The sequence below is a fragment of the Kitasatospora sp. NPDC097643 genome, assembly GCF_040302625.1.
Lineage (GTDB): Bacteria > Actinomycetota > Actinomycetes > Streptomycetales > Streptomycetaceae > Kitasatospora.
This window is the reverse complement of sequence record NZ_JBEOSA010000023.1, coordinates 1-56,775: the sequence shown is the minus strand read 5'-3', so window position 1 is coordinate 56,775 and position 56,775 is coordinate 1. Positions and strand designations below refer to the sequence as shown.

Annotated in this window: 49 protein-coding genes and 1 pseudogene (1 of these 50 only partly in view); 24 read left to right on the top strand and 26 right to left on the bottom strand. The window is 73.3% G+C overall.

The features are described 5' to 3' along the window. On the top strand, positions 1-134 hold the end of the coding sequence (locus ABTY15_RS17065) for a universal stress protein (RefSeq protein WP_350588863.1). Its footprint begins 421 nt before the window's first position; only the last 134 of its 555 coding nucleotides appear in the window; its start codon lies beyond the left edge, outside the window; it ends in the stop codon at positions 132-134. Between the two features lie 9 nt (positions 135-143). On the opposite strand, the gene ybiA is transcribed toward ABTY15_RS17065, so the two are convergent. After that, positions 144-635, bottom strand: a complete 492-nt coding sequence (ybiA, locus tag ABTY15_RS17060) for a riboflavin biosynthesis intermediates N-glycosidase (RefSeq protein WP_350588862.1) — start codon at positions 633-635, stop codon at positions 144-146. Positions 636-750: 115 nt separating this feature from the next. After that, positions 751-1,740 carry a S1C family serine protease gene (locus tag ABTY15_RS17055; protein ID WP_350588859.1) on the bottom strand — a complete coding sequence of 330 codons (990 nt, stop codon included), beginning with the start codon at positions 1,738-1,740 and terminating at the stop codon, positions 751-753. Positions 1,741-1,931: 191 nt separating this feature from the next. On the opposite strand from ABTY15_RS17055, the gene ABTY15_RS17050 reads away from it, so the two are divergent. The 3 genes from ABTY15_RS17050 to ABTY15_RS17040 all read left to right on the top strand — a co-directional run bounded on the left by ABTY15_RS17050 (position 1,932) and on the right by ABTY15_RS17040 (position 4,926). Further along, positions 1,932-3,497 carry an APC family permease gene (locus ABTY15_RS17050; protein ID WP_350588858.1) on the top strand — a complete coding sequence of 522 codons (1,566 nt, stop codon included), beginning with the start codon at positions 1,932-1,934 and terminating at the stop codon, positions 3,495-3,497. 106 nt (positions 3,498-3,603) lie between these two features. Further along, entirely contained in the window at positions 3,604-4,161 is a 558-nt protein-coding gene (locus ABTY15_RS17045) for a hypothetical protein (protein ID WP_350588855.1), read from the top strand. A 3-nt stretch (positions 4,162-4,164) separates the two neighbouring features. Then, positions 4,165-4,926, top strand: coding sequence for a GOLPH3/VPS74 family protein (locus ABTY15_RS17040; protein ID WP_350588854.1), 762 nt, complete (start codon positions 4,165-4,167; stop codon positions 4,924-4,926). 28 nt (positions 4,927-4,954) lie between these two features. Here ABTY15_RS17040 and ABTY15_RS17035 read toward each other — a convergent pair whose 3' ends face one another. Next, positions 4,955-5,671 (bottom strand): SDR family oxidoreductase, encoded by a 717-nt coding sequence (locus ABTY15_RS17035; protein ID WP_350588852.1) that lies wholly within the window; start codon positions 5,669-5,671, stop codon positions 4,955-4,957. A 144-nt stretch (positions 5,672-5,815) separates the two neighbouring features. On the opposite strand from ABTY15_RS17035, the gene ABTY15_RS17030 reads away from it, so the two are divergent. Next, positions 5,816-6,769: an AraC family transcriptional regulator gene (locus tag ABTY15_RS17030; protein WP_350588851.1), complete on the top strand. Its 954-nt coding sequence runs from the start codon at positions 5,816-5,818 to the stop codon at positions 6,767-6,769. Between the two features lie 48 nt (positions 6,770-6,817). On the opposite strand, the gene ABTY15_RS17025 is transcribed toward ABTY15_RS17030, so the two are convergent. After that, positions 6,818-7,579, bottom strand: coding sequence for a nucleotidyltransferase domain-containing protein (locus tag ABTY15_RS17025; RefSeq protein WP_350588847.1), 762 nt, complete (start codon positions 7,577-7,579; stop codon positions 6,818-6,820). A 252-nt stretch (positions 7,580-7,831) separates the two neighbouring features. On the opposite strand from ABTY15_RS17025, the gene ABTY15_RS17020 reads away from it, so the two are divergent. Together ABTY15_RS17020 and ABTY15_RS17015 are read left to right on the top strand one after the other, a co-directional pair. Then, on the top strand, positions 7,832-10,159 hold the full coding sequence (locus ABTY15_RS17020; protein ID WP_350588846.1) for a protein kinase domain-containing protein: 2,328 nt from the start codon (positions 7,832-7,834) through the stop codon (positions 10,157-10,159). 81 nt (positions 10,160-10,240) lie between these two features. Then, positions 10,241-12,580: a protein kinase domain-containing protein gene (locus ABTY15_RS17015; protein WP_350588844.1), complete on the top strand. Its 2,340-nt coding sequence runs from the start codon at positions 10,241-10,243 to the stop codon at positions 12,578-12,580. Positions 12,581-12,593: 13 nt separating this feature from the next. Here the strand turns inward: ABTY15_RS17015 and ABTY15_RS17010 are convergent, their stop codons facing one another. From ABTY15_RS17010 to ABTY15_RS16995, 4 genes are all read right to left on the bottom strand, one after another. Then, positions 12,594-13,667: an FHA domain-containing protein gene (locus tag ABTY15_RS17010; protein WP_350588843.1), complete on the bottom strand. Its 1,074-nt coding sequence runs from the start codon at positions 13,665-13,667 to the stop codon at positions 12,594-12,596. A gap of 214 nt (positions 13,668-13,881) precedes the next feature. Then, positions 13,882-14,283 carry a MerR family transcriptional regulator gene (locus ABTY15_RS17005; RefSeq protein WP_350588935.1) on the bottom strand — a complete coding sequence of 134 codons (402 nt, stop codon included), beginning with the start codon at positions 14,281-14,283 and terminating at the stop codon, positions 13,882-13,884. A 44-nt stretch (positions 14,284-14,327) separates the two neighbouring features. Beyond that, on the bottom strand, positions 14,328-15,101 hold the full coding sequence (locus ABTY15_RS17000; protein ID WP_350588841.1) for an SDR family NAD(P)-dependent oxidoreductase: 774 nt from the start codon (positions 15,099-15,101) through the stop codon (positions 14,328-14,330). Between the two features lie 65 nt (positions 15,102-15,166). Beyond that, positions 15,167-16,198 carry a saccharopine dehydrogenase family protein gene (locus ABTY15_RS16995; RefSeq protein ID WP_350588839.1) on the bottom strand — a complete coding sequence of 344 codons (1,032 nt, stop codon included), beginning with the start codon at positions 16,196-16,198 and terminating at the stop codon, positions 15,167-15,169. A gap of 108 nt (positions 16,199-16,306) precedes the next feature. On the opposite strand from ABTY15_RS16995, the gene ABTY15_RS16990 reads away from it, so the two are divergent. Beyond that, positions 16,307-17,251, top strand: coding sequence for a helix-turn-helix domain-containing protein (locus ABTY15_RS16990; protein WP_350588837.1), 945 nt, complete (start codon positions 16,307-16,309; stop codon positions 17,249-17,251). Positions 17,252-17,254: 3 nt separating this feature from the next. Here ABTY15_RS16990 and ABTY15_RS16985 read toward each other — a convergent pair whose 3' ends face one another. The 3 genes from ABTY15_RS16985 to ABTY15_RS16975 form a co-directional block, all read right to left on the bottom strand. After that, positions 17,255-17,476 carry a DUF397 domain-containing protein gene (locus tag ABTY15_RS16985; RefSeq protein WP_350588835.1) on the bottom strand — a complete coding sequence of 74 codons (222 nt, stop codon included), beginning with the start codon at positions 17,474-17,476 and terminating at the stop codon, positions 17,255-17,257. After that, positions 17,473-17,943 (bottom strand): DUF5753 domain-containing protein, encoded by a 471-nt coding sequence (locus ABTY15_RS16980; RefSeq protein WP_350588834.1) that lies wholly within the window; start codon positions 17,941-17,943, stop codon positions 17,473-17,475. The genes ABTY15_RS16985 and ABTY15_RS16980 overlap by 4 nt, the downstream gene beginning before the upstream one ends. 152 nt (positions 17,944-18,095) lie before the next feature. Beyond that, on the bottom strand, positions 18,096-18,758 hold the full coding sequence (locus tag ABTY15_RS16975; protein WP_350588830.1) for a phosphotransferase: 663 nt from the start codon (positions 18,756-18,758) through the stop codon (positions 18,096-18,098). Positions 18,759-18,887: 129 nt separating this feature from the next. Between ABTY15_RS16975 and ABTY15_RS16970 the strand changes: the two genes are divergently transcribed. Then, complete coding sequence (locus ABTY15_RS16970; RefSeq protein ID WP_350588825.1) at positions 18,888-19,481, top strand: carboxymuconolactone decarboxylase family protein; 594 nt, start codon at positions 18,888-18,890, stop codon at positions 19,479-19,481. Between the two features lie 77 nt (positions 19,482-19,558). Here the strand turns inward: ABTY15_RS16970 and ABTY15_RS16965 are convergent, their stop codons facing one another. Further along, on the bottom strand, positions 19,559-22,426 hold the full coding sequence (locus tag ABTY15_RS16965; RefSeq protein WP_350588824.1) for an NACHT domain-containing protein: 2,868 nt from the start codon (positions 22,424-22,426) through the stop codon (positions 19,559-19,561). An 88-nt stretch (positions 22,427-22,514) separates the two neighbouring features. Between ABTY15_RS16965 and ABTY15_RS16960 the strand changes: the two genes are divergently transcribed. After that, a complete protein-coding gene (locus ABTY15_RS16960; protein WP_350588823.1) occupies positions 22,515-22,670 on the top strand; it encodes a hypothetical protein in 156 nt (51 codons plus the stop codon). 31 nt (positions 22,671-22,701) lie between these two features. Here the strand turns inward: ABTY15_RS16960 and ABTY15_RS16955 are convergent, their stop codons facing one another. Next, entirely contained in the window at positions 22,702-23,877 is a 1,176-nt protein-coding gene (locus ABTY15_RS16955) for a protein kinase domain-containing protein (RefSeq protein WP_350588822.1), read from the bottom strand. A 406-nt stretch (positions 23,878-24,283) separates the two neighbouring features. Here ABTY15_RS16955 and ABTY15_RS16950 point away from each other — a divergent pair, with 406 nt between their 5' ends. Then, positions 24,284-24,823 carry a hypothetical protein gene (locus ABTY15_RS16950; RefSeq protein WP_350588819.1) on the top strand — a complete coding sequence of 180 codons (540 nt, stop codon included), beginning with the start codon at positions 24,284-24,286 and terminating at the stop codon, positions 24,821-24,823. 116 nt (positions 24,824-24,939) lie between these two features. After that, positions 24,940-25,410 (top strand): hypothetical protein, encoded by a 471-nt coding sequence (locus ABTY15_RS16945; RefSeq protein ID WP_350588817.1) that lies wholly within the window; start codon positions 24,940-24,942, stop codon positions 25,408-25,410. Positions 25,411-25,427: 17 nt separating this feature from the next. On the opposite strand, the gene ABTY15_RS16940 is transcribed toward ABTY15_RS16945, so the two are convergent. The 3 genes from ABTY15_RS16940 to ABTY15_RS16930 all read right to left on the bottom strand — a co-directional run bounded on the left by ABTY15_RS16940 (position 25,428) and on the right by ABTY15_RS16930 (position 30,466). Next, positions 25,428-27,008: an amidohydrolase gene (locus ABTY15_RS16940; protein ID WP_350588816.1), complete on the bottom strand. Its 1,581-nt coding sequence runs from the start codon at positions 27,006-27,008 to the stop codon at positions 25,428-25,430. 408 nt (positions 27,009-27,416) lie between these two features. Next, complete coding sequence (locus ABTY15_RS16935) at positions 27,417-28,358, bottom strand: hypothetical protein (RefSeq protein WP_350588812.1); 942 nt, start codon at positions 28,356-28,358, stop codon at positions 27,417-27,419. A gap of 53 nt (positions 28,359-28,411) precedes the next feature. Beyond that, complete coding sequence (locus ABTY15_RS16930; protein ID WP_350588810.1) at positions 28,412-30,466, bottom strand: protein kinase domain-containing protein; 2,055 nt, start codon at positions 30,464-30,466, stop codon at positions 28,412-28,414. Between the two features lie 341 nt (positions 30,467-30,807). Here ABTY15_RS16930 and ABTY15_RS16925 point away from each other — a divergent pair, with 341 nt between their 5' ends. Then, positions 30,808-31,764 carry a GlxA family transcriptional regulator gene (locus ABTY15_RS16925; RefSeq protein ID WP_350588809.1) on the top strand — a complete coding sequence of 319 codons (957 nt, stop codon included), beginning with the start codon at positions 30,808-30,810 and terminating at the stop codon, positions 31,762-31,764. Positions 31,765-31,908: 144 nt separating this feature from the next. Continuing rightward, positions 31,909-32,907 (top strand): type I glyceraldehyde-3-phosphate dehydrogenase, encoded by a 999-nt coding sequence (gene gap, locus ABTY15_RS16920; RefSeq protein WP_350588808.1) that lies wholly within the window; start codon positions 31,909-31,911, stop codon positions 32,905-32,907. An 88-nt stretch (positions 32,908-32,995) separates the two neighbouring features. On the opposite strand, the gene ABTY15_RS16915 is transcribed toward gap, so the two are convergent. The 6 genes from ABTY15_RS16915 to ABTY15_RS16890 all read right to left on the bottom strand — a co-directional run bounded on the left by ABTY15_RS16915 (position 32,996) and on the right by ABTY15_RS16890 (position 40,327). Then, positions 32,996-34,213, bottom strand: coding sequence for an MFS transporter (locus tag ABTY15_RS16915; RefSeq protein ID WP_350588807.1), 1,218 nt, complete (start codon positions 34,211-34,213; stop codon positions 32,996-32,998). Between the two features lie 130 nt (positions 34,214-34,343). Continuing rightward, positions 34,344-35,543: a cytochrome P450 family protein gene (locus ABTY15_RS16910; RefSeq protein ID WP_350588804.1), complete on the bottom strand. Its 1,200-nt coding sequence runs from the start codon at positions 35,541-35,543 to the stop codon at positions 34,344-34,346. Between the two features lie 47 nt (positions 35,544-35,590). Next, positions 35,591-36,265 carry a DUF5825 family protein gene (locus ABTY15_RS16905; protein WP_350588802.1) on the bottom strand — a complete coding sequence of 225 codons (675 nt, stop codon included), beginning with the start codon at positions 36,263-36,265 and terminating at the stop codon, positions 35,591-35,593. Further along, complete coding sequence (locus tag ABTY15_RS16900) at positions 36,246-38,192, bottom strand: RiPP maturation radical SAM C-methyltransferase (protein WP_350588799.1); 1,947 nt, start codon at positions 38,190-38,192, stop codon at positions 36,246-36,248. Before ABTY15_RS16900 ends, ABTY15_RS16905 begins: the two co-directional genes overlap by 20 nt. Positions 38,193-38,270: 78 nt before the next feature. Continuing rightward, entirely contained in the window at positions 38,271-38,429 is a 159-nt protein-coding gene (locus tag ABTY15_RS16895; protein ID WP_181970410.1) for a hypothetical protein, read from the bottom strand. Beyond that, positions 38,426-40,327, bottom strand: a complete 1,902-nt coding sequence (locus ABTY15_RS16890) for an alpha/beta hydrolase family protein (protein ID WP_350588797.1) — start codon at positions 40,325-40,327, stop codon at positions 38,426-38,428. The genes ABTY15_RS16895 and ABTY15_RS16890 overlap by 4 nt, the downstream gene beginning before the upstream one ends. A 349-nt stretch (positions 40,328-40,676) precedes the next feature. Between ABTY15_RS16890 and ABTY15_RS16885 the strand changes: the two are divergent. Next, positions 40,677-41,244, top strand: a pseudogene (locus ABTY15_RS16885) (RNA-guided endonuclease InsQ/TnpB family protein); the annotation flags it as partial. Further along, positions 41,243-41,752 (top strand): FAD-binding oxidoreductase/lyase, encoded by a 510-nt coding sequence (locus ABTY15_RS16880; protein ID WP_350588796.1) that lies wholly within the window; start codon positions 41,243-41,245, stop codon positions 41,750-41,752. The pseudogene ABTY15_RS16885 and the gene ABTY15_RS16880, both read left to right, overlap by 2 nt. 64 nt (positions 41,753-41,816) lie before the next feature. Here the strand turns inward: ABTY15_RS16880 and ABTY15_RS16875 are convergent, their stop codons facing one another. Then, positions 41,817-43,031: a saccharopine dehydrogenase family protein gene (locus ABTY15_RS16875; RefSeq protein WP_350588794.1), complete on the bottom strand. Its 1,215-nt coding sequence runs from the start codon at positions 43,029-43,031 to the stop codon at positions 41,817-41,819. A 196-nt stretch (positions 43,032-43,227) separates the two neighbouring features. Between ABTY15_RS16875 and ABTY15_RS16870 the strand changes: the two genes are divergently transcribed. The 3 genes from ABTY15_RS16870 to ABTY15_RS16860 are packed head-to-tail and all read left to right on the top strand — an operon-like array spanning position 43,228 to position 45,944. Further along, complete coding sequence (locus ABTY15_RS16870) at positions 43,228-43,614, top strand: DUF485 domain-containing protein (protein ID WP_350588792.1); 387 nt, start codon at positions 43,228-43,230, stop codon at positions 43,612-43,614. Beyond that, entirely contained in the window at positions 43,611-45,353 is a 1,743-nt protein-coding gene (locus tag ABTY15_RS16865) for a monocarboxylic acid transporter (RefSeq protein WP_502893523.1), read from the top strand. Before ABTY15_RS16870 ends, ABTY15_RS16865 begins: the two co-directional genes overlap by 4 nt. 3 nt (positions 45,354-45,356) lie before the next feature. Then, positions 45,357-45,944, top strand: a complete 588-nt coding sequence (locus ABTY15_RS16860) for a cysteine dioxygenase family protein (protein ID WP_350588788.1) — start codon at positions 45,357-45,359, stop codon at positions 45,942-45,944. 81 nt (positions 45,945-46,025) lie between these two features. Here ABTY15_RS16860 and ABTY15_RS16855 read toward each other — a convergent pair whose 3' ends face one another. Genes ABTY15_RS16855 through ABTY15_RS16845 form a run of 3 tightly spaced genes read right to left on the bottom strand, consistent with a single transcriptional unit; the run spans position 46,026 to position 49,700 of the window. Next, positions 46,026-48,428 carry an FtsX-like permease family protein gene (locus ABTY15_RS16855; protein ID WP_350588787.1) on the bottom strand — a complete coding sequence of 801 codons (2,403 nt, stop codon included), beginning with the start codon at positions 48,426-48,428 and terminating at the stop codon, positions 46,026-46,028. 4 nt (positions 48,429-48,432) lie between these two features. Next, positions 48,433-49,200: an ABC transporter ATP-binding protein gene (locus ABTY15_RS16850; RefSeq protein WP_350588786.1), complete on the bottom strand. Its 768-nt coding sequence runs from the start codon at positions 49,198-49,200 to the stop codon at positions 48,433-48,435. Further along, on the bottom strand, positions 49,197-49,700 hold the full coding sequence (locus ABTY15_RS16845) for a PadR family transcriptional regulator (RefSeq protein WP_350588783.1): 504 nt from the start codon (positions 49,698-49,700) through the stop codon (positions 49,197-49,199). Before ABTY15_RS16845 ends, ABTY15_RS16850 begins: the two co-directional genes overlap by 4 nt. A gap of 144 nt (positions 49,701-49,844) precedes the next feature. Between ABTY15_RS16845 and ABTY15_RS16840 the strand changes: the two genes are divergently transcribed. The 5 genes from ABTY15_RS16840 to ABTY15_RS16820 all read left to right on the top strand — a co-directional run bounded on the left by ABTY15_RS16840 (position 49,845) and on the right by ABTY15_RS16820 (position 56,662). Next, entirely contained in the window at positions 49,845-51,164 is a 1,320-nt protein-coding gene (locus ABTY15_RS16840) for an ABC transporter substrate-binding protein (RefSeq protein ID WP_350588780.1), read from the top strand. Between the two features lie 185 nt (positions 51,165-51,349). Next, on the top strand, positions 51,350-53,065 hold the full coding sequence (locus tag ABTY15_RS16835) for a glycoside hydrolase family 13 protein (RefSeq protein WP_350588779.1): 1,716 nt from the start codon (positions 51,350-51,352) through the stop codon (positions 53,063-53,065). Between the two features lie 32 nt (positions 53,066-53,097). Then, positions 53,098-54,426: an ABC transporter substrate-binding protein gene (locus ABTY15_RS16830; protein WP_350588777.1), complete on the top strand. Its 1,329-nt coding sequence runs from the start codon at positions 53,098-53,100 to the stop codon at positions 54,424-54,426. A 5-nt stretch (positions 54,427-54,431) separates the two neighbouring features. Further along, a complete protein-coding gene (locus ABTY15_RS16825; protein ID WP_350588774.1) occupies positions 54,432-55,748 on the top strand; it encodes a carbohydrate ABC transporter permease in 1,317 nt (438 codons plus the stop codon). After that, complete coding sequence (locus ABTY15_RS16820) at positions 55,745-56,662, top strand: carbohydrate ABC transporter permease (RefSeq protein ID WP_350588772.1); 918 nt, start codon at positions 55,745-55,747, stop codon at positions 56,660-56,662. The genes ABTY15_RS16825 and ABTY15_RS16820 overlap by 4 nt, the downstream gene beginning before the upstream one ends. The last annotated feature ends 113 nt before the right edge of the window (positions 56,663-56,775 follow it).

Sequence of the window (56,775 nt, the reverse complement as noted above, 5' to 3'; positions counted from 1 at the left end):
CGCGGGCGGCGGGCTGCCCGGTGCTGACCGTGCCGGTGCCCGAGCTGCGGTCCGAGCTGGAGACGCTGGAGCGGCGGGCCCGCTGGCACCTGCCGGTCGGTCCGGCTCCCGAACTCCTGCTCATGAAGCGGTAGTTCACCGGCTCACGGGCGAACCCGGGCCCGGCGGCGGTCGTGCGGCGGGCGGGCCTCGTCGAACTCGGCGCGCAGCCGGCCACGGGTGCGCACCAGGATCCGGCCGAGCATGTTCCTGCCGGTCCCGGTCCGCCCCCGGCCCCAGTAGTGGTCGGTGGTGGTGTCCTCGACGATCTCCTCGTCCCCGGTGGCCAGCAGGACGGCCCGGATGTCCGCGTGGGTACGGAACTTGGCTGCCACCGCGCGCCGCATCACGTCGTCCTTGACCCGCTCCCAGTCCCGCCGCAGCGGCCTGCCCGGGTCGCGGCCCAACTCGGCCGCCCGCAGCGGCGTCCGGGCCCGCCGGACGAGCTCGGCGTGCCGGGTGCCGACGAACTTCTGGGCCTGGAAGTAGTGTTCCGAGGTCGGCCACCACACGCCGTCGAGCTCCAGGCCGTGGTCGGAGAAGTTGGAGAAGCAGCCGTAGGGGACTTCGTCGGCACCGTAGAAGTAGATCGTCATGCCCAGCCTCGGGGGAGTCGCGGAAACCTCCACGGTGTCAAGCGGGTGATGACCGGCGCAATGGGATTCCCGGTCGCTGGTCGCTGGTCGCTGGTCGCCGGTCGCGTGCCAGCCCTCAGTCGTCCGAGCGCAGCTCCGCCGGTACGGCGACGACGTCGACCAGTGCCTCGCCGCGCAGCACGGTCAGCGGCAGCGGCCGGCCGATGGCGTCGGCGAGCATCAGGCGTTGCAGGGCCTGGGCGCTGCCCATCGGTTCGGTGGCGGCGGTGAGGAGCAGGTCGCCCTCGTGCAGTCCGGCGCGGTGCGCGGGGCCGCCCGCGACCACCTCGACGATCCGCAGGCCGGTGCGCTGCCCGGTCCGCTGCCGCAGGGCGGGTGGCAGGGGAGCGGGCACTCCGGCCAGGCCCAGGTAGGCACGGCGGATCCGGCCATCGGCGAGCAGGGTGGTGATGATCTGCCGGCTGGTGGTGTTGATCGGGACGGCCAGGCCCAGCCCGTGCCCGGCCACGGCGGTGGTGATGCCGACGACCTCGCCGTTCGCGGTGGTGAGCGCGCCGCCGGAGTTGCCGGGGTTGAGGGCCGCGTCGGTCTGGATCACGTCGTCGACGATCCGGACGGCGCTGCCGGAGCGGGTCGGCAGCGAGCGGCCGAGCGCGCTGACCACGCCCGCCGTGACGGTGCCGGACAGCCCGAGCGGGTTGCCGACGGCGACGACCAGCTGGCCGACCCGGAGCGCGGTGGCCTCGCCGAGCCGGACCGGGGGCGGGGTGGGCCCGTCGGCGCGCAGCACGGCCAGGTCGGAGAGCGGGTCGCTGCCGATGGTGTGGAAGGGCGCGGTGGTGCCGTCCGCGAAGGCCAGGGTGCCGGCGTCGGCGTGCCCGACCACGTGGGCGTTGGTGAGCAGGAAGCCGTCGTCGGTGAAGACCACCGCCGAGCCGAGCGCGGTGGCGAACCAGCCGCCCCGACCGCGTCGGGCGACCTGGAGGGCGGCCACCCGGGGGGTGACGGCGGCGGCCACCGAGGTGACGATCCGCGAGTAGGCGTCCAGGGCCTCGGACTCGCCGTCCTCGGGGGCGCGGCCCGGCCCGGGGAGTGTGTCGGCCACGTCGGCGCCCCCTTTCCGCTGGCGTCGGGTTGTGCGTTCGTACGGGCTCTCCCCATGCCAACAACGCTCGACCGCCCCGGCTTCCGCCGCTCGACCGCCCCGGCTTCCGGCGTCGGCGGTACGCTGAGACGGACCAGAGCGGTCTTCGCGACCCCCCGCGACCCCCGCCCGTACACGAGGGGGTGTGATCCGTGTCGGCCTCCCCGACCAGCCCCCCGACCGGCGCTCCGACCGGCTCCGGCGCGGGCGAGAAGGGCCTGAAGACCGGTGCGCTCGGCCTGCTGTCCTCCGTGTGCATCGGCCTCGCCTCGACCGCCCCCGCCTACAGCCTGGCCGCGACCCTCGGCATCATCGTCGTCGGCGTGGGCCTCCAGGCGCCGATCATCACCATCCTGGCGTTCATCCCGATGCTGCTGATCGCGTACGCCTACAAGGAGCTCAACGCCTCCGACCCGGACTGCGGCACCACCTTCACCTGGGCGGCCCGCGCGTTCGGCCCGCGCACCGGGTGGATGGGCGGCTGGGGCATCGTGGTCGCCGACATCATCGTGATGGCGAACCTGGCGCAGATCGCCGGGGTGTACGGCTTCCGGCTGGTCGGCCTGGACTCGCTGGCCGACAACAAGACCTGGACGACGATCGCCGGGGTGGTCTGGATCGTCGTGATGACGGCGATCTGCTACATCGGCATCGAGCTGTCCGCCGCGCTGCAACGCTGGCTGCTGGCCGTCGAGGTGGTCATGCTGGTGATCTTCTCGATCACCGCGCTGGTCAAGGCCTACGGCTCCGGTGCACCCGCGACGGCCATCCCGGTGGACGCCTCCTGGTTCAACCCGTTCAACATCCCCTCGGCCTCGGCCTTCACCGCCGGCATGCTCTCGGCGGTGTTCATCTACTGGGGGTGGGACACCGCCGTGTCCGTCAACGAGGAGACCGCCGACTCCGCCCGCACCCCCGGCCGGGCGGCCGTGGTCTCCACCGTGCTGCTGCTCCTCATCTACGCCCTGGTGGCGACCTCGGCCCAGTCCTTCGCGGGGATCGGCACGGACGGGATCGGGCTCGGCAACCCGGACCACTCGGGGGACGTGCTGTCCGGCCTCGGCGACGCGGTGTTCGGCACCACCGGCTTCGGGGCCTTCCTCAGCCGGCTGCTGATCCTGATGGTGCTGACCTCGGCCGCCGCCTCCACCCAGACCACCATCCTGCCGACCGCCCGCACCACCTTCTCGATGGCCACGCACCGGGCGATCCCGGCCGGCTTCGGCCGCGTGCACCCACGCCACCTGACCCCGACCTGGTCCACGATCGCGATGGGCCTGGTGTCGATCGCCTTCTACGTGCTGCTCACCGCCATCAGCGGCAACGTGCTGGCGGACTCGATCGCCTCGGTCGGCCTCGGCATCGCCTTCTACTACGGTCTGACGGGCTTCGCCTGCGTCTGGTACTACCGCCGGGTGCTCACCCGCAGCGTCCGGGACTTCGTCCTCAAGGGCGTGCTGCCGCTGGCCGGCGGCCTGATACTGCTGTACTTCTTCGCCTACGGCGCCTTCGACGTCTACGCCGACCCGAACTACGGCGCCACCTCGATCGACCTGCCGGTCATCGGGAACGTCGGCGGGGTGACGGTGATCGGGCTGGGCGCGCTGCTGCTGGGCGGTGTGCTGATGCTGGTGCAGTGGGCGGTCCAGGGCTCCTGGTTCCGCCACCCGGACGTGCCGGTCAGCGCGGCCGATCCGGCCTCGGCGCCCCGATCCTGACGCGATCTCGACGTCCGAACGCCTGCAAAGGGCAGGCAAAGCAGAGGTATGGTCGAGGCCAAGCATCGAGTACCGTGGATCGTGCGTCGCGCGTCGAGGAGGGGGCATGACGATGGAGGCCGACACCGAAACGGGGGCAGGGGCGGGGACGGGGACGTCGACGACGGTGGACACCGAGCCGTCCGGCCGGCTCGACCCGCTGCTGCGGCCGACCCGCGAGGTGCTGCTCTTCCGCCGGGCGGGCCGGCGGCCGTCGCGGTGGCGGCGCCGGCGCGTACCGCCCGCCGGCCCGGCCTCCTGGCTCCGCGCGGAGGCCGACGGGCAGGCGCTGCGCCTCGGCCGCCGCACCCCCGGCACCGAGCACGTGCTGCTGGCCGTCCTGGCGGCTTACGAAGTCTCCCTCCGGGAACCGGAGTTGGTGGACGATGAGGACGCGGCGGGCGGCGCCCTGTTGGCCGGGCTCGGCCTCGCCTACGCCCGCGCGTACGCCGAGCTGGACGCGGACCGGGTGGCGCTCCCGGCCGACCCGAGGTCGGTGGAGGCCTACCTGTCCGAGGTTTCCGCAGGTCAGGGAACCGGCCCACTGGTACGGACGTTGCTCGCAGAGGACACCCGCGCCCGGCGGCTGGCCGAGGCCCTCGGCCCCGTCGGGCCCGGTGCCTGACCGATGAAAGAACCTGACCGAGGAAGGGAACGCGGCGTGCGAGCGACCATCACCATCGGCGAGGAGCTGATGCTGCTCTCGCTGGACGACAAGTCCGGTGTGGCGAAGGACGGTTCCAGCGTCGGCTGGACCGTCGCCGGCGGCATCCTGGCAGACCTCGTGCTCGCCGGTCGGGTCGTGGTCGCCGAGGGCCGGCTCACCGTCACCGACCCGACGCCCACCGGCGAACCCCTGCTGGACGAACGCCTCGGCCGCCTCGCCGAGTGGGCCGAGGAAACGGGCAAGGACAGGGGCAGGGGCAAGGGCAAGGGCAACGGCGACAGCAGCGCGAAGGCGGCCGACTGGCTGATCCAGGACCACCACACCGCCGTGCACGCCGCCGTCCAGCGCCTGTGCGAGCGCGGCCTGGTCACCGAGCAGCGCCACCGCGCCCTCGGCCTCTTCCCGGTGCGCCGCTACCCGGAGGCCGACGGCACGGCCGAACGCGAACTGCGCGAGCGCCTGGCCGCCGTCGTCCTGCACGGCGCCGACCCGGACCCGGCGACCGCCGCCCTGATCGCCCTCCTGCACGCCGCCCGCCTGCACCACCTCGCCTTCCCGGAGCTGCCCCGCAAGCAGGTCGAGCCGCGGTTCGCGGAGATCGCCGACCGCGACTGGGCCGGCGACTCCGTCCGCGAGGCGCTGCGGAACGTGCAGGCGGTCTTCGCCGCGATCACGGCGGCGACCGTGGCCACCACCACGGCCGCCGTCACAGTCGTCATCTAGTACCTCCATGTGATGTCTGGCGCCGATGTCACACCAGTGCCGCGCCGCCGTCTATCGCGAGCGTGGCGCCGGTGACGTAGCCGTTGGCCAGGACGAAGAGATAGGCCGCCGCGGCTTCCTCGGCGGTGCCGACACGTCGCGTGAGCAGCTCGGACCCGGCACCCCGGAGGAAGGCCTCCGGGTCCGGGACACTGCCGTCCCACAGCTCGGTGCGGATCACACCGGGCTGGATCACGTTGACGCGCAGCGGGGCGAGTTCGACGGCGAGTGCCCGGGACAGGGCCTCGATGCCGCCGGTGATACCTGCCGTGAGCGCGGTTCCGGACAGGGGGCGGATCGCGAGGACGCCGGAGCTGAAGGTGATCGAGCCGCCGTCACGCAGCCGCGGTGCGGCGTACTTGGCGGAGAGGAACGCGCCCCAGAACCGGCGCTCGAAGACGGCCCTGGCCTCCTGCGGGGTGGTGTCGGCCAGTGGCTTGATCAGCAGGGATTCGCCCGCGGTGTAGACGAGGTGGTCGAACTCCCCGACCTGCTCGAAGAACGCGGCGATGGCGTTGCCGTCGGCGACGTCCAGGCGGCGGCCTTCGGCCGGCCCGCCCAACCGCTTCGTCGCGGCGTCCACGCGGTCCTGATTGCTGGAGGCGACCACGACGTCCGCGCCGGCCGCCGCGGCCTGTCGGGCCACCGCGAAGCCGATGCCGGAGGTTCCGCCGATGATCACGATCTTCTTGCCGGCCAGAGACATGGGGGATCCGTTCCTTCGTCGATGCGGTGCGGGGTTCGGCAACCGCCGTGGCACGAACGTACGCCTCCGCATCGAGACGGTGAATGACCAAAGATCTCGATTCCCTGTCAGATCGTCTCGCCGTGCGGGCACTAGAGTGACGCCATGGACATCCTGAGCGACACCCTCGAAGTCCTGCGCACGGGACGCCCGATGGTGACGCGCACCGACGCGCACGCCCCGTGGGCCCTGAAGTTCCAACCCGTCTCGGGAGCCGGATTCCACGTGGTCGTGGAAGGGCACTGCCACCTGCTGCCACCGCACGGCCAACCGCTCGCGCTCGGACCCGGGGACATCGTCTTCCTTCAGCGCGGCAGCGGACACGTCCTGTGCGACGTGCCGGACCGCGATCCGGTGGACTTCGTACCGGAGCGCGTGGACCGTTCCTCGCCGATCGGCCAGGTCACCGTGGACGGACCGGGGGAGCGCACGGTGCTGGTGTGCGGCGCGTACGCGATCGACGTCGATCGCCCGCATCCGCTGTTCGGCGATCTACCGGAGGTCATCCACCTCCCCGCGGTACCCGGCCGCCACCCGGTGCTGCGTTCGGCGGTCGATCAGCTGTGCGCCGAGTTCCACGCGCCGCAGCCGGGCTCGGACGCGGTCGTCACGGCGCTCATCGATCTGCTGCTGCTGTACATCCTCCGGTCGTGGTACGCCGACCTGCCGAAGGAGCGGACCCGGGGTTGGGCGGCCGCGCTGACCGACCCGGTAGTCGCCCCGGCCCTGAAGGCGATCCACGACGATCCCGGCCATCCCTGGACCGTGGAGTCCCTGGGCACCCGCGCCGGGCTGTCCCGCGCGGCCTTCGCCCGCCGCTTCGCCTCGGTGGTCGGCGAGCCGCCGCTGACCTACCTGACCAACTGGCGGATGGCCACCGCGGCGCGGTTGCTGCACAGGTCGCCGACCCCGCTGAGCACCATCGCGCAACACACGGGGTACACCTCGGAGTTCGCCTTCGCCAAGGCTTTCAAACGACACTTCGGATCGCCGCCGGGGGCCTACCGCAAGCAGGCCAGGACGGCAGGCGACGAAGCAGGCGGACACCACCGACGGTGAGGGCCGGGAAGATCGTGCGGTGGCCGCGGGCACCCAGCCGGGCGGTGCCTACACGGGGCTTGAGCCCATGGCCAGAGTGCGCTTGATACCGCGCCGTACGAAGGCGCGGGCCCGCATCGCTCGGCGGATACGCCGCAAACGGCTGGTCGGCGTCGGATTCGCATAGCGGCGGTCGTGGATGTCACGAACCACGTCCGCGGGCGCACCGAGTTCCACCAGTTCCGCGAGGGCTTCGCCCTTGGTGATCAGCCGCCCGTCGCGCAGTGTGACGGTGGCGCGGGCCAGGACGAGCAGGCCCAGGTCCACCCAGATGTCCCTCATCCAGAGCAGGGGTTTGCCCGTGGCCGGAAGCCAGAACTCTGCCAGGTCGCGCCGGATGAAGTCCTCCAACTGCCCCTGGGTCAGCGGCGGGAGCAGCTCCGCCGGCGACGGACCGTGGAGGGTGAGCCCACCATCGAGCAGCTCCCGGCGGGTGACCGGTGTCACCGGGCGTTCCAGGAGCATACTGTGAGCCCAGGTGACATGGCTGGTCTCGGCCTCGGAGAGCGCTGTTCTGACCATGTAGGAGCAGTGCAACTCGGCCGCGGCCGGCTCTTCGTCCAGCAGCCGCTGGTGAATGCCTGCCAGCCGATCCCGCAGCTCGCCGTCCAGTGGGATTTCGACGACCGCGATGAGATCGAGATCGCTGCGCCCGGGCTGGAAGTCCCCCAGCGCGAGTGAACCGTGTGCCCACACGGCCACAATCGGCACCGCCAGCTGTACCTCAGAGACGAACCGCTCGAGCACGAGCTCCGTTTCCGTCGCCGCCATGCCGCGATCCTCGCACACAGCCATGCGGGGCGCCGTACGTTCCGCGTGTCACGGGCTACGGCTGGAGTACCCGGCCGGGCGAAATCCGAAGATCCGCAGGTGCGGTGGGTGCGGTGCAGGAGCGGGTGCAGGCGGGAGCGGGACGATGAACCGGCGATACCTGCCGAGTTCCTGACAGGCTGTGGAATCATCGCCTTGCCCGCCGACGTGGCGGCGGCCGGGGTCGGGGTCGGGGGACACGGAGGGGTCGGGGTGGGGGCTGCGCTCGGGGATCGGATCGGGCCGTACCGGGTCGTCGGGCGGCTGGGCGCCGGCGGCATGGGTCAGGTGCTGCTGGGGCGGGCTGAGGACGGCACGCTCGCCGCGGTGAAGACGATCCGCCCGGACCTGCTGGACAACCCGGACGTGGGAAACCGCTTCCGGCGCGAGATCGAGGCACTGCGGACGGTCGAGAGCCCCTGGGTGGCCCGGCTCCTCGGCGGCTCGGCCGATGCCGAAGTGCCGTGGCTGGCGAGCGAGTTCGTGGCCGGGCCGACGCTCGACCGGGCGGTGGCCGGCTGTGGTCCGCTGCCCGTCGGGGTGGTCGCGGGGATCGGGGTCCGGCTGGCGGCGGCGCTGTCCGACGTGCACGGCAGGGGGCTGTTGCACCGCGACCTGAAGCCCGGCAATCTCCTGCTGTCCGCCACCGGTCCCAAGCTCATCGACTTCGGCATCGCCCGCGCCGTCGACGAGGAGACGGCCGTCTCCGGCGGGACGCTGCTCGGCTCGCTCGGCTACATGGCGCCCGAGCAGGCGCTGAACGCCGGGGAGGCCGTACCGGCCTCGGACGTGTACTCGCTCGGCGCGGTCCTGGTGTACGCCGCCACCGGGCGGGGCCCGTTCGGGGAGGCCGAGGCTGCCGTGCTGCTGCACCGGACGACCCGGGCCGATCCCGAACTGGGTGCCGTCCCAGACGAGTTGCGCGGGATCGTGGCCGCCTGCCTGCTCCGGGAGCCCGCCGACCGACCCACCCCGGCCGAGCTGGCACAGGCGTTGCAGCGCCTCGACTCCGCCACGGGCTGGCCGGCGGAGATCACCCGGATGATCGAGGAGAGCGGGGCCTCGGCGCAGGTCGCGGCCCTGGCTCCGCCGCCCCGCCCGACACATGACCCGGCCTCCACCGGGGCCGGCCGTCCGGCGGCGAGGCGCCGCAGCACCCTGGTGATCGCCGCTGCGAGCGCCTTCGTTCTGGCGGCGGCCGGGACAGTGGCCGTCCTGCGCTTCGGAGTTGACGGTGAGTCACCGGCCACCGGGCGGCCCGCCCCCTCGGTGACCGCCACCAAGGCGCCCCCGGCCGTCGCGGCGCTCACGGGCGTCACCGAGCAGGGCGGACCGGGCCGCAACGCGGTCTTCACCACGGCGCAGACCCGCCCGCCGAGCGGCTTCCACCCCTGGGCCGCCTACCTGGCCGACCAGCCGACCGGCTGCTCGCTCGGCGCCGGCACCCTGGTCTGCCGGCTGGTGGACGGCAGTCTCCAGGCCCTCGACACCGCCACCGGCCGACAGCGTTGGCGGGTGGACCTCCCGAAGAACCCGGGCGAACCGGACCAGCCGATGACCGGCAACGGCCTGCGCCTCATCCCCGACGACGGCGACGACCCGGCGATCAACGGCAACCGCGTCGCCAGCCGGGACACCGACGGCGCGCTGCGCATCCAGGACCTCACCAGCGGGCGCGCCCTGTCGACGACCCCGTTCGGCAAGGACGTCGGTCTCGCCACCGAGCCGCTCGCGGACGGGAACCGGCTCTTCCTGTCGCTGTGCCACCGGGGCGAGGAGATCGGCTGCGAGTTCACCCTGGACGTCTCGACCTTCGACGGCGGGCAGCCCACCTGGAGCCGCCCGCTGGGCCGCAACGGCCCGACCACCGCCAAGCTCCACCTCAGGTACGGCCCCGTGGCGGCCGACGGCCGCACCGTCTACGCGGCCACCTCCGACGGGCTCGCCTCCTTCGACGAGGAGACCGGCGCGCCGATCGCGAAACTGCCCGACACCTGCGGCCCGCTGGCCGTGACCGGCTCGACCGTGCTGTGCCGGACCGCCGACGGCGGCCTGGTGACCGCCGGAACCAGGGACTTCGCCGGGTCGAAGGACATCAGCGGGGACAACCAGCGACTCCACGACCAGAAGACGGTGATCACCGCGACCGACGGCACGGTGATCACCGCCCAGAACGCGTCGGACGGCTCGGTGTCCGCCTTCGACGCCGCCACCGGAGCCCAGCGCTGGCGCCTCGCCGTCGACAAGCCGCGCGGCGGCGACGCCACGGTGCACCCGACCGCCGCCCGGCCGATCCTGCTCGGCACGGAGGCCATCACCATGACCGATGCCCGGCTGCTGATCGCCCCGGCGAACCCGGAGGGCGACGCGGCACCGACACCCACCACGGTGGACCTGGCGAAGCCCGCCGGATCGCCCGGCCCGCACGCGACGCTCCCCTCCTTCGCCGCGTACGGACACCCCCGGGCGCTCGCCCTGGACGGGATCCTGATCGCCGTCGGCGCAGACGGCGCGGTGCACGCCGTCGAGGCCCCGCAGTGACCCCGGCCGGGCCGCACGGGACGTCATGACCGCCCCCGAATGACCGCCTCCGAATGACCGCCCCGACGAAGGGAGTTCGCCGTGCTCCAGCCGCTGCCCCCGGACGGCCGGCGCCTGATCGGGCCGTACCTGACCCTCGCCCGGCTGGGCGCGGGCGGCATGGGCGAGGTCTATCTCGCCCGCAGTCCCGGAGCGGGCAGCCCTGAAGCGGGCAGTCCCGGAGCGGGCAGCCCTGAAGCGGGCAGTCCCGGAGCGGGCAGCCCTGAAGCGGCGGGCGGCGGGCCGGGCAGCCTGGTCGCCGTCAAAACCCTGCTCCCGGAGCCGATCCCGGACGACGAACACCGAGCCCGGTTCCAGCGCGAGATCGACTCCGCACGCGCGGTCTCCGCTGCCCTCCCCGGCACCCTGCTCGCCTGCGACCCGAGCGCCGAACCACCCTGGCTGGCCTCGGAGTTCATCCCCGGCCCGACGCTCGCCGAGGCGGTGGAGGCGACCGGTCCGCTGGACGAGCGGACCGTACGGGCCCTCGGTGTCGGCCTCGCCGCGGAACTGGGCGCCGTCCACGCCCAGGGCCTGCTGCACCGGGACCTCAAGCCCGGCAACGTGCTGCTGTCCTCCACCGGCCCACGGCTGATCGACTTCGGCATCGCCAAGCGCCTGAACGGCACCGTGTTCACCGCGGTGGACAAGACGGTCGGCACCCCGGGCTACATGTCGCCCGAGCACCTCGACAGTGAGACCCCGATCGGCCCCGCCTCGGACGTCTTCTGCCTCGCCGCGGTGCTCGCCTACGCCTCCTGCGGGCGCGGCCCCTTCGGCAGCGGCCATGCGCTGGCCGTACTGGGCCGGATCAGCCGGGCCGAGGCCGACCTCTCCCTGGTGCCCACCGGCCTGCGCGGCGTCCTCGCCGAGTGCCTGCGACTGCGCCCGCAGGACCGCCCGGACCTCGCCGAACTGACCGCGCTGCTCGGCGCGGAGCCGGCCCCGCCCGGCTGGCCCCGGGCGGTCGCGGAGATGTGCACGCGCTACGAGCAGGACGCCGCGTACCTGGCGGCGCTGCCGCTGCCGCTGCCGCTGGTACCCGCGGCCCCGCAGGCGCCGTCCCGCCGACGCCGGGGCCGGCTGGTGGGCGCGGCGGTGCTGGGGGTGGTGCTGAGCGTGCTCGGGGCGCTGCTCGTCCCCCGGTGGCTGGCCGACACCTCCGTCGACGCGTCGCCCCCGCCCACCAACCCCACCGTCACCAGAGGCAGTTCGGGTCCGGCCCCGACCCCCGGGCCGCTCCCCGTCGCGATGGCCGCCGGCGATGCCGGAGCCAGCGGTGAGTTCGGCAGCGCGGCACTCAACACCGCCTCGATCCGGACCAGTTGGGCGCCGTGGCACAAGGAGCTGGGCATCCGCCTCGGCGGCTGCGCCCTGGGTGAGGGCCTGTACCTGTGCTCGCGCGCGGACGGCGGGCTGATCGCACTCGACGCCGACAACGGTACGACCCGCTGGAGCCTCGACCCCAAGGCTCCGCTGAAGGGCCGACTCGGCGACGCGACCGTCCGGGCCCCGGTCCTGGTTGACGGCAACGCCTATACCACCGACGGCAGTTACACCCGGGCGATCCGACTGCGCGACCACGTCGTCCGGTGGGAGAAGCCCGCCCCGAGCGGCCGGATCGCCCTCGGCGTGGTGCTCGTCGGCAAGACCCTCGTCACCGACCTCGCCGACCCCGACAGCCCCCGTCTCGGCGGCAGCGGCGCCGCGGACCGCAGCGAGCTGCGGGCGTACGCCGCCGACGACGGCCGGGAGTTGTGGACGACACCGCTCAACTCCGCGGCCACCGCGCCGATCGCCCTCGACGGGCGGCTCTACGCGATGTCGGACCGGCGCCTGGTCATGCTGGAGACCACGGGCGGCACCGTCACCGGCTCCACCGCCGCCGCCTGTACCGCCCTCCACGGGTACGGACAGTGGGTGGTCTGCGCCGACACCGGGGAGGGCAAGGTCTCGGCGTTCGACGCCCGGCACCTGGACGGTGGCCGCACCCTGCTGACCGGCGCGGGCTCACACCTGGCGCTGGGCGCCAAGGGCCTGCTGGTCGCCGACGGGATGACCGCCGGCGCCCACTCGGCCGTGGACCTCGCCACCGGCCGCCCGGTCTGGAGCCACCAATTCCCGGAGGACCAGCGCAGCAAGACGACCGCGCTGCTGCTGGCGGACGACAAGGCCGTCGAGCTGACGCTCGCCTCTCCCGGGATCATCGACCTGACCCAGGGAGCGAACGCGGTGCCGCGTCCCGTCTCGTTCCCGGACTGGCCCGGCAGCCGCGACGACGGGGGCGTCTCGGCGGGCGAGCCCTCCGCCGTCCTGTCCGGGGGCCTGCTGTACGCGGGCTTCGCCGACGGGACGGTCCTGTCCGGCTACGCGCCGCAGTGAGACCCGCGCCGTCTCAGCTCAACAGGGTCCGGCCGCCACCGCCGTCCCCCAGTTCCCGGGGCAGGGCCTGCTCCGCGCTGAAGTACCGCTGCCCGGACAGGCGCAGCGTCACGGCGTCCCCGAGCACCAGCCGGTCCATCTCGCCGAACGCCACCCGCTCGCCCGGCTCGATCCGCCGCGTCGCGCCGGAGCTGCGCACCACCACCGTGCCGTTGCCCGAGCCGAGGTCCACTGCGTAGGCCTGCGGGCCGCCGCTGCCCGGCTGCTCCTCCATCGAGAGGAGCAGATGGACCCGGCTGACCCGCTTGACGCCGACCGGCGGGTTCAGCTCCTCCGCGCCCAGGTTGATGCCGTGGCGCAGCGTGCCGCGCCCGAGCTGCACCGCGTCTCCCACGCTGACCGGGAAGCGCAGGTACTCGCCGGCCGACAGGCCGCCCGGCAGGTCCGCGGCCGTCGCGTCCGAGACGACGAAGCTCCGGGTGACGCCGCGCGGCCCGAGGTTCTCCAGCAGCGCGCCGCACGTGCAGACGGCGGCGCCGGTGCGGCTGACGGCGGGCCAGCTCAGCAGCCCGTCCGGCCACCTCATCGCCGTGTCGCAGCCGAGCGCCGTGCACCGCCAGTGGCTCCGCAGGATCCGGGCGTGGCCGGGGTGCTCGGGATCAAGGCGTTGCAGGTGCTTGAGATCCTTGAACTCGATCGCCTGGGAAACCCGGTGCGGGGGCACCGGCACGATACCGCTCGGGTGCAGCCGCACCCGCCGGTCCGCTCCCGTGGTCCAGGAGAGGATGCGCTCGGACTGCTGCTCGACCCAGGGTTCCTTGCGCCGCAGGTCGGTGAAGCGGTCCCGGCTGATCACGTACCGGCCCCGCTCGCGCGCCAGCCGCAGGAACACCGGGTCGGCGTAGGGCACGAACCGGACGTCGGCGAACCCCTCCCTCCGGGGGTTCCGCCGCAGCTGGAGCAGCCGCGCGTGGTCGTCCGACGGCAGCGATCCCACCAGCGAGTCGTCCGCGACCAGGTCCACCGGGGCCTTCGTGCCGAACTGCTCCCGCCAGGCGTCGCGGACCAGGAACAGCCGCTTGAGCAAAGGGGACTGGCGTCGCAGCGGGGGGAGGTACGGCGACCAGCACACATTGGATACATCGATGACGACACCGGGCGCGTTGCGCACGCCTTCCCCCTACTCCCCGTCCCACCCCGACAGCGCGGGAATCCACGCCTCGACCGGATGGTAGCCGCCGGACGCCCCGTTTCGCAGAGCCTGCAAGGAAGTTGGCCGGTCGGGGGTGGCCCGGCGGTCGTCAGTCGGCCGTCGGCTGCCGGCGATCGGCCGGCGCAGGCGGGGCGGGCTCCCGGCTCGCGTTCCGTCGCAGGGCTGCCGCCAGGCGGTCGCGGGCCGCGGTCTGGGTGGCGATCCGTTCGTCGAGGACCGCCAGCCGTTCGAGCGCGACCCGCAGGCCCCTGCCCGACGGCGGCGTGGCGGCCACATCACCGTCCAGGCAGGGCAGGAACACCCGTACGTCGTCCAGGGTGAGTCCGGCGGCGAGCAGGTAGCGGATGTTGCGGACCCGCACCACCGCGCGTTCGTGGTAGCCGCGGTAGCCGTTGGCGGACCGCTCGGAGGAGATCAGCCCGGCCTGTTCGTAGTGCCGCAGCGCACGCGGGGTCGTCCCGGTCGCCTTGGCCAACTCGCCGATCCTCACCCGGTCCACCTCCCGGGTCACTCCTATCACGCCCCCGATCGGTGTCACGCGACGACCGCCCCGCCGTCGACCGGGAGCACGACTCCGGTGACGAACGACGCGGCCGGCGCGGCGAGTCGGGTGATGGCCCAGGCCACCTCCTCGGGCCGGCCGATCCGCCCCAGCGGGGTGTGGGCCAGCTGCCAGTCACGCACGGTGGCCCTGCGCTCCGGCGTCAGGCCCTGGTGTTCGCCGATCGGGGTGTCGATCGCGCCGGGCGCGACCGCGACCACCCGGATGCCGCGGGGCGCGAGTTCGACCGCCCAGCTGCGGGTCAGCAGCTCCAGCGCGGCCTTGGTCGCCGCGTACACCGCGTTGCCGGGCCAGGCCCGTTGCCCCACCGAGGTGCTCACATTGACGACCACCCCGCCGCTCGCCGCCAGGAGCGGGAGCGCGGCCTGGGTCAGCAGGACGGGGGCGATCAGGTTGGTGGCGATCTGCGGGGTGATCGTCTCGGGGGAGAGTGTGCCGAGCGCACCGCCGCGCACGATGCCGGCGTTGTTGACCAGCACGTCCAGACGGCCGTGCCGCTCCCGGGCGGTGCGGACGATCCGCTCGGGCTCCCCCGCGGCGGTGATGTCCGCGGTCAGCGGGGTGATCCGCCGGTGACCGGCGGCGGTCTCGTGGAGCGGTTCGGCCCGCCGGCCGACGGCGAGCACCTGGGCGCCCTCGGCGGCGAAGGCCCGCGCGGTGGCCCGGCCGATCCCGGTGCCGGCCCCGGTGACGACGACGATCCTGTTGTTGTTGCTGCTGCTTTGCGGTGCGGTGCTGGTGTCCATGGCGTGATCGTTCAACCCTGCCGCCAGTGGCAGGGTCAAGCGACGCCGCTTTCCCGGGAAGCCCGCTACGCCTGCGGCAGGTCCACGGTGACGTGCGGGGCGAGGGCGCGCAGGAAGTCGGGGGCGTCGAAGACCTCGCCGGCGGAGGCGACGCCGACCGCCTCGGCCCGGCCGGAGAGGAGACGGTCGACCGCCTCCACGGCGAGCGGTGCGGAGACCGCGTAGATGTCCCGCCCCCGGGCCACGGCGCGTCGCTCCTGCCCGCCGGAGCGCACGACGACGTCGACCAGGAAGGTCTGGTCGGAGCGTCCGTGCTCGTCGGTCGCGGCCGGGGCGGGCGAGTCCGGGGACACCACGTCCCTGGCCGCCTCGACCGTCATGTAGGTGCGGACCTCGGGGATGGCGAGGTGGCTGGGCACGGTGATGACGTCGGCCATCGTGAACTCCCCGATGACGGCCCGGGAGCCGAGCGGCTCGGGGAACGTCCACTCCAGGGTCGGCGGGGCGTCCTGACGGTACTCGATCCGCCCGTTCGCGTAGCGCATGCGCCGGTTGCCGCGCCGCTCGCGGGAGACCGCGCCCGCGTTGCGGGTGCCGGCGGTGGGGTGCCAACTGCTCAGCCCGTACGCGATGTGCGCCTCCTCCGCCGTCGCCCAGTCGCCCATCGCGGCGGTGGCCAGCAGGTCGCCGAGGCCGCCGAAGAAGGCCATCGCCGGGACGACCGGCACCCCGGCGGCGCGAGCCCGGTCCGCGAAGTGGGCGAAGGTGTCCAGATTGGCCTCCAGCTCGGCCGCGACGTCCACGTACGGGATCCCGGCGCGCAGGGCCGCCTCGATGACGGGAGCGGCGGTCGCGGCGAACGGCCCGGCGCAGTTGATCACGGCGGCCGCGCCGGCCAGGGCGCGGTCCAGCGCGTCCGGGTCGTCGACGGAGGCCGGGCGGGCCGCCAGCCCGGTCTCGGCGGCCAGGGCGTTCAGCCGGTCGGCGTCGCGCCCGGCCAGCACCGGGACGAAGCCGCGGTCCAGCAGCTCGGCGACGACGAAGCGGCCGGTGTGGCCGTAGGCGCCGTAGACGGTGATGGTGCGTGTCGATTCCATGGGTGGTTCCCCCGTGCTGCTCGTGGTTCCGATCCGTTGTGATCATCCTGGTGGGCGGGGGATCGCCGGGCTAGTGTCCGGAACGACATCACCCGTACAATTCCGGACGTGAACTCTGTCGCGCTGGCCGTCACCGACGGGATGCTCCACTTCGAACTGTCCCTGGCCGTCGAGGTCTTCGGCGCCGAGGAGTGGTACCGGCTCACCCTCTGCGGGCCGGGCCCGGTGCGGGTCGGCCGGTTCCGCCTGGAGCCCGACCACGGACTCGACCGACTCCGGTGCGCGGACACGGTGATCGTCCCGGGCTGGGCCGACGTCGAGGTGGAACCACCCGCCGAGCTGGTCGAGGCGGTCCGGGCGGCCCACCAGGCCGGCGCCCGGATCGTCTCGCTCTGCACCGGCGCGTTCGTGCTGGCCGCGGCCGGCCTGCTGGACGGGCTGCGCGCGACCACGCACTGGGCGCACACCGACGTACTGGCCGCCCGCTACCCGCAGGTGACGGTGGATCCGGACGTGCTGTACGTGGACAACGGCAGCGTGCTCACCTCCGCCGGCAAGGCCGCCGCCATGGACCTGTGCCTGCACCTCGTCCGGATCGACCACGGCTCGGCCGTCGCCAACACCCTCGCCCGCAAGCTGGTCGTACCCCCGCACCGGGACGGCGGCCAGGCCCAGTTCGTCACCACCCCCGTGCCGGAGCCGACCAACCATCCGCTGGCGGAGCTGTTCCCCTGGGTGCTCGAACGCCTCGACCAGCCGCTGACGGTGGAGGACCTGGCCCGCCAGGCCCACCTGAGCTCCCGCCACCTCGGCCGCCACTTCAGGACGGTCACCGGCACCACCCCGTTGCAGTGGCTGCACACCCAACGGATCAGGCACGCCCAGGAGTTGCTGGAACACACGGACGACAGCATCGACGTGATCGCCGCGAGCACCGGCATGGGCACGGCCACGACGCTGCGCCGTCACTTCAACCGCACGGTGGGTGTGCCGCCGGACGCGTACCGGCGCACGTTCCGCAAGCGGGAGCCCCCGCGTACGGTGGGGCGGTAGGGCTCAGGAGGTCATGAATTCACCGGACTTGACCCCGGAGATGAAGGACGACCACGCGCAGGCGGAGAAGAGCAAGGAGGGTCCGCCCGGGTCCTTCGAGTCACGGACGGGGACGAGACCGCGCGCGGTGACGGTTCGCGAGAACTCGATGCACTGTCCGCCGTCCGAGCCGCTGTGGGACGACTTCTCCCAGACGACATCTATGGAGTGGTGAAACGCGCTCATGACAGATGTTCCTTACGTACCTGAGCAATGAGGGCCAACGAGTCATCAGGAGCCAGCGTGTGCGCTCGCAGCCTGTCGTAGTTCTGCGAGAAGCTTGCCACCATGTCAGCCGACCGATAAAGCTTCCCTCCCTGTGGGTCTCCGGCGTACAGCACAGTGGGCGCGGTGTCGAAGGTCAGCAAGGTGAACGGAAACAGGTGGGCGGCCACGGCTCCCGCGGAGAACGGAATCACCTGGAAGTCCACGCCCGGGGCTTCCGCCGCCTGGAGCAGGTGCGCCAGCTGCGCTGCCATGACCTCGCGGCCACCCACCGAGGTGCGTAGGCACGCCTCGTGGAGCACCACCCAAAGCATGGGCGGATTCTGCTTTCTCAGCACCTCGCGACGAGCCAGCCGCGCCATCACCTTGCCTTGTACGACTTCCGAGGACTCGCGAGGATGGCCGGCGCGGACTGGTGGTTCATCCACTTCTGTCAACGGCCCGTGCCGCGCCGGGCGCGGACGCGACGGCCGTCGAGTACGGCCTCCTGTAAGGCGCGGGGGCGGCCTGACAGCCTCCGCCTACGCAACGGCGGAGCCCCGCACCACCTCTGGTGCGGGGCTCCGCCGCGCCCGGGTCATCAGGCAGCGGTCGCGCCGGTGATCAGGGCCACCGCCTCGTCGAGCTTGCCGGTCTCCTCCGCGCTGAGCGTCGGGTTGGCGGCACGCCGCGCCCTGGCCTCGGCGAGGTGTTCCGCTTCGATGACGTCGAGGTGGCGAAGCATCGGGAAGAGCACGGCTCGGGCCACCTCGGCGACGGCGGGCATGGAGAGGGCGGCCTGTGCCAGGATCAGCGCGGCCATGGCCGTGTCCAGGCCGGGCGGGCCCTCGGCTGCCGTGGCCCAGTCGATCACCATCGGGCCCTCCGGGGTCAGCACGACGTTGTCCGGATGGAAGTCCATGTGCAGGACCCGGTGTTCGGGGTCTGCGGAGAGGCGCGCCGGGATGGCGTGCAGACGGCGCAGCAGCTCCGCCAGCAGCTCGCCGGCCCGTTCGGCCGTGATCGCGCCGCTGGCCAGGGCCTCCAGCATCGTGGTGCCGGACAGCCGCTGCATCACCAGCTCACCCGGGGCCGCCCCCGGCCAGACGGCGGGCACCGGAAACCCGTGCTCCGCCAGGTGCGCCATCACGGCGACCTCGCCCGTGGCGTCCTCGCCGCCCCGGTAGCGGCGCAGCACCCGCCCGTCGTCCAGCGCGAACACGTCCGCGGTCCGGCCCGCCCCCACCAACTCGCCGATCTTCATGCCGAAGAACCTAGTGGGAGCAGGGTGGGTGACGCTAGATCAACTTGATTGGGAGGCGCGAGGATTGTCACGGGCACGGGGTGGGCGGTGCCTTCATGGCGAACGGATCGGATGTCCAAGGAGGACACCATGACGCTTCGCGTCCCGAAGGCCGAGCTTCCGGCCGAGCTCAAGGAGAACATGATCAAGCAGCTGGGCGCGGTGCCCGAGAACGTCGAGGTGCTGTGGCACAGCCCCGATGTCGCCCGGGCCAACCTGGAGTTCGGCGGCAAGGTGGGCGCCTGGGACGCCGTCGACGCGAGTCTCAAGTCGTTCGCACACATGGCCGTCGCGGCGCAGGTCGGGTGCAGCTGGTGCCTCGACGTCGGCTACTTCCAGGCGCAGAACCTGGACCTGGACCTGGCCAAGGCGAGCCAGGTGCCGCGCTGGCGGGAGTCGGAGGTGTTCACGCCGCTGGAACGGGACGTGCTGGAGTACGCCGAGGCGATGACGAACACGCCGCCGACCGTCACCGACGAGCTGTACGCGGGTCTGCTGGAGCGGCTCGGCCCGGCGGCGATGGTCGAGCTCACCGCGCTCGTCGCGTACGTCAACCTGGCGACCAGGGCGAATGTGGCGAACGGGGTCGCCTCGCAGGGCTTCTCCGCCGCGTGCGAGATCCCGCTGGCGACGCGTCCGGGGGCGACGCGTCCGGGGGAGTCCGGGGCGGCGTCGGCGGGTTGACCCCGGGCCGGTGTCCGTACGGGCCTGCTCTGCGTGGTTTCACGGATCCCCGACGCCCGTCCCCGCCCGGGTGATGCTCACGGGTAGTGCCTGATGCTGCCGGGCGGAAAGTGCTCGGCGCCGACGATGACGCACTCACCCCAGACCTCGACGGTGAGTCCGGCGAGCCCGCGCAACGGGGTGAGGTCGAGCGTGTCGATCGGGCGCGTGCTTCCGATGTGGAGGTAGCCGAGGCTCGGAAAGGAGTGCCGCAGCCGGGCGAGATCGAGGCGCGTCGTGGCCTGGTACAGGGCTACCGAGGTGACCCTGGGGAACGGGCCGCCAAGTGGCTCCAACGGTGGTACGAAGGAGAGCGAGGTCAGCGCCGGCAGCGCGTTCAGCTCGGCGAGACCGCCGGTGCAGCCGGTCGGTAGCGTGATGTGTTCCAGGCGCTGGAAGCGTTCGATGCCGGCGATCGTCCGGGAGGCGAGGGGGCAGTTCAGCAACTCCAGGACGGTCAGACCAGCCGGTGCGCGGAGCTCGGCCAGGCTGGGGTAGTCCACCGGCATGTCGAGGCGAAGGTGCCTCAGCCGCCGGCAGGATTCGAGGCCCTGGAGCCCGGGGAGGCCGGGCAGGTCGAGGTTCAGGCAGGCGAGTGCGAGATCGGCCAGTGGCGCGAGGTCGGTGATCCCGGGGCAGGAGCGCAGATTGAGATGGGCCAGGTGTGCGTGGTCCCGGAGGAATGCCAGGCTGTCGAGCGCATCGTTGTTCGCGAAGGTCACCTCGCGCCGCCCGGCCAGCTGACCCGACTCGGTGAGCGTTCTCGCCGAGAAGTGGCCCTCGATCCAGAGACGCGGAAAGGTGTCGGCCGATGGCGCGAGGGCGAGCTGTTCGGGGGTCGAGACCGTCACCTGACCGTCTCCCGGGCAGTAGGAGAGGATCTCGCGGACGTACTCCTGCGGATCGGGGCGGCTCACCTGCCAGCCCGAGCCGAGTTGATTCCAGAGCATCTCGCCGGCTGTCTCCCGGAAGCGCTTCAGGAACGGCATGGTCGGCTCACCGCCGATCGTCACCGCCGTATGGACCGTGAACGCCCGTTCCCAGTCGTCCAGTTCTTCCGGTCCGGGCAGCAGGTCGAGCACCATGGCGCCGCAGTCGGCCAGGCGGGCGGCCTGCTTCCACGACCGCGGAGGCAGCAGCTCGGTCACCCGCTTCACCACCTCCGCCCGCACCCGCGGGTCGAGTTCGGTGGCGTGCTCCAGGCAGGCGGCGGCCAGCACGTGCAGGCGGATCCGCTGCCCGGGTGTGCAATCGCCGCGGGTGACCAGACTGCTGATGATGCGATCGGCCTCGTCCGGCCGGGCGTGGGCCACCGCCATCCGTAGCACGTCCTCCCACTGGTCGTCCTCGGCGTGGCGGTCCAACAGGCCGAAGTCGCGGGCCTCCACCGCGGCCTTGGCACCCAGGTAGTCCTGGAAGGTCCGGTGGACGAAGTCGATCGTCTCCGCCGTGGGCTGGCGGAGCAGGCCGCTGCGGGCGATCAGGTGGTCCAGGACCTGGGCGGCGTCGCCCTGTTCGGCGACGGCGGGCATCGCCGGGAACGCGGCGGCGATCTCGTGTTCGCCGTCGGCCCTGTCCGCCTCTGCCTGGCCGTTGCGGATCATCCAGTACGCGAGTCGCTGGAGCAGGTGGACGCTCTGCTGCTCGTCCAGGGTGATGCCTTCGGGGGCCTGCACGTCACGCTCGTCGTCGCGGCGGATCAGCAGCATGGACAGCGCGGCGTCGTACAACGCCATGCGGCCACGGGGGAGATGGCCCCGCCGGGCGCGGTGGAGGGCGCAGATCAGGGCGCAGAGCAGCGGAGTGGTCGCCAGCTGCGCCAGGTTGCGCTGGGCGCGCACGGTGTCCTTGAGCCGCTCGGCCAGCCCGGTGAGCTGCGCGACCTCCTCGGGGGTGGCGTCCGCCTGCCGCGCGGCGCCGTGCCAGCGGTCGATGAAGACGGAGACATCGCGGCGGTCCATCGGCCGGACCGTCAGCTCGGCGAAGCCCTCGCCGGCCAACCACCCTTCCTGGACGGCGGTCGGTCGGGTGGTGACGGCGAAGAACGAGTCCGGGTAGGCGGCGAGCAACTCGTCGAGCCAGGTGTAGGTGCGGTTCCGGTCGGCCTGCGGCACCTCGTCCACTCCGTCGAGCAGGACCATCCCGCGCCCGGCCGACAGGACCCGGTCGGCCCAGCCCTCGGGTTGCCCGATCGCCAACGGGCAGTCGAGGTGGGCGAGGAACTCCGCCGGGGCCGGGAGGGATTGCCGGCGCACCAGCGTCCGAAGTGGTAGGAGGAAGGGCGTGTGACCGCTCAATGCGTCCATCTGCGCGGGGAGTTGGCGCTTGGCGGTCATGACCGTGAGCCACTGCAAGAGGGTGGTCTTCCCGCTGCCGGCGAGCCCACGGATCAACACCCGGTTCAGACCCGCGAGCGTGTCCTCGGCGCGCTGGACGCGGACGGTGGGTGCGGCGGTGCTCTGGTCGTGCCGAGTGGCGAACTGCGGGGCGGTGGCCAGTTCGAGGCTGAGGTAGGCCGTGTCGAGGGGCCAGCGCGAGCGGTTGTGGGTGAGGTCCAGGCCGATGATCTCCAACTGGCTGTGCCGTCTGGCCAGGTACGCGCGGTAGCGGAGCCCGAACTGGGCGTCGGGGTCGAGCGGTTCGGCCCGATCCGGGGCGAACCGCTGCTTCAGGTCGATCAGCAGCTCGGCGTCCAGGTGCAGCGCCCGGGCCAGCGCGCGGAGCGTCCGGTCCGTCGGAACGCTGCCGTTGTTGTTCAACGCCTGGCTCACCGTGGTGCGGCCGAGGCCGGACCGTCGGACCAACTGGTCGACCGTCAGTCGCTGTTGCTCCAGCCCGTGGCGCAGCAGCACCGACAGGGTCTTGCGTGCGTGTGCCTTCTCGGCGGGCGGCTCCAGCTCTCTCACGCGTTCATCCTTGTTCACCCGAACTCCGCTGAACACGCGATCGGTGAGATTGGACCCGGTCAACGAATCGTCACCCGTTGGAGGCCCGATGTTGCCGCTGTTCCCGCTGATCGCCGCCGCACTGACCCTGCCGCTCGTGCTCGGCGTGGTGCTGCCCGCCGTCTGGTCGCGGCAGCCCGCGCGCCGCACGGCCGCGCGGGCGGTGCTGCGGATGCTGCTCGATGCGGTGCGGCGCCGGGGGTGAGGGCCGCGCACGTGGCTCGCCCCGCTCTGCCCTACGCCCAGATGGCGATGATGGCGTCGCGGGTCCTGGCGTAGACGGTTCCCTCAGCCGTTGCCAGTTCCGGCACCACAAAGTTGGTGGGGAACCTCCATCGTGGCGTGCCGGCGTCGGCTCGGTCTGCGTGCGCTTGGGGCCGCTGAGGGAAACCGGTCTCCGTGGTCCTCCCGCGCAGACGGCGCCAGCCCCGGAGGGGTTCTTGGAGAGTTTCCGGCGGCAAGGGACCGGCTCCGGTTCCGGGGCCGGCCTGCGGCGCAGGGCGACCAGCCGGGCGGAGGGGAGCAGTGGCGGCATCGGCGGCAGGGACCTGATGCTGGACGAGCCGGGTGAGGGGCGGGGGGAGCCGGCTGTGGCGCGAAGTGGCGGGGCGTTCGGGGGTGTTGAGTTCGGCGAGGAGTTCCCTCGCCGTGGGCCGCCCGGCAGGGTCCTTGGCCAGGCAGCGCAGGAGCAGGGGGCGCAGGCTGCCGGGGACACCGCTGAGGTCCGGGGCTTCGTGGACGACCCGGTAGAGGACTTCCAGCGGGAGGCCTGTGCCGTAGGCGTGGGTGCCGGTCGTGGCGTAGACGAGGATCAGGCCGAAACAGAAGATGTCGCCGGCCGGGCTGACGGCGCCACCCATCGCCAGCTCGGGGGGAAGAAAGCCCGCGGAACCCACGACGTATCCGGTGCCGGTAAGAGCGGTGTCGTCCAGCGCGCGGGCGATGCCGAAGTCGATGACACGGGGGCCGTCGGCGGTGAGCAGGATGTTGGACGGCTTGAGGTCGCGGTGGACCAGGCCCGTGACGTGAATGGCGGTCAGCGCCTCGGCCAGCCCCGCGGCCAGCCCGTGCGCGTCGGTCACGGTGAGGGGCCCGTGGTCCCTGACAGCCTGTTCGAGCGAGGGGCCGGCCACGTACTCGGTGGCCAGCCAGGGCACCGGGGCGTGCGGGTCTGCGTCGACGACCGTGGCTGTCCAGAAGCCACCGACCCGGCGCATCGCGGCGACCTCCTGAGCAAACCGCCGCCGGAACTGGGGATCGTGCGCCAGGCTGTCGTGGACAACCTTCACCGCCACCAGCCGACCGCCGGGCGAGCGCCCCTGGAAGACCCGGCCCATGCCGCCCGTCCCCAGCCGTCCGAGGAGGACGAACTCCCCGATCTGATGCGGGTCCGTCTCTTCCAGCGCCTGCATGCATCCCTCCCCAAGTCGAGGAACCAGGTGCAGCCTTCGAGTTGCCCGCACCGTAATCCTCATAGCCCTCGCCACCGAACTACCCGTACCGATACGGGCCGACCCTCCTCGGCGACCAGCGCAGCGACCGAGCGGGTCTGCGAGATCCTGGAGGACCTCACCATCCTGATCCACGGCCGTCAGCCGACCGACCTCGAGGAACTGCGGCCGATTCACACCGCGCCGGGGGAGGCTCACCCGAGCTTCGTCAACGCGGCCCGCCACTCCCTCGCCCCGTCCCGACGACACCTGGACCGATCGCTCGGCGGCCCCTCGCCCTGGAGGGGCGTCGAGTCCTTCTACACCGACCTGACCGAAGCCTCGACCGAGCCTTGGCGGGACGGTCCGACTGAAAGGCAGGAACCTCATGGATCTCCCTTGGGGAACCCTCATATCCACCGCCGGCGGAGCGGCCGCGACCGTCCTGGGCATCCTCGTGGGCACCCTGGCCGGGCGCCGCAATGAATCCCGGCAATGGATACGCGATCGGAAGATCGCGGCGTACGAGCGCGTCCTCCAGAGCTTCGGCGCGGTCGAGATCGGCATGCGGCACGCCTACTGGGAGCAGCGTGCGCCGGAGGGGATCGACTGGGAGGAGTGGAACGCCGCCCTGGTGTCGGTCAGCCTGGTAGCCGATACCGAGGTGGGAGTGGCTGCGGAGCAACTCGGCACAGTCATCGGAGAGTTCAGCGCCTTCCCGTTCGGCGAGCCGAAGGACATGGCGATGCTCCGTCTCATTCACACGAAACTCGACGCCGCACAACGGGAGTTCGTCAACGCCGCCAGGCGATCGATCCACGCATCGGACGCGAGACCGGTCCCGTGGCGCTTGGGCGGTCCGCCGCCCTGGGGTGAGATCGAAGAGATCCATCAGCGGGACAACGACATCGGTCGCGTCATTCCGTGAACCACATCGGGCTCGGGGCGTCACGGGACATCCAGGGCGATGTGCGTACCGGTGTGGCGGGTTGGGAATAGTTTCCGGGGGGTCGTCGGAGTCGGCGGCGTCTTGGGGGAGGGGTTGTGTCGGCGCTGATTTTCGGCGTGATTGCGTCAGCGGCTGCGGTGTTCTCGGTGCTCTTCTCGGCGATGCAGATTCGCGAGTTGGGACGGCAGAGTGCGATCAACAACGGCATCGCGGCCGCTTCCGCGATTCACAGCAGTGTCGAGCGGCTGCACAATGTGGCGGGCCTGATTCATCATCAGCCGCGGCTCTACAAGTACTTCTTCGGGGGGAGTGCGGTGCCGGCGGGCGGTGAGGAGTGTGATCAGGTGATGATCCTTGCGACCATGTTCGCCGATGCGCTCGACTACGGTCTCATGATCAAGTCTCTGGCGCCCGGGGTCGGGACGTACGAGTGCTGGGACGACTACACCACGGGGATCCTTCGCTCCTCCCCGGCTGTGCGGTTGGTGGTCTCCCAGAACCCGACCTGGTGGCCTTCCCTGTCCGACCACGTGCAGCGGAATCCGGCAGCGTTCGTCGCCCCCTGAGTCGGAGTCCGTCCTGATCAGAGGCCGTCGGTGTGGACGACCGAGCCGGCGGCGACCGTGAGGCGGACACGGGCGTCTGCCACGGGCACCGTGCCGTCTGCGGTGAAGTCCGGGGCGAAGACGTCGGTGTCGAGCAGGACGAGGTCAGCACGGCGCCCGGGTGACAGGTCGCCGGCGAGATCGTCGTGGTTGACGTAGGCCGATCCCGAGGTGAAGGCGTCGAAGGCGTCGTCCAGGCTCAGGCGCTCCTCGGGGAGGAACGGAGCACTCGTGCGGTCATCGGGCGAGACCCTGGTCACCGCCACTTCGATCTGTTCGAGCGGGTTCGCCGTGGTGACCGCCCAGTCGCTGCCCATCGCGAGCCGGGCGCCGGAGGCGGCCAGACTGGCGAACGGGAACTGCAGGGCGCTGCGCTCCCGGCCCAGGTAGGGAATCGTCAGGCAGTCACGAGCGGGCGCGCTCTGTGCCCAGAACGCCTGGCAGTTCGCCACCACTCCCAGCTCCGCGAACCGCGGCCGATCGGCGGGCTGGACCACCTGGAGATGGGCGATGTGGTGCCGCCCCCTCGACGGTCCGTGCGCCGCCCGTGCGCGGGCGATCGCGTTCAGGCTGTCACGTACGGCTCGGTCGCCGATCGCGTGCAGGTGCACCTGGAACCCGTGCCGGTCCAGTGCGGTGACGGCGGACGCGAGCGACTCCGCGTCCAGGTAGGACATGCCGCGATTGCCGGTACGGCCACCACAGCCGTCCAGGTACGGATCGAGCAACGCGCCGGTGAAGTTCTCCAGGACCCCGTCGGCCATGATCTTCACCGAGGTCGGGTGGAAGCCCGAACCCAGCTGTCCCTGCGGTGCGGTGACGCCGAGACCGTGTTCCCGCCTGGCGAGGAGGTCGGTGATCTGGTCCTGGCCCCGGTGCCGGTCCCACCACAGTGCGCCCACGACTCGCGCGGTGAGCCGGCCCTCGGCGGCGAGCGTCTCGTAGGCGGCCTGGGTGGCCGGCGTCACCCACGCGTCCTGCCAGGCGGTGACGCCGAGACTGTGCAGGTGGTCCTGCGCGTTCAGGATCGAGGCTTCCCACTCGGCGCGGTCCGGCTGCGGGGCGATCTCCTCTGCGACCCGGTAGGCGGCACCTTCGTGCAGGGCGCCGGTCGGCTCGCCGGTCGCGGGGTCACGCTCGATCCGACCGTGCGGCGGGTCGGGGGAGTCCTTGGAGATCCCCGCCGCAGCCAGTGCGGCGGAGTTGAGCCATGCCGTGTGCAGGTCCTGGTTGAAGAGGAGGACCGGCCGCGCCGGAACGATTCGGTCCAGGTCCTCCTTCCTCGGCAGCCCGCGGGGAAAGTGCTCAAGTGCCCAGCCCCCGCCCAGCAGCCAGGGACGGGACGGGTGCGCAGCCGCGTAGGCGGCGATCGCGTCGAGGTACGCGCCTTGCCCGGCCAGGCCCTTGAGCGACAGCTGACGCCGGTCACGCCCCGCGAACGGCGCATGAACATGGCTGTCCTGGAAGCCCGGGACGACCAGGCCGCCTGCGAGCTCGATGACACGGGTGCGCGGGCCGACGAACTCGCGCAACCCGACCGGGGTGCGTGCGACAGCCATGACGAGACCGTCCCGGACCGCGATGGACCGGGCCCACCTTCCGCGGCTCACCCGAACGCGGGCTCCGGTCAGGACGAGATCGGCGAATCTGCTGGACACGACGGGACCCTTCTCCGGGTGGACGGGCGAACCGGCGTCCGACGCGTCGACCGCGCCGGGCGCAACCACCACTCTCCCAGGGGGGACATGGCAGACGGCAAGCGCGGCTCACCCCCCTCAACGCCGTCGAGCTCCTCGTCCCGCCGGACCCGCGCCGAGGGGAGTATCAGGGGTCTCGGTGGCGGCGGAGGTCTTGACGTCCCAGGAGGAGCGGATTCGACGACCAGCCCGGGGGGGGCATGGCCAGCGGCAGCGGCAGGGGCAGGGGCAGGGGCAGGGGCAGGGGCAGGGTCAGGGGCAGCGGCAGGGTCAGGGGCAGTGGTAGGGGAAGGAGGCGCCGGCGGTGCGGGTGGTGGGGGTGAGGAGTTGGAGGGTGGCGGTGGCCTGGAGGGAGCCCTGGCCGTCGAAGGTCCAGCGCAGGACCAGGTCGGTGTGGTGGACGCCGGGGTGGACCTCCTGGGTGAGCTCCTCCGAGGTGGTGCCGTCGCTGCGGAGCCAGCGGTAGTGGAGGGTGCCGGAGCCGCCGTTGGTCTCCACGCTGGCCGTGACCAGCGCGGTGCCGGCGCAGCCGGGGCCCGCGGGGTCGGTGGTCACGGTGACGGCGGTGACGGCCAGGGCCGGGGTGCGCAGCTGACGCCAGAACAGGAACGCGGCGAGGACGAGGAGGAGGACGGCCAGCGGGGCCAGCCACCGCCCCACCCGGCGTCGCCGGGGCGGGGCGGCCTCAGTCGACGCCTGACCGTGCCAGACGGCGGCGGCCCGCGGGGGGACGCCGGGACCGAAGCGGCGCAACTCGCCCGGGGCGAGGGGGCGTTCCTGCGGCGGGGTGGTGGCGGGGCCGGGCTCCGCCGCGGGCTCGTCGGGGTCGATGAGGGTGGTGGTCTCGCCCGGCTGGTCGGGGTCGACGAGGGTGGTGGTATCCCCCTCCTGGTGGGGGCCGGCGAGGGTGGTGGTCCCGTCGGGCTGCGGGGTGCCGCCCCAGGCGCGGGGGTCGAGGAAGGTCGCGCTCTCGGCCTCCTCGCCGGGGAGGCGGACCGTGGCGTCCGCGTCCGCGTCGGGCTGCGGGGTGCCGCCCCAGGCGCGGGGGTCGAGGAAGGTCGCGCTCTCGGCCTCCTCCCCGGAGAGGCGGACCGTGGCGTCCGCGTCCGGGGAGAGCCGGAGCGTCGCCTCGCCGGCGCCCGGGCCCGGGCCGAGGACGACGGTCTGCTCGGCGCCCGGGTCGGGGGCGGCGTCGGGGCGGGGCGTGGGCATGGGGTTCTCCCGGACGGGGTGGTGAGGGGCGAGGGGTCGGCGGGGGCGGCTGGTCAGCGGGGCGGGTCGCAGATGAACGCGGCCGTCTCCGCGGAGGTCTTGCCGGGCTTGGCCGCCGCCGGGGTGGTGGCGACGCGGACGCCCCAGGTCGGGAAGGTGTCGGCCGAGCCGAAGTCGTGCGAGCGGGTGACGGTGGCGGTGCCGTTCTGGATCGCCACGGTGTCGGTCGCGACGGTGACGGCGCGGCCGCCCGAGCTGTGGTACCAGCTGAGCGTCAGCGTCCCGGTGCCGCCGCCCTGGGCGGTCACCGTGACGGTGGCGGTCAGGCTCCAACGGCCGCTACAGGTCAGGGAGTCCAGGTTGATTGAGCCGACCGTGAGGGTGGCCGGGGCGACGGTCGGGCTCGGGCTGGGCGAGGCGGTGACGGGTGACGGCGCGGACGTGGCGGGAGCCGGTGCGGCCGGGGTGGGAGCGGCCGGCGCGGCGGGCGGCGGGGACGGCGGCCCGGCGGGGGTGGCCGGCGCCGGGGGCAGACCGGGGCCGGGCGGGGTCGGTGCCGCCGACCCGGTGGGCGCCTTGGCGGTCGGCCCGGCGGTGGGGCTGCCGCTGGGTGTGCCCGGGGTGGCCGAGGCGGACGGCGTGCCCGAGGGTGCGGCGGACAGGGTGGTCGAGGCGGACGGGGCGGACGGCGCCGGGGAGGCGCTGCCGCTCGGCTGCTGCGCGCCGAGGCTGGTGGTCGCCTCCGGGGAGGCCGCGCCGACGACCGTCCGGGCGTCCCCGTCGGTGGTGGCCCCCGCGACCGCCAGGCCGGCCAGCGTGGCCAGGGTGACGGCTCCGGCCGCGACGCCGACCAGGACCTTGCCGCGGCGGGCCGGGAGCCGGCGCAGGACGCCCCGGGCCGTACCGGCGCCGAGCGCGGCCGTACCGGTGCCGAGGGCGGCCAGATCGGCGCTGAGGGCGGCCCCGGGGGAGCCCGCGGCGGTCTGCGGGCCCAGCGAGGTGTGGGCCAGCGAGGTGCCGCCGGGGGCCGGACCGGTCACGCCGGGCAGCAGCGGCGCGAGCAGGGCGAGCAGCGCCAGCAGATCGAGGCGGCCGCGCTCCTCCCAGGCGGGCCCGTAGTCGGCCGTCGCGACCGCCTCCAGCTCGCGGACGAAGGCGGTCGCGCTGTCCGGGCGGGCACCCGGGTCCTTGGCCAGTCCCGCCAGGATCAGCGGCCGGACGGGGTCGGGAGCCAGTTCGGCGGGGATCGGCGCCTCGGTGTGCTGGACGGCGAGTTCGGCGATCGTGGTGCCGCCGTAGGGGCGGGCGCCGGTGAGGCACTCGAAGAAGGTGACGGTGGCCGCGTAGACGTCCCCGGCCGGGGACGCCGGGCGGCCCGCCCACTGCTCGGGCGGCATGTAGGCGGGGGTGCCGGAGACGTCGCGGTCGTCGCCGCTGGGCACCGCGATGCCGAAGTCGACGAGCTTGGAGACGCCCGTCGCGTCGACCAGCACGTTGGCGGGCTTGTAGTCGCGGTGCACCACGCCGGCCCCGTGGGCGGCGGCCAGGCCCAGCAGGGAGCCCTTCAGCACCACCAGGGCGGCCTCGGGGGTGGTGGCGCCCTCCGCGCGCAGCAGGTCGCGCAGGGCGATGCCGTCGACCAGCTCCATCACGATGGCCGAGCCCTGCGCGCCCTCCACGTACTCGTAGAGGCGGGTGATGTGCGGGGAGTCGATCCGGGCGAGCACCTCGGCCTCGGCGCGCAGTGCGGGCGTGCCGACGCGGTCGTGGAGGTACTTGATCGCGACGGGGGTGCCGGTCTCCCGGTGGTGGGCGAGGACGACCCGGCCGCTGGCGCCGGCGCCGAGTTCGCGCTCGTGGAGGTAGTCCGGGAGTTCCCAGGGGCGCGCGTCCTCGACCGGCGTCCGGTCGGCTTCCGCGCTGTCGGCCGGTGCGGCGTCGGCTTGCGCTGCGTCGGCCTGCGGAGCGTCGGCTTTCGCTGCGTCGGCCTGGGCTGCGTCGGCCTGCGCATCCTCGACCGCCCCAGTGGTGGTGGCCTCGCCCGTGGCGGTGGCGGGGGCCGTGCTGCCCCCGCCGGGTCTGTCGTCCTGCTGCGTCCGGTCGTCCATCGTCTGCCGCTCTCCCCGTTCCTGCCCGCTCGCCGTCCCTGGCGGCCCGCCGTCCGTCCCGGCGCGGCCTTGCGGCGCCGCACCCTACGACACGGCGACGGCCGGTGGCGACGCGGCCCGGAATCACCGGGTTCCGGGCCCTTCGGGGTGGCTGGTCCCGCTCCGGGTGATTCGCACAGCGTGCCAACCATTCGGGGGTACGTCCGGGTCACCGATGAGGGCCGACCGGGCGCGCGACCGGGCGCTGGCGATCGTCCGCCCGATGGCAGGATGCTTGCGGTAGGTGGCATCCGGGCCACCACAGCGGACGGGAGTGGAGAGCAGCAGTGGAGAGGGGTCCGATGGGGCGCGGTAGGCACCGGGTGGCCGTGCTGGTGCTGGAGGGTGCGAAGCCGCTGGACGTCGGCATTCCGGCGCAGGTGTTCTCCAGCCGGCCGAGCATGCCGTACGAGGTGCGGGTGTGCGGCGCGCAGCCCGGGCTGGTGGCGGGCGGCGACGGTCTGGCGTACCACGTGGCCGACGGGCTGGAGGCGCTGGCGTGGGCCGACACGGTGTTCGTGCCGGGGTACCGGGATCCGGCGGGCACCCGGCCGCCGGAGGAGGTCGTCCGGGCGCTGCTGGCCGCCCACCGGCGGGGGGCGCGGCTCGCGGCGATCTCGACGGGGGCGTTCGCGCTGGCGGCGACGGGGCTGCTCGACGGTCGGAAGGCGACGACCCACTGGCACTACACGAAAGCCCTCGCCGAGCAGCACCCGCTGGTGTCCGTGGACGAGAACGTGCTGTTCGTCGACGAGGGCGACGTGCTGACCTCGGCGGGCGCGGCCTCGGGGATCGACCTGTGTCTGCACCTGGTGCGGCGCGACCACGGCGTCGGGCTGTCCAACCACACGGCGCGGCGGCTGGTGGCCGCTCCGTACCGCAGCGGCGGGCAGGCGCAGTACGTGCCGCGCAGCGTGCCCGAGCCGCTGGGCGACCTGTTCGCGGGCACCCGGGAGTGGGCGCTGGCCCACCTGGCCGAGCCGCTGACGCTGGAGGGGCTGGCGCGGATCGCCCGGGTGTCGGAGCGGACGTTCTCGCGGCGGTTCGTGGAGGACACCGGGTACACGCCGATGCAGTGGGTGCTGCGGGCGCGGGTGGACCTGGCCCGCGAGCTGCTGGAGCGCACCGACCTCGGGGTCGAGCAGATCGCGGACCGGGTGGGGCTCGGGACGGGGGCCAACCTGCGCCTGCACTTCCAGCGGATCCTCGGGACCTCGCCGACGGAGTACCGGCACACGTTCGCGGCCCGGACGCCCTGATCACCCCGGGCGGCCCGAGGCGGCAGGCCAGCGGGCCCAGGGATTGGCGGGATCCTTGCGGGCCGTGTCGATCCGGCCCCTGTCGGGCCCCCTCCGCGGTGCCGAGGATGGGGGAGACGACGAACGGAACGAAGGGAACCACCCGTGACCCGCATCGCGATCAACGGTTTCGGCCGCATCGGACGCAACACCCTGCGCGCCCTGCTGGAGCGCGGCAGCGACCTCGAGGTGGTTGCCGTCAACGACCTCACCGCCCCGGACGCGCTCGCCCACCTGCTCAAGTTCGACAGCGCGCTCGGCCGCCTCGGCCGCCAGGTCTCCGTGGACGGCACCGACCTGGTGGTCGACGGCCGCCGCATCGCGGTGCTCGCCGAGCGCGACCCGGCCGACCTGCCGTGGGCGGAGCTGGGCGTGGACCTCGTGCTGGAGGCCACCGGGCGCTTCACCGCCGCCGATGCCGCCCGCGCCCACCTGGCCGCCGGCGCCCGGCGCGTGCTGGTGAGCGCCCCCTCCGACGGCGCCGACGTCACGCTGGCCTACGGCGTCAACACCGACGCCTACGACCCGGCCGAGCACCTGATCGTCTCCAACGCCTCGTGCACCACCAACGCGCTCGCCCCGCTGGCCTCCGTACTGGACGACCTGGCCGGCATCGAGCACGGCTTCATGACCACCGTCCACGCCTACACCCAGGAGCAGAACCTCCAGGACGGGCCGCATCGGGACATGCGCCGGGCCCGCGCCGCCGGGGTCAACATCGTGCCGACCACCACCGGCGCGGCGAAGGCGATCGGCCTGGTGCTGCCGAACCTGGACGGCAAGCTGTCGGGTGACTCCATCCGGGTACCCGTCCCGGTCGGCTCGCTGGTGGAGCTGAACACCACGGTCGCCCGCGAGGTGACCCTCGACCAGGTCCTGGACGCCTACCGCGGGGCCGCCGACGGCCGGCTCAAGGGCATCCTCGACTACGCGGACGAGCCGCTGGTCTCCTCCGACATCACCGGCCAGGCCGCCTCGTCGATCTTCGACGCCGCGCTCACCCGGGTCCACGGACGCCACGTCAAGGTCGTGGCCTGGTACGACAACGAGTGGGGCTTCTCCAACCGCGTCGTCGACACGCTGGAACTCCTCGCCCGCGGCTGAGCACCACCGGGCCCGGCGCCGTTCGTCCTGCCGGGCAAGGCGGAGGTGTGGGAGCAGCGACCTGCTCCCACACCTCACGCCTCACGGCTCACAGCTCGCGGATCTCACGCCTGGTCAGCGCGTACCCGAACGCGCCCAGCAGGCAGAGCCCGGTCGTCGCGAACACCCCCCGGCTCCCGAACGCGTCCACCGCCGCGCCGGCCGCGATCACCGAGAGCGGGAAGACCGCCAGCGCGCAGAAGGTGATGGCCGCCATGACCCGGGCCAGCAGCGCGGGCGGGGTGCTCTTCTGCACGCCGGTGACGACCAGGACGTTGGTCACCGTGCTGGCGCCGCCGGCCAGGCAGAGCAGCAGCACGGCGCCGACGAGGCCGGTGAACGGCACCAGGCCGATCGCCGCACCCATCACCAGGCCGGAGCGCATCGCCGTACGGCCCCGGGAGCGCACCTCGGTGAGGCCGGCCGCGAACAGGCCGCCGACCAGCGCACCGCCGGTGAACGCGGCCAGCAGCACGCCCAGCCCGACGGCACCGGCGTCGAAGCCGTGGGTGGCCAGGGTCGGCAGGGCGACCCGGGTGGCGCCGCCCACCGTCAGGTTCGCGATCACCGTCACCGTCAACACCGCGCGCAGCAGCGGCGATTCCCGCAGCAGGCCGCGGAAGTTCTTCGGTACGGAGGCACGTTCGGAGATCGGGCTGGGCGGTGCGACGGGGCTGCCGCGACCGATCAGCAGCAGCGTCGCCGCCGACACGGCGAAGGTCGCCGCGTCCAGGCCCAGTGCGGCGGCCGGGTCGAGCCAGGCGACCAGCGGGCCGGCCACCGCCGGACCGAGCAGACCGGCGCCGAAGGTGACCGTACTGTTCAGTGCGTTGCCCGCGTGCAGGTCCTCGGCGGGCAACAGGGTCGGGGTGATCGCCCAGGCGGCCGGCAGGAACACCCCCGCTCCTAGACCGACCAGCAGCGCGAGCCCGCCGATCAGCCAGAAGTCCGCCGCCCCGCCGGCGGCGACCGCGCACAGCCCGGCGGTGGCGAGCAGCCGGCCGAGGTCGGCGGTCAGCATCACCCGCCAGGCGCCGAACCGGTCGGCGAGCACCCCGCCGAGCGGGGTGGCGGCCAGCCGTCCCGCGCCGTAGGCGGCGACCACCAGGCTCAACTGGCGGGCGCCTCCGGCCAGGGAGTAGACCAGCAGCGGCAGGGCGACCACCTGGAACGCGTTGCCGAACTCCGAGGTGCCCTGCCCGATCACCAGCAGCCGGTAGCCGCGCGAGCGTAGTGGCGCGAGCCCGATCCGGGGGCGGAACCGCAATAACAGCCCCGCCGCGCCGCCCGTCCCCGCGCCTGTGCCACCCGCGCCCGCGTCGCCCGCGCCGGTGCCATCCGCGCCTGTGCCACCCGCGCCCGCGCCGCCCGGGCTCGCGTCGCCCGCCCTCGTGCTGCTAGCCATCGAGCGAGACCGGCAGCGACTCCAGGCCGCGCAGCATGATCGTGTTGCGCCAGGGCAGGGTCTCCTCCTCGGCGGCCAGCTCGATCCGCGCGAAGCGCTCCAGCAGGCCGGTCAGCGCGACCTCGCTCTCCAGTTTGCCGAGGAAGGAGCCGAGGCACCGGTGCAGGCCCTGCCCGAAGGCCAGGTGGCCCGGATCGCGGCGGTCGAGGATCAGCCGGTCGGGATCGGTGAAGCGGGCCGGGTCCCGGTTGGCCGCGCCGAGCGAGAGCAGCACCAGCTCGTCCGCCGGGATCTCCACGTCGTCGACCATCACGTCGGCGTTGGTGAACCGCAGGGTGGCCATGCTCACCGGGGACTCGTAGCGCAGGAACTCGTCGATCGCGTCCGGCATCGCGGCTGGGTTGGCGCGCAACCAGGCGAGCTGGTCGGGGTGGTGGAGCAGCGCCAGGGTGGCGGTGCCGAGCAGGTTGACGGTGGTCTCGTGGCCGCCGATGAGCAGCAGGAAGACCATCGAGAACACCTCCTGCTCGGTGAGTTCACCGGCGTCACAGGCCTGCACCAGGTCGGTGAGGATGTCCGGGCGCGGCGAGGCGCGCCGGGCCTTCATCAACTCCCGCAGGTAGTCGTTGAGTTCGGCGGTCGCCTGGTCGAAGGTCATGGCGCCGCCCTGGGTGAGGATCGCCGTCGACCAGGTGCGGAAGGCCTGCATGTCCTCCGGGGGGAAGCCCAGCAGCTCGCAGATGATCATGATCGGCAGTGGGAAGGCGAAGTCCGTCACCAGGTCGGCGGTCTCCCGCCCGCGCAGCCCGTCCAGCAGCCCACCGGCGATGCGCTCGACCAGCGGTCGCATCAGATCGACCCGCCGGCGGGTGAAGACGCCCTGGATCAGCCGGCGCAGCCGGGTGTGGTCCGGCGGGTCGCTGTTCAGCATGTGGACGACCTCGGAACCGAGCGTCAGGCCGGCGCCCCGCCCGCTCGCGATGGCCTGGCTTCGGCGGACGTCCTGTCCGAACCGCGGGTCCATCAGCGCGGCCCGGACGTCCTGGTAGCGCGTCACCAGGTAGACCGGCAGGCCCTCGCCGAACTCCACGACGGAGACCGCGCCGGCCTCGCGGATCCGGGCGAGCGTGGGGTAGGGGTCGCGGATGAACGCGGACATCCGCGCGGCGGCGTCGTCGACCGCGGTGGTCATGGCTCTCTCCTCGGACTCGAAACTCTCGCGGCTACGCAGGGACGCCGCTACACCGTCAGCGACGGGAAGGGCCAGCGGCGCACCCGCATGGGCAGGAACCAGGCGCGGCCGGCCTGTTCGGCGATCAGACCGGCCGCGGCGAAGTCCCGGTGGACGGCGTCCGGCAGCAGGCCGACCTCGACGCCCTCGGCCAGCGCGGCCAGCTGCGCCAGGTGGCCCGGCTCGTCGATGGTGAATAGCTCCAGCGTCCCGAACCGGCGGTCGCGCACCTCGACGAAGCCGGGGCCGCGCCGGAAGACGCACTTGCTCGGGTAGTACGTGGCGCGCCAGTCGGCGAGGACGTCCGGTGGGGCACCGGTCAACTGCTCGGGCGGGTAGAGGTGGTGGAACCGGCGCTGGGCCGCGCAGCCGTCCGCGCAGACCGCCTGCCAGAGCACGGCCAGCCCCTGCCCGGTCGCCTCGCGCAGCACCATCAGCGCCCGCGCGGAGGCGGCCGGTGCGTCCGCGCAGAGCCGCACCGGCTCGGTCAGCCGCAGGCAGCGGACCCCGGCGCGGTGCAGCCCGGTGACCTCCGCCTCGGCCGGGCCCGGCAGGGTGCGGTGGCCGAGTGCGAAGCCCGGCAACTCCCGGGCGGCGGGGTCGTAGTCGAGCCAGAGCTCGACCTCCGGGCCGGCCGCGTCCCAGGTGACCGTGTCGGTCCGGTCAGCCGATCGTGACGGCATCGAGCACCCCCTCCTCGGTGTCGGCGGTGTCCTCGGCGCGAGGACGGGCGGCCGCGGAGCCGTGCCGGTGCTGCATCCGCATCAGCACCTGGTTGTCGGACTCGACGGCGACGTGCAGATAGCCGTCCCCGTCGTGGAACAGCAGGCCCAGCGCGGTGAAACGCTCCAGCACCGGCTCGACCGCGGCCGCGCCACCGGGGACCTTGGCGGCCAGTGCGGCGGGCGAGCGGGGCTGGGTCAGCAGCCGGAAGACGGCGAGCTCCACCGGATCGGTCAGCTCGACCACCCGCCAGTCGAAGCCGGGCCGGGTGTTGACGAGCACGATCCGCCCGCCCTCGTCCCGGTGGCTGAGCCGGCTGTCGGGGAACCGCGCGAGCCAGGTGTCCACCGCGGCGCTCAGCCGCTCCGCGAGCCCGCCGCCGATCCCGCGCGGCGGCGCGGTGAACACATAGGCCAGGTCGGCCAGTTCGCGCTCCGGAAGGCGGTAGGTGGCGCGGTACTGGAAGGCCGGCCGGGTGATCGCGAAGCCCAGGTCGGGGCGGTCGAAGTACGGGCTGAACCGCTCGATCGCGATCCGTCCCGCTCCGGTCGGCGGGTCCAGGTGGTGCAGCACCGGCAGTTGGCGGATCACCGACTCGTAGTCGGCCGGCTGCTCGCCGGGGAAGCCGTAGAGGTAGTTCCAGGTCACCGAGACCCCGGCACTCTGCGCGTCCCGCAGCGCACGGACGTTCTGGCAGCCCGTGACTCCCTTGTCCATGATCCGCAGGACCCGGGTGCTCAGGTTCTCGATGCCGGGCTGCACCTGGGCCGCGCCCGAGTCGCCGAGCAGCTGGAACTGGTGGCGGCGCAGGTTGGCCTTGATCTCGAAGTGCAGCCGCAGGTCGACCGGCAGTTCGGCCAGCGACTTCAGGACGGTGTCGAAGTAGCCCATGTCCAGGATGTTGTCGACCACGTAGACGTCCAACAGCTGGTGGCGTTCGGCGAGCGTGAGCACCTCGGCGAGGAAGTCCGCCGGCGGCTTGGAGCGGAACTCCATCGAGGAGCCGTTGAGCCCGCAGAAGGTGCAGTGGTGCTTCTCGCCCCACCAGCAGCCCCGGGAGCCTTCGAGCACCAGCTTGGGATCGACCCAGCCGGCCGCGACGGAGGCGTCGAGCCGCTCGAAGAAGCCGTCGTAGCAGGGCGTCAGGATCGCCGAGGGCGGCAGCGGGCGCTTCGCCATCTCGTTGGCCGTCGACGTCCCGGAGTCGTCGCGCCAGCACAACCCGGGGACGGTGGCGAGCTCGCCGCCTGCGGGGAGAGCCTCAAGGAGGGCCGGGAAGGCGGCCTCGCCCTCGCCGCGCACCACGTAGTCCAGGAAGGGGAAGTTGCGGTGCAGCGCGGCGCCCTGCGGACCGTCGCAGTTCGCGCCGCCGAACACCGTGCGCACCTGCGGGCACCGCTGCTTGAGCAGCCGCGCGGCGGCGAGGCTCGCCGTGTTCTGCTGGAAGGTGGTGGTGAAGCCGACCAAGTCCGGTGGGTCGGCGGCGAGTTCGTCGACCAGCCGGGCGATGAACGCGGGGGCGATCGCGCGGGTGGCCCGGGTCAGGGCGATCTCCTGCTCGCTCGCGCCGCTGGTGGCCAGGTACGCGAAGTAGTCCGCGAACCCGTCGCCGTCGCCGTCACTGCCGTGGTTGTCGCCGTCGTCACCGTACAGCGCACCGGCGAACGCCCAGTCGCCCGCGCCCTGGAAATAGGACTTCTCGGAGAAGTACTGGTAGTCGTCCACGCCGAAGCCCGTGCTCTCGGCCGCCCAGTCCACGAAGTCCAGGTTGGCGTACCGCACTTCGACCTGATGGCCGGCCCGTGCGGCGGCGGTGTGCAGGATCCCGAGCGCCAGCGACGGCACGTCGATCGCGCCCCAGGGCATGTGCAGCAGGACGATACGCATGGTGGCCACTTCTGTTGTCCGCAGGCGGTCGGTGGGGTGTCGCCCCGGGGCACCGCAGCGCCCCGGAGCGACGGAGGGTTACTTCTTCGCTTCCGGCTTCGGCTTCGGCTGCCCCTTGAGGGCAGGCGCGACCGGCGCGGCCTTGGTGATGTCGAGCGCGAAGTTCTGGACCACGACGGCGCCCCGGTCACGCTCCGGGGTGCTGATCGGGTCGTTCTGAATGCTGCGTCGCTTCATGGCTGTTCACCTCCTTCCAGTGGATCGGCGGGTACCCCGGGGCGGTCGCCCCGAGGTGGTCGGGGGAGCGGTGCCGGCCAGGCCTGCTCGGCGAACCGGACCATCGCGGCCAGCACCGATCGGTGGTCGGCGGTCCGGCGGCTGTAGTGGCCGCCGTCCACCCAGAGCAGTTCGTGCGGCACCGCCAGCCGACGCAGGTCCGCGGCGTACCGGGCCACCTGCTCGGGTGGGCACCGCTCGTCGGTCCGCGAGGCGACCAGCAGGACGGGCGAGCGGACCTGGTGCACGTACGAGCGCGGATCGGCGGCGCGGTAGCGCTCGGGAACCTCGTCCGGGGTCCCGCCGAAGAGCTGGCGGTCGAGCTCGCGCAGTGCGGGGGTGGTGGCGCGGTAGGCGGCGGGGTAGTCCGCGATCGGCTGGGCGGCCATGCCGAGCGACCACAACTCCGGCTGCGCGCCCAGCGCCAGCAGGGTCAGGTAGCCGCCCCACGAGAACCCGCACAGGCCGGTGCGCTCCGCGAGCGCCGTACCGTCGGCGACCAGCTCCGCGCGGACGGCGGCCAGGTCCTCGATCTGCGCCAGCCCGACCCGGTGGCCGTACTCGTGCTGCCAGCGGGCACCGTAGCCGGTGGAACCGCGGTAGTTGGTGCGCACCACCGCGTAGCCGTGGCCGACCAGGGCGTTCACCCGCGGGTCGTAGGAGTCCCGGTCGTGGGTGGCGGGGCCGCCGTGGACCAGGAAGAGGGTCGGCCACGGGCCCGGGCCCTCGGGGGTGCTGACGAAGCTGTGGATCCGCCCGTACGGCCGGGGCGTCCAGCGCCGGCTGCGGGAGGTGTCGCCCTGGTCGGGATCGGGGTGGTTCGGGTCGGGGTAGTCCGCCGCCTCCGGGCCGGGGTGCAGGACCAGCGGGCGGGGCGGTGTCGACTCCCGGCTCCAGACGCAGTGCAGGGTGCCGTCCGGGGCGCAGGACAGGTCGTGGATCGTGCCGCCGGGTGTGCTGATCTCCCGGGCGGGCGGGGCTTGTTCGGCCGGCCCCCGGCCGGCCGGCGGGTCGAGGTCGGTCGGGTCGAGGTCGGCGAGGAGCAGTCGGCTCCGCCCGGCCCGCTCGTGCTGGATCAGGACCTCGCGCGGCCCCTGGTACCAGCCGGCCGATATCTGCGAGTCGAACGACAGCCTCGGGTACCTGCGCAGCCCCGTGCTCGCCCGCCAGGTCGCGACGGTGTACTGCTCGTCCTCCTCGACCACCAGCAGCAGCTCCGGTTCGAGTGCCGCGAGCGGGTTGAACTCGATCGGCCAGAGCCGCAGTCGGTGGTTCCCGGCGAGCGGCGGGGGACCGTCTGCCTGAGCGTCCGTCGGCCACAGGACCACGGCGTCGTCCCCGTCCGGCCGCCCGCCGAGGGCGAGTAACCGACCGTCCGGCGACAGGTCGGCCAGGCTCAGGTACCCCGGCGCCGAGCCGATCAGCCGCGCCCGGCCCGCGGGCGGTCCGACGTAGCAGTGCGAGGCGCCGTCGACGCCGACGGCCACCGCCGCGAGCGCGCCCGTCCGGTCGAAGGCGACCCCGTACGCCCGCCCGCGCGGCACGCCGTCCAGCGCCGTGCGGCCCGCGCCGCCCGCGCCGCCCGTGCCGCCCGTGTCACCTCTGCCCGTGCCGCCCACGAAAGGCTCGCGCCGCCACCGCCCCTCCCCGGCGCTGTCGGCGTCGAACCACCAGATGGCCTCGCCGTCCGGCTCGATCTCGCTGAGGTGGACGCCCCCCGGTCGGTCGGTGACCACCCGGCGTTGACCCGTCCTCAGGTCCCAGGCGACCGCCTGCCAGCGCTCCTCGACGAGCCGGGTCTCGACCGCGCGGTCACCGGCGAGCGCGGCGAAGCCGGGGGACTGGAACGCCTGCGTCACGGATCCGCCCTTCCGGCTCGACGATGGGAACAGGCTGCGCTGAACGTTCCGAGGCCAGTGGACCGATGTGAAGGTCCGGTGAACTGGCGTGAAGAAAAAGTCCACTTGTGGAGGATCGCGGCCACTCTAGGGGGGTGCCGTGTCCGCGAACAGACCTTTCGCACGGTTGGCCGAAAGACGGCTGAAGTGAATACCGGCCGGCAGAGGTGTGGATGCGCAGATGACGCGCAGTGGCAGCCTCCGAAGGCGAGCCGGGTGGCCACCGCATCCTGTGCTCTGAACCCTGCTCTGACGTGCAGGTTTGCACCGTCCCGCGCTGTTGTCAGTGCTGCCGTATACCTTGACGTTCATGCAGCTCAGGTACGGCTTTCGCCTCTACCCGAACGGGCCTCAGCGTTCCGCACTGGCCCGTGCTGTCGAAGGCGTTGACGGAGGCGAAGAAGACCCCGGAGCGTTCCTGGCTCGGCGAGGTGTCTGCCGTGGTGTTGCAACAGTCGCTGTGGGACCTGGACGCCGCCTACCGGAACTTCTTCGACGGGTTGAAGGGCAAGCGCCCGCGTATGGGCGTACCGCGCTTCAAGTCGCGGAAGGACAGTCGGCAGGCGATCCGGTTCACCGCCAATGCCCGCTGGTCGATCACCACGGGCGGTGACCTGTCACTGCCGAAGATCGGCGATGTGCGGGTGAAGTGGTCCCGCCGTCTGCCGTCGGTGCCGTCCACGGTGACCGTGGTAATGGACGCCGCCGGACGGTACTTCGCCTCGTTCGTGGTGGAGACCGACCCGGCCAACGACCTGACCCGGATGCCGGAGACGAACGCCGTCGTCGGCATCGACCTGGGGCTGACCCACTTCGCGATCCTCTCCGACGGCACGAAGATCGAATCCCCGCGTTTCCTGCGCCGAGCGGGCCGTCGTGGCCGCCGCGTGGTCGCCGGAGGCCTACGACTGCGACCCGTCCGCGGTCGTCCGCGGCTATGCCGCAGCAGCCCGGGCAGCGGGCGCGCAGCTGGTCACCCACACCCCCGTCACCGCGATGAGCCTGCCGGTCGACACCTATCCGGTCGAACTCCTGCTCACCGGGCCGCCGTCCACGCCGGTCGGCGCCCTCCCGATGACCCTCCACGCCACCACGGGTCTATGGATCCGCAGCTGGCAGGACCGCATCCTGGTCGGCGTGGGACGCCCCCGGCCCGGCGAAGGCCGGAGCGCCTGGTGCGCCCGTGTCGACCGGCAGCTCGGCACCCTCTATCCCGCCCTGGACGGCATCGGCCTGTACCCGGGCTGGAGCGGAGCCTTCGACGCCGGCCCCGGCAACACCGCCCTCATCGGCGCCCACCCCGGCCGCCCGTTCGCGTGGGCGGCCGGGTTCTCCGGCCAGGGCCTGTGCCAGGCCCCGCGGTCGGTGGGATCGTCCGCGACCTGATCGTCAACAGTCGCTCACGGTATGGCAGTTCAGTTCCGCGGTGATCGTCGAGTCGCGGCGGCCGCTACCGGCCGGGGGCGGTCGTCGGCGGCGCGTCCAGCACCCGGAAGGAGATGCCCGCCGCGACCAGCCGGTCGATCAGCGGCCGGCCCATCGCCACCGCCGTGGTCAGCTGCCCCGCCACCGGCGGCAGGTCGTCGTACGCCAGGCAGAGCGCCGACTCGGCCAGCATCTTCACGGTCTCCTGGTAGCCGGGATCGCCCCCGGACACCTCGGTGAGGACGGTCCGCCCGCCCTGCGCCCGCGCCATGAACCGCACCGCGAACCAGGACCGCGCCCGCTGCTCCGGACCGGGCCCGTCGCCGGGCCGGCGCAGCCGCCCCAGCGCCCGGCGCAGCGCTGGCAGTTGGGCGGCGAGGGCGATCGCCGCCACCGCGGCGACCCCGCCGAGGGCGATCGGCAGCCGCCGCACCGCCGCGTAGTGCGCGTAGCCGAAGTCCGGGCCGTACTCGTCCAGTGCGCCGGCCGAGCGGGACACCACCTGCGGGTCGATCGTGGGCAGCGGCACCGCCCAGGCCCGGGCCGCCCGCGACCAGTGCGGCCGGCCGACCGGGGTGCGGACCAGCCGTCCCTTCGGCCGGGGCTCCACCGCGTGGCGCGCCCGGGCGGCCCGGGCCATCGCCCGCGGCCGGGAGAACGCCGTCATCGCCGACGCGAAGGTGCCGCCGGAAACGGTGCCGCCGGCCCGGACGAAGCCCTCGACCGAGACCCGGGCCGCCGGTCCGCCGCGGCGCAGCAGCTCCTCGACGGTGAACAGCACGCCCAGGTCGTGCGGCACCGAGTCGAAGCCGCAGGCGTGCACCAGCCGCGCGCCGGTGGCCACCGCCCGCTCGTGGTGCCGGAGGTACATCCGGTCGACGAACTCCGGCTCGCCGGTGAGGTCCACGTAGTCGGTGCCGCGGTCCGCGCAGGCCGCGACCAGCGGCTCGCCGTGCCGCAGGTACGGGCCGACCGTGGAGATCACCACCCGGGCCGAGGCGGCCACGGCGCGCAGCGCCTCGCCGTCCGCGGCGTCCGCGACCAGCAGCGGGAGGTCGGCGCAGCGCGGGTCGATCCGCGCCAGCCGCGCCCGGACGGCGGCGAGCCTGCGCTCGTCCCGTCCGGCGAGGGCCCAGCGGCAGCCCTCGGGCGCGGCCCGGGCCAGGTACTCGGCGGTGAGCCCGCCGGTGAACCCGGTGGCACCGAACAGGACGAGGTCGTACGGGCGGGGCTCGGCCATCAGCAGTCCCTACGTGCGGGGTGATCGACTGCGTCACGCTAGGAGCCCGTCGTGGCACTGTCAACGCTCCCGGCCCGGGCCCCGCGCGCCCGGCCCACCTGGGGCGCGGCCTCGTCGACCGCGCGTTGATCGGTTGTCTACCAGGGACTCCTACGGTCGGGACCCGGCAAGTTCCGCACTGCTCCGAAGGATTCCCATGATCGACCCGTCCGCGTCGTCGCGCGGTGACACACCCTGGATCGGCGACGATCCGCGCTTCGCCGAGTTGCGCGCCGCCTACCGCAGGTTCGTGTTCCCGGTGACGGCGGCGTTCCTGCTCTGGTTCCTGACGTACGTCCTCTGCTCGGCCTACGCCCGCGGCTTCATGGCGGCCAAGGTCGTCGGGAACGTCAACGTCGCCCTGGTCTTCGGACTGCTCCAGTTCGTCTCGACCTTCGGCATCGCGCTGGCCTACGGCCGGTTCGCGGCCCGGCGGCTGGACCCGCTGGCCGCGGCCCTGCGGAGCGCGGCGGCATCCCATCCGATCGTCCCGGCCCCGGTCGGCCGCGGCGGCGACCAGGAACTGACGGAGAAGCAGGCATGACACACGCCATGACACAGCACCTTCCGCTGGCTGCGGCGACGGCGCAGTCGGCCTCGAACAAGGGCCTGACCATCGGCCTGTTCGTCGCCCTGGTGGCGGTGACCCTGGTGATCACCCTGTGGGCCCGGCGGAGCACCCGGGGCACCGGCGGCTTCTACACCGGCGGCGGCCAGTTCTCCGCGCTGCAGAACGGGATCGCGATCTCGGGCGACTACCTGTCCGCGGCCTCCTTCCTCGGCATCGCCGGGCTGATCGCGCTCAACGGCTACGACGGCTTCCTCTACTCGATCGGCTTCCTGGTCGCCTGGCTGGTCGCGCTGCTGCTGGTCGCCGAACTGCTGCGCAACACCGGGCGGTTCACCATGGCCGACGTGCTGGCCGCACGGCTGCGCAGCGGGCCGATGCGGACCGCCGCGGGCGTGTCGACCATCGTGGTCTCGATCTTCTACCTGATCGCGCAGATGGTCGGCGCGGCGACCATCGTGGGGCAGCTGCTCGACGTCAAGGGCGCCTCCGCGCAGATCTGGACCATCGTCGGGGTCGGTGCCCTGATGATCGTCTACGTCGTGGTCGGCGGGATGAAGGGCACCACCTGGGTGCAGATCGTCAAGGCGGTGCTGCTGATCGCCGGCGCGGCCACGATGACCCTGTGGGTGCTGGCGAAGTACGGGTTCGACCTCAGCCACCTGCTCGGGGACGCCGCCACGGCGTCCAAGAAGGGCGACGCCTTCCTCCAGCCCGGCCTGAAGTACGGGGCGACCGACGGCTGGTCGAAGCTCGACCTGGTCAGCCTCGGCACCGCCCTGGTGCTGGGCACCGCCGCGCTCCCGCACGTGCTGGTCCGCTTCTACACCGTCCCGACCGGCCGGGACGCGCGCAAGTCGGTGAACTGGGCGATCGGCATCATCGGGGTGTTCTACCTGATGACCCTGGTGCTCGGCTTCGGCGCGGCCGCGCTGGTCGGCACGGCGACGATCAAGGAGAAGGACCCGTCCGGCAACACCGCCGCCACCCTGCTGGCCGAGCATCTCGGCGGCGGCGCGGGCACCACCGGCGGCTCGCTGATGCTCGCCTTCATCGCGGCGGTGGCGTTCGCCACCATCCTCGCGGTGGTTGCCGGGCTGACCCTGACCTCGTCCTCGTCGTTCGCCCATGACCTGTACGCCAGCGTCATCCGCAAGGGCAAGGCCACGGAGCGGCAGGAGCTGGTCACGGCGAAGGTCGCCGCCGTGGTCATCGGCGCGGTCGCGGTCGCCCTGTCGATCTTCGCCAGGGACCTCAACGTGGCGTTCCTGGTCGCCCTGGCCTTCGCGATCGCGGCCTCGGCCAACCTGCCGGCGATCCTGCTGACCCTGTTCTGGAAGCGCTTCACCACCTTCGGCGCCAAGTGCGGCATCTACGCGGGCCTGATCAGCTCGATCGGCCTGGTGCTGCTCTCGCCGATCTGCTGGGGCGGCGCGAGCGGCACGGTCCACGCGGTGAAGCTGACGGCCGCCCAGGCGAAGGACTGCGGGGTGGCGGCGTCCAGCAAGCAGGTCGGCAACGCCACCGCGCTGATCTCCTGCACCACCACCGCGCCGATCCCGTTGCAGAACCCGGGCATCGTTTCGATCCCGGTCGGGTTCGCGGCCGCGGTCCTCGGCTCCCTGGTCGGCAGCCGCCGCCGTCGCGACGAGGACCCGGACCGGCGCAGCTTCGAGGAGCTCGAGGTCCGCGCGCTCACCGGAGTGGGGCGGTAGACCGTGCGACCGGGCTCCAACCTCGACGAGTTCCTCTCCGACCTCGCGCGCTACGCCGCGGCGGACGTCCTGACCGCCCAGCTCACCGCGGACACCCTGCGCAAGTACCTGCGGGCCGGGCTGATCGTGCCCGAGGACCTGTGCGCCGGTGACACCGACGGCTACGCGCAGCGGCTGCTGCACGCCGGACGGACCCACTCCGTGGTGGCCCTGACCTGGCTGCCCGGGCAGTCCACCCCGATCCACGACCACGTCTCCTGGTGCGTGTCGGGTGTGGTGGAGGGCGTCGAGGTGGACGAGGCGTACCGGCTGTGGCGGCTGCCCAGGTCGCGCCGCAGGGTGCTGGCACCGTACGCCCGGACCACCTGTTCGCCCGGCCGGGTGCAGCTCCTGGTGCCGCCCGACGAGGACATCCACCGGGTGTCGAACGGCGGCACCGGCCGGGCGGTCTCGCTGCACGTCTACGGCGCCGACATCTCGCTGACCGGGGGCAGCTCGATCAACCGGGTCTTCGGCCAGGAGGTCGTGGACCGCCCACCGGCCGGCGCCCGCCTGCTGAGCTGGCGGAGCCCGGACGACCTGGCCGGGTGACCGACCCGCCGGGATGCCGTCGGCATCCCGGCATCCCGGCATTCCGGCGTCCGGCGGCCGCGTCCGCACCGGTCCACCGCCCTACCGGCCGGTGCCGTCCGGGGCGCGGGCGGGCGGCGGGATGCGCAGCACCGGGAGCGCGCAGAGCGCGGCCGCGGTGGTGGCGCAGACGGCGGCCATGGCGAGGACCGTCCAGACGGACGGGCCGCGGGCGATGCCGTCGCCGATGCCGCCCAGCCGGCCCTGGTGGTCGATCAGCCGACGGACCAGGGGGATGGCGACGACCGAGCCGACGGCGACCGTGGCCAGGGCGATGACGGTGCCGCGGACGGCCAGCACGACGGCGCACTGGCCCGGGGTCAGGCCGATCGCCCGGAGCAGTCCGAGGTCCCGGCGGCGTTCGTGGAAGCCGGCCGCGGCCGTGGTCAGCAGGTCCACCACGCAGATCAGGGCGAGCAGGAGCAGCAGCCCGACGACGCTGGCCCGCAGGGCGCCCGGCCGGGTGACCGGGCCGGGCGGGACGCGGAGTTCCACCTGGCCGGCGAGGCCGGCGCGGGTGGGGAGGTCGCGCTGGACCGCGGCCGGGTCGTGGCCGGGGCGCAGGGCCAGCTGCCAGAAGTCGGGGCGGGTGGGGTCACCGGGCCGGTCGAGCGTGTCGAAGCCGGTGGACAGGACGCGGCCGCCGTGTTCGGGTTCGAGGTCGCGTCCGACGATGTGCAGGATGCGCGGGGTGCCGCCGGAGGTGACCCGGACCCACTGGCCGACCCGGGCGCCGAGCAGGTCGAGGGCGCCCTGTCCGGCGACCGCCTCGTCGGTGGCGCGGATCGCCCGGCCCTCGACGACGGTCCAGGGGTACGGCGCGTCGGTGGTGCCGACGGCCCGCAGGGTCAGCGTCGCGGACTGGCCGGGAGTGAGGGCCTGGATCTCGGCGCCCGGGTAGACGCCCCGCACGGCGGGGTCGGCGGCCAGGGCGCCGACGAGCCGCGCGTCCCCGGCAGACTGCGCGTCCCCGGCCGGCTGCGCCGGTCCGGTCCGGCGGGCGGTGACGGACGGCACCGTGACCCCGCCGTCGGGCCCGGTGACGGCGTCGAGGGTGGCCCAGGTGCTCAGGGCCAGGGTGGCGGCGACCACCGGGACGGTCAGCCGGACGGCGCTCACCAGCAGGTCCGAGCGTCGGCGCAGGACGCTGCCGAGTCCGAGCACGAGGGCCGGTGGCAGCCATCGGAGCAGGCCGATCCGGACCGGCCGGGCGGTCATGGCGGGCGGCCGGGTGCCGTCCGTCGGAGGGACGGGGGCGACCCTGGCGGCGCGCAGCGCGGGCAGGGCGGCGGCGGCCCCGATCGCGAGGAGCGCGGCGGCGACGACGGCGCCGGTGGTCGCCGTGCCGCCGGGGACGAGCCCGTGGAGCGCGTCGGTCCCGCCGCCGAGGGCGGGCACGAGGTGTGCGGCGATCGCCGCACCGCCGGCGCCGAGCAGGACTCCGGTGCCGGCCAGTAGGAGCTGTTCGGCGATGAACATCCAGGCGACCTGGCCGGCGGTGAACCCGAGCGCCTTGAGCAGGGCGATGTCGCCGGTCCTGGCCCTGATCCGCCCGCCGGCCGCGCCGGCCACCGCGAGGGCGGCGGAGAGCAGGGCGGCCAGTCCGCTGAGCCCGAGGAGCAGTCCGGCGAGCCGGTTGTCCTGCTGCCGGGCGGCCCGCGCGTCCAGCCAGGTGGTGATCCGGGAGACCCGCTCGGCCCCGAGCGCGCTGACCACCCGCTGGGCCGTGTACCCGGCGTCGGAGGGGCGGGCCAGGCGCAGGCCGAGGGTCAGGCCCTGCGCCGCCCGGTCCGGCTGGACCAGGTCGAGGGTGGCGGGCAGGGTCCAGCCGAGGTCGTAGCCCGCGGCCTGGCTGGGCAGCTGGTCGGGGCTGTCGGCGATGCCGAGGACCCGCAGTTCGACGGGGGCGCCGTGGCTGTCGAGGACGGTCAGGCGGTCCCCGGGGCGGGCCCAGACGGCGTCGGCCGCGGACTGTTCGAGCACGATGCCGTGGACGTCGGCGGGGTCCAGCCAGGCCCCGGACCGCAGCAGCGGGCGGGCCGCCCCCGGGGTGTCGCCGCGCAGCACCAGCGTGGTGCGGTCGGTGCGGTCCGCCGCGCCGGGGGGCGCGGCTGCGTCGGCGCGCCGCCCGACCAGGGTGGTCTCGGCCGTGTGCTGGGGAGGCGACACCGTGAGCACGCCGGGTTCGCGGGCGAGCACGGCGGCCGACGGCTCGTCGGCACCGACCGGCGCCGGGGCGGCGGCCGCGGACGGGCGCAGGTCGATCCTGATGTCGGGCGATCCGGCGGCCCGGAACTGCCGTTGCCACGGGTCGGCAGCGGCGCCGAGCAGCGCGCCGGCGAGCAGCAGGGCGGCGACGGTGCCGCCGGTGGCGAGGACGATCAGCAGGGCGTGGACGCGGTGCGAGCGCAGGTCGGCCCGGATCCAGCGGAGGAGCGCGCGCACCCGCTCACCCGCCGAAGTCGATGACGTCGCGGACCCCGTTGGCACTGCGCCAGGCGGCCGGGGGCTCCTCCACCCGGGCGTCGTCGGCGATCCGGCCGTCGAAGAGGCTGACGACCCGGTCGGCGGTGCTCGCCGCCCGGGCGTCGTGGGTGACCAGCACGATGGTGGTGCCCTGTTCGTGGTAGCGGCTGAGCAGGGCGAGGACGTCGCGGGTGCTGCGGCTGTCCAGGTTCCCGGTCGGCTCGTCGGCGAGGAGCAGCTGGGGCCGGTTCACCAGCGCGCGGGCCAGGGCGACCCGCTGGCGCTCGCCGCCGGAGAGCTCCCCGGGCCCGGCGGCGGCCTTGTGCGCGAGGCCGAGGTCGGTCAGCAGTTCCTCGCGGCGTTCCCGGGCGGTGCGGGCGGACATGCCCGCGAGCACCGCGGTCAGTTCGATGTTGTCGGCGACGGAGAAGTCGGGCAGCAGGTTGCCGCTCTGGAAGACGATGCCGTACTGGCGCCGGCGCAGCCGGGCCCAGGCGGCCTCCCGGAGCCGGTCGACCCGGCGGCCGTCGAGCCACAGCTCGCCCTCGTCGGGCCGCAGCAGACCGCCGAGGAGGTGCAGCAGGGTGGACTTGCCGGCGCCCGAGGGGCCGGTGACGGCGACGAACTCGCCCCGGTCGATCCGCAGGCTCACGCCGCGGACCGCGGGTATCAGGGTCGAACCGCTCAGGTGCGAGCGCACCAGGGCGTCGGCGGCCAGCAGCGGCGGCGGGGTCGGCTCCGCGCCGGTCATGTGAGTTCCTCCTGGCAACGCTCCAGCCAGTCGAGGTCGGCCTGCAAGTGCAGGACGGCGCCCTCGATCAGCAGCAGCGAGGTCCGGTTGCCGCGCTCGGTGGCGGCCAGCTTGTTGAGTCCGCGCATCATGTTGAGGCAGTGCCGGCGCTGGTTGTTGATCAGTGTCAGCTGGTCGGCGAGGTCGGTGCCTTCGGCCAGGATGAGCTTCATGAAGAACTCGTCCCTGACCCGGGGCCCCTCGGTCGGTGCCTCGAACCAGCCGGCGAGTTCCTCGGTGCCCTTCTCCGTGATCTCGTAGACCTTCTTGTCCGGTCTGCCCTCCTGCGCCACCTCGGTGCCGCGGATCAGTCCGGACTTCTCCAGTCGGCTCAGGGTCACGTAGATCTGGCCGATGTTCGGCTGAGGGTACGCCGCGCCGAAGGTCTGCTCAAGCCCCTGCTTGAGCTCGTACCCGTAGGCGGGCTGCCGGGCCAGCAGCGCCAGCAGCTGATGGCGCACCGGGCGTCACCTCTTCCTTCTCGTCCGTCATCGCTGGTTACACCTCGGTCACACAGTACGGGCAGGTGGGCACCGGTCAGCAGGGAGGCCGTATAAAGGGACGTGCGTCGGCGCCCACCCGTGCCGGCGGACCGAAGGAGCTCCATGGAAGACCGGCCGCCCACCGGGCCCGACCCGGAGCGTGTCCCGAGCCGTCGGCGCGTGACGCGCGCGCTGGTGGGCGGGGCGGCGGTGCTCGCGGCCGGGGGAGCGTCGGCCTGGTACGGCCTGGCGGGGCGCTCGGAGGCGGCGGGCGACCCGGACGCCGTCGGGCCGGTGACGCTGGCCACCGGCCGGGACACCACGCGCTACCTGCGCGGGCTGCTGGCCGACTGGAACGCCGAGCACCCGGACCAGCCCGCCGAGCTGGTCGAGCTGCCCGAGGCGGCGGACGAGGTGCACGCCCAGCTGGCCGGGGAGTTGTCGGCCGGCGGCAGCCGGTTCGACGTGCTCAACCTCGACGTGGTGTGGACGGCCGAGTTCGCGGCCCGGCGCTGGACGGCGCCGCTGGACGAGTCGGACTTCGCGCTGGACGGCTTCCTGCCGCCGGTCGTCCGCACCGGCCGCTACGACGGGCGGCTGTACGCGGTGCCGTTCGTCGCCAACGCCGCCCTGCTGTACTACCGCAGCGACGTGCTGGCCGCCGCCGGCGAGCAGCCGCCCACCACCTGGGACGAACTGGCGCGGCAGGCGCGGACCTTGGCCCCCGCACACGGGATGGCCGGGTACGCGGGCCAGCTCAGCCCGTACGAGGGGCTCGCCGTCAACGCGCTGGAGGCGATCCGCTCGGCCGGCGGGGACCTGCTGGCCGGCGACGGATCGGTGGTGGTCGACAGCCCGCAGGCCCGCGCCGGGCTGGAGTTCCTGGCCGGGGGCGTGCGCGACGGCTGGATCCCGCCCGAGGTGCTCGGCTACCAGGAGGAGGAGTCCCGCGCGGCGTTCGGCCGCGGCGGCCTGCTGTTCCTGCGGAACTGGCCGTACGTCTACCACGAGGTGACGGCCGCCGGTTCGCCGGTGGCGGGGCGGTTCGGCGTGGTGCCGCTGCCCGGCCCGCACGGGCCCGGCAGCGGTGTGCTGGGCGGGTCGGGGCTGGCGGTCAGCCGGTTCTCCCGGCACCAGCGCACCGCTCGGGCGCTGATCGGCTACCTGACGAGCCGGCGGGCGCAGTACCGCGTGCTGACCGAGGGCGGGCTGCCGCCGGTCCTGGCCGACCTCTACGCGGATCCGGAGCTGATCGCCCGGTTCCCGTACCTGCCCGTGCTGCGCACGGCGATCCTGGCGGCCGGGGCGCGCCCCGGCGTCCCGCAGTACCAGCAGTTGAGCCTCGCGTTCAGCGAGACGGCGTTCGAGGTGGTGTCGGGCCGTCGGACCGCCGATGCGGCGCTGCCCCGGCTGGCCGCCGACCTGCGCGCCATCGTCGGCTGAGCCGACGCCTGCCGCGGTGCCCGCCCCTTCCTCTCGGCGGCTACCTGCCAGTACCTAACATGTATCTATCCATGGCAGGGCGCTTCATCGCGTAGCTCCTGGGAAACCTCAGCAAACAAGCACTTAACAGCGGACGTCTCTGCCTGCTATACCTAACGCGAATGCATAACCGTTGGAGTAGCGAGATGCCCAACCCCACCCTCCCCGACGGCGACGCGGTCACCCTGCCGCGCGCTCGTTCGCACACCCCCACCACCCCCACCACCACCCCCGCCGCCCGTGCCTGGTGGCGCGACGCCGTGATCTACCAGATCTACGTGCGCAGCTTCCGGGACACCGACGGCGACGGCGTCGGCGACCTCGCCGGTGTCCGGGAGAAGCTGCACCACGTGCGGCAGCTGGGCGCCGACGGCGTCTGGCTCAACCCGTTCTACGTCTCACCGCAGCACGACCACGGCTACGACATCGCCGACCACTGCGCCGTCGACCCGGTCTACGGAGACCTCGCCGAGTTCGACCGCCTGGTGACGGACTGCCGGCTGCTCGGCCTCAAGCTGGTCCTGGACGTCGTCCCCAACCACTGTTCCAGTGACCACCCGTGGTTCCAGAAGGCGCTGGCCAACGGCCCGGGCAGCCCCGAGCGGGCGCGGTTCCACTTCGCCGACGGGCGCGGCGAGGGCGGGCAGTTGCCACCCAACAACTGGCGGGCCATGTTCGGCGGCCCGGCCTGGAGCCGGGTCGTCGAGCCCGACGGCCGGCCCGGTCAGTGGTACCTCCACCTGTTCACCCCGGAACAGCCGGACTTCAACTGGCGCCACCCCGACGTCGCCGCCCACTTCGAGGAGGTGCTGCGGTTCTGGCTGGACCGCGGCGTGGACGGCTTCCGGATCGACGTGGCGGCCGGGCTCTTCAAGCACCCGGAGCTGCCGGACTCGCCCGACCCGGACGTGGACGAGCGCACCCGCGACTCGGTCAACCCGCTGGCCTGGAACCAGCCCGAGGTGCACGGGATCTGGCGCCGGTGGCGGGCGCTCTGCGAGGAGTACACCGCCCGCGACGGACGCCAGCGGCTGCTGGTCGGCGAGGCCTCGGTGCCCACGCCGGCGGAGCAGGCGCTGTACGTGCGCCCCGACGAACTGCACCAGGCCTTCTTCTTCCACCTGCTGCACGCCCCGTGGGACCTCGCGCACTTCCACCGGGTCATCGACGACGCCGTGCGGGACATCACCGCCACCGGGTCCACGGTCACCTGGGTGCTCAACAACCACGACCAGGTCCGTACGGTGAGCCGGTTCGCGGGGGAGGGCCCGGCCACCGGCCCCGCCCGGGCCAGGGCGGCCGCCCTGCTGATGCTGGCGCTGCCCGGTGCCGCCTACATCTACCAGGGCGAGGAGTTCGGACTGCCCGAAGTCCTCGACCTGCCGGACGAGTTGATCACCGATCCGATCTTCCACCGCACCGGCAGCCGGACCGGGATCCGGGACGGTTGCCGGATCCCCCTGCCCTGGTCCGGCACCGAGGCCCCGTTCGGGTTCAGCCCGTCGGAGAGCCCGGCCGCCCCCTGGCTGCCGCAGCCGGACTCCTTCGCCGCCCACACCGCCGAGCGGCAGCGGGCCGACGCCGGATCCGTGTACCACCTGTACCGCACCGCCCTGCAACTGCGCCGGGAACTCCCGCAGCTCGGCGAGGGCACGCTGCGGTGGCTGGAGACCCCGCCCGGCGTCCTCACGTTCGTCCGCGGCGAGGGCCTGGTGTGCGCGGTCAACTTCGGCGACACCCCCGCGCCGGCCCCGGTCGCCGGGCCGCCCCTGCTGGCCAGCGGCCCGTGCGATGGCGGCGTCCTGCCGCCCGCCACCGCCGCCTGGTGGATCAACTCCACCTCCACCGACCGCAGTTCGTGAACCACCACCCACCTCACGAAGGAGACCCGACGATGCGACTCCGCAGCATCCTCCCCACCCTGGCCACCTCCGTCGTCCTGGCCGCCACCGCGACCGCCTGCGGCAGCGGCGGTGGCGGCAGCGCCGCCGACTCCGCCACCCAGGAGCTCAAGGGACAGACCCTGACCGTCGCCGCCGTCTGGAGCGGCACCGAGCAGGCGAACTTCAAGAAGGTGCTGGACGCCTTCACCGCGAAGACCGGCGCCACCGTCAGCTACACCTCCACCGGCGACAACCTCTCCACCGTGGTCGGCAGCAAGATCGAGGGCGGCGACCCGATGGACGTGGTCATGGTCGCCCAGCCCGGCGTGATCAAGCAGTTCGCCGACAAGGGCTGGCTTGCTCCGCTCGCGCCCGCCGTCACCGACGCCGCGAAGAAGAACTACGCCGGCATCTGGTCCAGCCTCGGCACCGTCAACGGCACCCAGTACGGCCTCTACTTCAAGGCCGCCGACAAGTCGACCGTCTGGTACAGCCCCACCGCCTTCCAGAACGCCGGGGTGCAGCCCCCGGCCACCTTCGACGACCTGCTCAAGGCCGGCCGGGCGCTCTCCGACTCCGGCACCCCGGCCTTCTCGGTCGCCGGTCAGGCCGGCTGGCCGCTCACCGACTGGTTCGAGAACGTCTACCTGTCCCAGGCCGGCCCCGAGATGTACGACAAGCTCACCCGGCACGAGATCCCGTGGACCGACCCGTCGGTCGTCAAGGCCCTGACCACCCTCGGCATGGTCTTCGGCGACAAGCAGCTCGTCGCGGGCGGCGGGCAGGGCGCCCTCCAGACCGACTTCCCGACCTCCGTCCAGCAGGTCTTCGGTGCCCAGCCCAAGGCCGCCATGACCTACGAGGGCGACTTCGTCGGCGGGGTGCTCGCCTCCGAGCTGAAGAAGCAGGTCGGTACCGACGCCAAGGTGTTCCCCTTCCCCGCGGTGGACGGCGGCAAGGCCCCGGTGGTGGGCGCCGGCGACGCGGCGGTCGTCCTCAAGGGCGCCAAGCACACCGAGGCCGCGCAGAAGTTCGTCGAGTTCCTGGCCGGCCCCGAGGCCGCGGCCGTCTGGGCCAAGGCCGGCGGCTTCATCTCGCCCAACAAGGCCGTCGACCTGGCCGGCTACCCCGACGACACCACCCGGCAGTTCGCCAAGTCGGTGATCGACGCCGGCGACGCGTTCCGCTTCGACATGTCGGACCAGACACCCGCCGCGTTCGGCGGCACCGCCGGTCAGGGCGAGTGGAAGGACCTCCAGGACTTCCTCGCCAACCCCTCCGACGCCCAGGGCGCCGCGGCCAGGCTCGAGGCCGACGCGGCCAAGGCGTACAAGGGCTGATCCACATGTCTCTGCGCTCACCCCGCAGGGACCGGGCATCCGGTGGCGCCCTCCGGCGCCACCGGGGCCTCGCCCTGCTCTTCGTCCTGCCCACCCTGCTGCTGCTCGGCGCGCTCGTCGTCTACCCGATCGGCTTCTCGGTGGCGCGCAGCCTCTTCGACGCCTCCGGCCACCGCTTCGTCGGGCTCGACAACTACGGCACCGCCTTCACCGACCACGCCACCCTCACCGCCGTGCGCAACAACGCGATCTGGGTCGCCGTCGCCCCGGCGCTGGTGACCGCGGTCGGCCTGGTGTTCGCGGTGCTGGCCGAGAAGATCCGCTGGGCCACCGCGTTCAAGCTGCTCGTCTTCATGCCGATGGCGATCTCCTTCCTCGCCGCCGGGATCATCTTCCGCACGGTGTACGACGCGGACCCGCAGCGCGGCGTGCTGAACGCCGCCGCGGTCGCCGTCCACGACACCTTCGACGACCGGCCGACCTACCCGGGCGCCCACCCGCGCCCCGGCGGCGGCCTCGACCAGGCCCAGGGCGGCGACGTCAGGGCGCCGGCCGCCACCCGCGTGGTGCTGCTGCCGCTGGTCGGCGTGCAGCCCGGCGCGCTCCCGGCCACCGCCCGGCCGGCCCAGGCGCCGGCCGCCGGCGACGACGGGGTCAGTGGCACGGTCTTCCTGGACTTCGTCCCGGGCGGCGGCGGCCACCCCGGACAGTTGGACGCCGAAAAGAAGGGCCTGCCCGGCATCGAGGTCCAACTCCGGGACGGCGACCGGACGATCGCCACCACGACCACGGCCGGGGACGGCACCTTCCGGTTCTCCGCGGCCCCGTCCGCCACCGCCTCGGTGGTCCTGCCGGCCGCCGACTTCGCCGCCCCCTACCGCGGCGTCGACTGGCTCGGACCGGCCTTCGTCACCCCCGCCATCATCGGCGCCTACACGTGGATCTGGGCCGGCTTCGCCATGGTCGTCATCGCCGGCGGCCTGGCCAACCTGCCGCGCGAGACCATCGAGGCGGCCCGGCTCGACGGCGCCGGCGAGTGGCAGATCTTCCGCCGCATCACCGTGCCCCAACTCGCCCCGGTCCTCGGCGTCGTGTTCATCACCATGGTCATCAACGTGATGAAGATCTTCGACCTCGTGTACATCATCGCGCCCGGGCCGGTGCAGCAGGATGCCAGCGTGCTCGCGCTCCGGCTCTACCTGGTCTCCTTCGGCGGCGGCAACGACCAGGGCCTCGGCAGCGCCCTGAGCGTCCTGCTGCTGCTCCTGGTCGTCCCGGTGATGCTGCTCAACGTCCGACGCTTCCGAGGGAGCCGCGCATGACCACCACCCAGGCGGCTCCGGCCGCCGCCACCACCACCGCGCCGGTGCCCACCGGTCGGCCCGCCGTTCCGCTCACCGCCCGGCTCGCCGCCCTCACCCGCAGCGGCGTCGTCCAGGCCGTGCTGATCGTGGCGGCCGTCGCCTGGCTGGTGCCCACCGTCGGCCTGCTGGTCTCCTCGCTGCGGCCCAAGCAGCTCGCCGCCACCGGCGGCTGGTGGACGGCGCTGACCGACCCCGCCCAGCTCACCCTGCAGAACTACACCGCGCTGCTCGGCGGCGGCGACGTCCCCAAGGCGCTGTGGAACACCGTGCTCATCAGCGTCCCGGCGACCCTGCTGACCGTCGCGCTCGCCGCGGGCGCCGGGTACGCCTTCGCCTGGATGCGATTCCCCGGCCGGGACGCCGTCTTCCTCGGCGTGGTCGGGCTGCTGGTGGTGCCGGTCCAGGTCGGTCTCATCCCGGTCGCCAAACTGGAGGGCGCCGTCGGGCTGTTCGGCACCATCCCCGGCGTGGTGCTGTTCCACGTCGGCTACGGACTGCCGTTCGCGGTGTTCCTGATGCGCAACCACTTCCTGGAGATCCCCGCGGAACTCCTGGAGGCGGCCCGGGTGGACGGCTGCGGGGAATGGCGGATCTTCCGCACCCTCGCGCTGCCGCTCGCCGCGCCGGCCGTCGCCTCGCTCTGCATCTTCCAGTTCCTCTGGGTCTGGAACGACATGCTGGTCGCGCTGATCTTCGCCGGCAACGACTCACAGCCGCTGACCGTCTACCTCCAGTCCCAGATGCGGCAGTTCGGCAGCAACATGGACATCCTCGCGCCCGGCGCGTTCCTGTCGCTGGTGGTCCCGGTGGCGGTCTTCCTCTGCTTCCAGCGGTTCTTCGTCCAGGGAGCGATGGCCGGATCCGTGAAGTGACGGTCGGCGGGGGTGCCCGGCGCGCTGGGACGCGTGCCGCCAGTCCGATGCCGCGGTTGGCGCCGGTGATGAAGACGGAGCGTGACATGGTTCGTGTGTCGCCTTTCGTGGGG

Coding starts and splice junctions, on each gene's coding strand:
- ybiA (WP_350588862.1), bottom strand. CDS start 635: ATGACGATCTACTTCTACGGTGCCGACGAAGTCCCCTACGGCTGCTTC.
- ABTY15_RS17045 (WP_350588855.1), top strand. CDS start 3,604: ATGACGATGGAGGCCGACACCGAAACGGGGGCAGGGGCGGGGACGGGG.
- ABTY15_RS17040 (WP_350588854.1), top strand. CDS start 4,165: ATGAAAGAACCTGACCGAGGAAGGGAACGCGGCGTGCGAGCGACCATC.
- ABTY15_RS17035 (WP_350588852.1), bottom strand. CDS start 5,671: ATGTCTCTGGCCGGCAAGAAGATCGTGATCATCGGCGGAACCTCCGGC.
- ABTY15_RS17030 (WP_350588851.1), top strand. CDS start 5,816: ATGGACATCCTGAGCGACACCCTCGAAGTCCTGCGCACGGGACGCCCG.
- ABTY15_RS17025 (WP_350588847.1), bottom strand. CDS start 7,579: ATGGCGGCGACGGAAACGGAGCTCGTGCTCGAGCGGTTCGTCTCTGAG.
- ABTY15_RS17000 (WP_350588841.1), bottom strand. CDS start 15,101: ATGGACACCAGCACCGCACCGCAAAGCAGCAGCAACAACAACAGGATC.
- ABTY15_RS16995 (WP_350588839.1), bottom strand. CDS start 16,198: ATGGAATCGACACGCACCATCACCGTCTACGGCGCCTACGGCCACACC.
- ABTY15_RS16985 (WP_350588835.1), bottom strand. CDS start 17,476: ATGAGCGCGTTTCACCACTCCATAGATGTCGTCTGGGAGAAGTCGTCC.
- ABTY15_RS16975 (WP_350588830.1), bottom strand. CDS start 18,758: ATGAAGATCGGCGAGTTGGTGGGGGCGGGCCGGACCGCGGACGTGTTC.
- ABTY15_RS16970 (WP_350588825.1), top strand. CDS start 18,888: ATGACGCTTCGCGTCCCGAAGGCCGAGCTTCCGGCCGAGCTCAAGGAG.
- ABTY15_RS16960 (WP_350588823.1), top strand. CDS start 22,515: ATGTTGCCGCTGTTCCCGCTGATCGCCGCCGCACTGACCCTGCCGCTC.
- ABTY15_RS16955 (WP_350588822.1), bottom strand. CDS start 23,877: ATGCAGGCGCTGGAAGAGACGGACCCGCATCAGATCGGGGAGTTCGTC.
- ABTY15_RS16950 (WP_350588819.1), top strand. CDS start 24,284: ATGGATCTCCCTTGGGGAACCCTCATATCCACCGCCGGCGGAGCGGCC.
- ABTY15_RS16940 (WP_350588816.1), bottom strand. CDS start 27,008: ATGGCTGTCGCACGCACCCCGGTCGGGTTGCGCGAGTTCGTCGGCCCG.
- ABTY15_RS16935 (WP_350588812.1), bottom strand. CDS start 28,358: ATGCCCACGCCCCGCCCCGACGCCGCCCCCGACCCGGGCGCCGAGCAG.
- ABTY15_RS16930 (WP_350588810.1), bottom strand. CDS start 30,466: ATGGACGACCGGACGCAGCAGGACGACAGACCCGGCGGGGGCAGCACG.
- ABTY15_RS16925 (WP_350588809.1), top strand. CDS start 30,808: ATGGGGCGCGGTAGGCACCGGGTGGCCGTGCTGGTGCTGGAGGGTGCG.
- ABTY15_RS16910 (WP_350588804.1), bottom strand. CDS start 35,543: ATGACCACCGCGGTCGACGACGCCGCCGCGCGGATGTCCGCGTTCATC.
- ABTY15_RS16905 (WP_350588802.1), bottom strand. CDS start 36,265: ATGCCGTCACGATCGGCTGACCGGACCGACACGGTCACCTGGGACGCG.
- ABTY15_RS16900 (WP_350588799.1), bottom strand. CDS start 38,192: ATGCGTATCGTCCTGCTGCACATGCCCTGGGGCGCGATCGACGTGCCG.
- ABTY15_RS16895 (WP_181970410.1), bottom strand. CDS start 38,429: ATGAAGCGACGCAGCATTCAGAACGACCCGATCAGCACCCCGGAGCGT.
- ABTY15_RS16875 (WP_350588794.1), bottom strand. CDS start 43,031: ATGGCCGAGCCCCGCCCGTACGACCTCGTCCTGTTCGGTGCCACCGGG.
- ABTY15_RS16870 (WP_350588792.1), top strand. CDS start 43,228: ATGATCGACCCGTCCGCGTCGTCGCGCGGTGACACACCCTGGATCGGC.
- ABTY15_RS16865 (WP_502893523.1), top strand. CDS start 43,611: ATGACACACGCCATGACACAGCACCTTCCGCTGGCTGCGGCGACGGCG.
- ABTY15_RS16850 (WP_350588786.1), bottom strand. CDS start 49,200: ATGACCGGCGCGGAGCCGACCCCGCCGCCGCTGCTGGCCGCCGACGCC.
- ABTY15_RS16840 (WP_350588780.1), top strand. CDS start 49,845: ATGGAAGACCGGCCGCCCACCGGGCCCGACCCGGAGCGTGTCCCGAGC.
- ABTY15_RS16835 (WP_350588779.1), top strand. CDS start 51,350: ATGCCCAACCCCACCCTCCCCGACGGCGACGCGGTCACCCTGCCGCGC.
- ABTY15_RS16830 (WP_350588777.1), top strand. CDS start 53,098: ATGCGACTCCGCAGCATCCTCCCCACCCTGGCCACCTCCGTCGTCCTG.
- ABTY15_RS16825 (WP_350588774.1), top strand. CDS start 54,432: ATGTCTCTGCGCTCACCCCGCAGGGACCGGGCATCCGGTGGCGCCCTC.
- ABTY15_RS16820 (WP_350588772.1), top strand. CDS start 55,745: ATGACCACCACCCAGGCGGCTCCGGCCGCCGCCACCACCACCGCGCCG.